Source organism: Pseudomonas sp. URIL14HWK12:I12, assembly GCF_003097135.1.
Classification (GTDB): Bacteria; Pseudomonadota; Gammaproteobacteria; order Pseudomonadales; family Pseudomonadaceae; genus Aquipseudomonas.
The window spans coordinates 341,024-395,919 of the sequence record NZ_QEQL01000004.1; the positions used below are offsets into that span (position 1 = coordinate 341,024).

General features: G+C 61.5%; 61 protein-coding genes, 2 tRNA genes, 2 pseudogenes and 1 riboswitch (2 of these 66 running past the window's edge). Of the genes and pseudogenes, 25 read left to right on the plus strand and 40 right to left on the minus strand.

Annotation, left to right across the window (positions count from 1 at the left end):
• Positions 1-261, plus strand: partial view of a DUF6555 family protein gene (locus F474_RS14265; protein WP_097084958.1) — the 3' portion only. The gene continues 9 nt to the left of window position 1, outside the view; only the last 261 of its 270 coding nucleotides appear in the window; its start codon lies off the left edge, out of view; the stop codon is at positions 259-261.
• A gap of 76 nt (positions 262-337) precedes the next feature.
• Entirely contained in the window at positions 338-1,579 is a 1,242-nt protein-coding gene (gene fabV / locus F474_RS14270) for an enoyl-ACP reductase FabV (RefSeq protein WP_218191655.1), read from the plus strand.
• 51 nt (positions 1,580-1,630) lie between these two features.
• Here fabV and F474_RS14275 read toward each other — a convergent pair whose 3' ends face one another.
• Positions 1,631-2,083 carry a PACE efflux transporter gene (locus tag F474_RS14275; protein ID WP_097084956.1) on the minus strand — a complete coding sequence of 151 codons (453 nt, stop codon included), beginning with the start codon at positions 2,081-2,083 and terminating at the stop codon, positions 1,631-1,633.
• A gap of 93 nt (positions 2,084-2,176) precedes the next feature.
• Here F474_RS14275 and F474_RS14280 point away from each other — a divergent pair, with 93 nt between their 5' ends.
• Positions 2,177-3,085 (plus strand): LysR family transcriptional regulator, encoded by a 909-nt coding sequence (locus tag F474_RS14280; protein ID WP_097084955.1) that lies wholly within the window; start codon positions 2,177-2,179, stop codon positions 3,083-3,085.
• Here the strand turns inward: F474_RS14280 and F474_RS14285 are convergent.
• Entirely contained in the window at positions 3,056-3,781 is a 726-nt protein-coding gene (locus F474_RS14285) for a hypothetical protein (protein WP_097084954.1), read from the minus strand. The two genes, F474_RS14280 and F474_RS14285, sit on opposite strands and share 30 nt — an antisense overlap.
• Before the next feature lie 96 nt (positions 3,782-3,877).
• Complete coding sequence (locus tag F474_RS22955; protein ID WP_256577731.1) at positions 3,878-4,006, minus strand: PA1414 family protein; 129 nt, start codon at positions 4,004-4,006, stop codon at positions 3,878-3,880.
• Between the two features lie 339 nt (positions 4,007-4,345).
• Here F474_RS22955 and hemN point away from each other — a divergent pair, with 339 nt between their 5' ends.
• From hemN to F474_RS14300, 3 genes are all read left to right on the plus strand, one after another.
• Positions 4,346-5,728, plus strand: a complete 1,383-nt coding sequence (gene hemN / locus F474_RS14290) for an oxygen-independent coproporphyrinogen III oxidase (RefSeq protein WP_097084953.1) — start codon at positions 4,346-4,348, stop codon at positions 5,726-5,728.
• An 85-nt stretch (positions 5,729-5,813) separates the two neighbouring features.
• Positions 5,814-6,545 carry a fumarate/nitrate reduction transcriptional regulator Fnr gene (fnr, locus tag F474_RS14295; protein WP_097084952.1) on the plus strand — a complete coding sequence of 244 codons (732 nt, stop codon included), beginning with the start codon at positions 5,814-5,816 and terminating at the stop codon, positions 6,543-6,545.
• A 42-nt stretch (positions 6,546-6,587) separates the two neighbouring features.
• Positions 6,588-7,136: an adenine phosphoribosyltransferase gene (locus F474_RS14300; protein ID WP_097084951.1), complete on the plus strand. Its 549-nt coding sequence runs from the start codon at positions 6,588-6,590 to the stop codon at positions 7,134-7,136.
• On the opposite strand, the gene F474_RS14305 is transcribed toward F474_RS14300, so the two are convergent.
• Positions 7,137-7,490, minus strand: a complete 354-nt coding sequence (locus F474_RS14305) for a hypothetical protein (RefSeq protein ID WP_097084950.1) — start codon at positions 7,488-7,490, stop codon at positions 7,137-7,139.
• Positions 7,487-8,311 carry a tRNA 2-thiocytidine(32) synthetase TtcA gene (gene ttcA, locus F474_RS14310; protein ID WP_097084949.1) on the minus strand — a complete coding sequence of 275 codons (825 nt, stop codon included), beginning with the start codon at positions 8,309-8,311 and terminating at the stop codon, positions 7,487-7,489. Before ttcA ends, F474_RS14305 begins: the two co-directional genes overlap by 4 nt.
• A gap of 148 nt (positions 8,312-8,459) precedes the next feature.
• On the opposite strand from ttcA, the gene F474_RS14315 reads away from it, so the two are divergent.
• Complete coding sequence (locus tag F474_RS14315) at positions 8,460-8,954, plus strand: SprT family zinc-dependent metalloprotease (protein ID WP_097084948.1); 495 nt, start codon at positions 8,460-8,462, stop codon at positions 8,952-8,954.
• Between the two features lie 14 nt (positions 8,955-8,968).
• Here F474_RS14315 and F474_RS14320 read toward each other — a convergent pair whose 3' ends face one another.
• Both F474_RS14320 and F474_RS14325 read right to left on the minus strand, forming a co-directional pair.
• Positions 8,969-9,667, minus strand: coding sequence for an SRPBCC family protein (locus tag F474_RS14320; protein ID WP_097084947.1), 699 nt, complete (start codon positions 9,665-9,667; stop codon positions 8,969-8,971).
• Between the two features lie 80 nt (positions 9,668-9,747).
• Positions 9,748-10,521, minus strand: a complete 774-nt coding sequence (locus tag F474_RS14325) for an ABC transporter ATP-binding protein (RefSeq protein ID WP_097085251.1) — start codon at positions 10,519-10,521, stop codon at positions 9,748-9,750.
• A gap of 117 nt (positions 10,522-10,638) precedes the next feature.
• A riboswitch (cobalamin riboswitch) is annotated at positions 10,639-10,692 on the plus strand.
• A gap of 54 nt (positions 10,693-10,746) precedes the next feature.
• Between F474_RS14325 and F474_RS14330 the strand changes: the two genes are divergently transcribed.
• The 3 genes from F474_RS14330 to F474_RS14340 all read left to right on the plus strand — a co-directional run bounded on the left by F474_RS14330 (position 10,747) and on the right by F474_RS14340 (position 15,174).
• Complete coding sequence (locus F474_RS14330) at positions 10,747-11,325, plus strand: CbtA family protein (protein WP_097084946.1); 579 nt, start codon at positions 10,747-10,749, stop codon at positions 11,323-11,325.
• 64 nt (positions 11,326-11,389) lie between these two features.
• A complete protein-coding gene (locus F474_RS23270) occupies positions 11,390-12,055 on the plus strand; it encodes an RHS repeat-associated core domain-containing protein (RefSeq protein ID WP_371916138.1) in 666 nt (221 codons plus the stop codon).
• Between the two features lie 347 nt (positions 12,056-12,402).
• A complete protein-coding gene (locus F474_RS14340) occupies positions 12,403-15,174 on the plus strand; it encodes a dermonecrotic toxin domain-containing protein (RefSeq protein ID WP_097084945.1) in 2,772 nt (923 codons plus the stop codon).
• 6 nt (positions 15,175-15,180) lie between these two features.
• On the opposite strand, the gene F474_RS14345 is transcribed toward F474_RS14340, so the two are convergent.
• From F474_RS14345 to F474_RS14435, 21 genes and pseudogenes are all read right to left on the minus strand, one after another.
• Positions 15,181-15,573 carry a DUF2802 domain-containing protein gene (locus F474_RS14345; protein WP_097084944.1) on the minus strand — a complete coding sequence of 131 codons (393 nt, stop codon included), beginning with the start codon at positions 15,571-15,573 and terminating at the stop codon, positions 15,181-15,183.
• A gap of 1 nt (position 15,574) precedes the next feature.
• Complete coding sequence (locus tag F474_RS14350; protein WP_097084943.1) at positions 15,575-16,054, minus strand: chemotaxis protein CheW; 480 nt, start codon at positions 16,052-16,054, stop codon at positions 15,575-15,577.
• A 66-nt stretch (positions 16,055-16,120) separates the two neighbouring features.
• A complete protein-coding gene (locus tag F474_RS14355) occupies positions 16,121-17,143 on the minus strand; it encodes a chemotaxis protein CheW (RefSeq protein ID WP_097084942.1) in 1,023 nt (340 codons plus the stop codon).
• A gap of 1 nt (position 17,144) precedes the next feature.
• Positions 17,145-17,933 carry a ParA family protein gene (locus F474_RS14360; protein WP_097084941.1) on the minus strand — a complete coding sequence of 263 codons (789 nt, stop codon included), beginning with the start codon at positions 17,931-17,933 and terminating at the stop codon, positions 17,145-17,147.
• Positions 17,934-17,948: 15 nt separating this feature from the next.
• Entirely contained in the window at positions 17,949-18,836 is an 888-nt protein-coding gene (gene motD / locus F474_RS14365; RefSeq protein ID WP_097084940.1) for a flagellar motor protein MotD, read from the minus strand.
• Position 18,837: 1 nt separating this feature from the next.
• Positions 18,838-19,578, minus strand: a complete 741-nt coding sequence (locus F474_RS14370; RefSeq protein WP_097084939.1) for a flagellar motor protein — start codon at positions 19,576-19,578, stop codon at positions 18,838-18,840.
• Complete coding sequence (locus tag F474_RS14375) at positions 19,578-20,708, minus strand: chemotaxis response regulator protein-glutamate methylesterase (RefSeq protein WP_097084938.1); 1,131 nt, start codon at positions 20,706-20,708, stop codon at positions 19,578-19,580. Before F474_RS14375 ends, F474_RS14370 begins: the two co-directional genes overlap by 1 nt.
• Positions 20,709-20,755: 47 nt before the next feature.
• A complete protein-coding gene (locus tag F474_RS14380) occupies positions 20,756-23,014 on the minus strand; it encodes a chemotaxis protein CheA (RefSeq protein ID WP_097084937.1) in 2,259 nt (752 codons plus the stop codon).
• Between the two features lie 88 nt (positions 23,015-23,102).
• Entirely contained in the window at positions 23,103-23,891 is a 789-nt protein-coding gene (locus tag F474_RS14385) for a protein phosphatase CheZ (RefSeq protein WP_097084936.1), read from the minus strand.
• A gap of 19 nt (positions 23,892-23,910) precedes the next feature.
• A complete protein-coding gene (locus F474_RS14390) occupies positions 23,911-24,285 on the minus strand; it encodes a chemotaxis response regulator CheY (RefSeq protein ID WP_176510723.1) in 375 nt (124 codons plus the stop codon).
• Between the two features lie 167 nt (positions 24,286-24,452).
• A complete protein-coding gene (gene fliA / locus F474_RS14395) occupies positions 24,453-25,196 on the minus strand; it encodes an RNA polymerase sigma factor FliA (RefSeq protein WP_256577745.1) in 744 nt (247 codons plus the stop codon).
• The gene (gene fleN, locus F474_RS14400) at positions 25,190-26,023 is read right to left on the minus strand and encodes a flagellar synthesis regulator FleN (RefSeq protein WP_097084933.1); all 834 of its coding nucleotides are present in this window, start codon (positions 26,021-26,023) and stop codon (positions 25,190-25,192) included. Before fleN ends, fliA begins: the two co-directional genes overlap by 7 nt.
• 92 nt (positions 26,024-26,115) lie before the next feature.
• Positions 26,116-27,456 (minus strand): flagellar biosynthesis protein FlhF, encoded by a 1,341-nt coding sequence (flhF, locus tag F474_RS14405; RefSeq protein WP_097084932.1) that lies wholly within the window; start codon positions 27,454-27,456, stop codon positions 26,116-26,118.
• 11 nt (positions 27,457-27,467) lie between these two features.
• Positions 27,468-29,585 carry a flagellar biosynthesis protein FlhA gene (flhA, locus tag F474_RS14410; RefSeq protein WP_097085249.1) on the minus strand — a complete coding sequence of 706 codons (2,118 nt, stop codon included), beginning with the start codon at positions 29,583-29,585 and terminating at the stop codon, positions 27,468-27,470.
• A 147-nt stretch (positions 29,586-29,732) separates the two neighbouring features.
• Positions 29,733-30,713: an S-type pyocin domain-containing protein gene (locus F474_RS14415; protein WP_256577729.1), complete on the minus strand. Its 981-nt coding sequence runs from the start codon at positions 30,711-30,713 to the stop codon at positions 29,733-29,735.
• Between the two features lie 306 nt (positions 30,714-31,019).
• Positions 31,020-31,217, minus strand: a pseudogene (locus F474_RS23275) (bacteriocin immunity protein); the annotation flags it as partial.
• Positions 31,218-31,377: 160 nt separating this feature from the next.
• Positions 31,378-31,851, minus strand: coding sequence for a DUF6392 family protein (locus tag F474_RS14420; protein WP_097084930.1), 474 nt, complete (start codon positions 31,849-31,851; stop codon positions 31,378-31,380).
• Positions 31,848-32,960 (minus strand): hypothetical protein, encoded by a 1,113-nt coding sequence (locus F474_RS22970; protein ID WP_256582800.1) that lies wholly within the window; start codon positions 32,958-32,960, stop codon positions 31,848-31,850. Before F474_RS22970 ends, F474_RS14420 begins: the two co-directional genes overlap by 4 nt.
• A 3-nt stretch (positions 32,961-32,963) precedes the next feature.
• Positions 32,964-34,535, minus strand: a pseudogene (locus F474_RS23280) (hypothetical protein); the annotation flags it as partial.
• 199 nt (positions 34,536-34,734) lie between these two features.
• Positions 34,735-34,811: transfer RNA gene (locus F474_RS14430), tRNA-Asp, on the minus strand.
• 21 nt (positions 34,812-34,832) lie between these two features.
• A tRNA-Val gene (locus F474_RS14435) sits at positions 34,833-34,908 on the minus strand.
• 162 nt (positions 34,909-35,070) lie between these two features.
• Here F474_RS14435 and rdgC point away from each other — a divergent pair.
• Both rdgC and F474_RS14445 read left to right on the plus strand, forming a co-directional pair.
• Entirely contained in the window at positions 35,071-35,991 is a 921-nt protein-coding gene (gene rdgC, locus F474_RS14440; protein WP_097084928.1) for a recombination-associated protein RdgC, read from the plus strand.
• Between the two features lie 32 nt (positions 35,992-36,023).
• Positions 36,024-36,947, plus strand: a complete 924-nt coding sequence (locus tag F474_RS14445) for a bile acid:sodium symporter family protein (RefSeq protein WP_097084927.1) — start codon at positions 36,024-36,026, stop codon at positions 36,945-36,947.
• Positions 36,948-37,057: 110 nt separating this feature from the next.
• Here the strand turns inward: F474_RS14445 and F474_RS14450 are convergent, their stop codons facing one another.
• On the minus strand, positions 37,058-37,615 hold the full coding sequence (locus F474_RS14450; RefSeq protein WP_097084926.1) for an SPOR domain-containing protein: 558 nt from the start codon (positions 37,613-37,615) through the stop codon (positions 37,058-37,060).
• Positions 37,616-37,721: 106 nt separating this feature from the next.
• Here F474_RS14450 and F474_RS14455 point away from each other — a divergent pair, with 106 nt between their 5' ends.
• The gene (locus tag F474_RS14455; protein WP_097084925.1) at positions 37,722-38,012 is read left to right on the plus strand and encodes a DUF6388 family protein; all 291 of its coding nucleotides are present in this window, start codon (positions 37,722-37,724) and stop codon (positions 38,010-38,012) included.
• A gap of 56 nt (positions 38,013-38,068) precedes the next feature.
• On the opposite strand, the gene F474_RS14460 is transcribed toward F474_RS14455, so the two are convergent.
• Complete coding sequence (locus tag F474_RS14460; RefSeq protein ID WP_097084924.1) at positions 38,069-38,890, minus strand: shikimate 5-dehydrogenase; 822 nt, start codon at positions 38,888-38,890, stop codon at positions 38,069-38,071.
• A 158-nt stretch (positions 38,891-39,048) separates the two neighbouring features.
• Here F474_RS14460 and F474_RS14465 point away from each other — a divergent pair, with 158 nt between their 5' ends.
• Positions 39,049-39,378 carry a hypothetical protein gene (locus F474_RS14465; protein ID WP_097084923.1) on the plus strand — a complete coding sequence of 110 codons (330 nt, stop codon included), beginning with the start codon at positions 39,049-39,051 and terminating at the stop codon, positions 39,376-39,378.
• 197 nt (positions 39,379-39,575) lie between these two features.
• Positions 39,576-40,481, plus strand: a complete 906-nt coding sequence (pbpG, locus tag F474_RS14470) for a D-alanyl-D-alanine endopeptidase (protein WP_165830320.1) — start codon at positions 39,576-39,578, stop codon at positions 40,479-40,481.
• A gap of 7 nt (positions 40,482-40,488) precedes the next feature.
• Here the strand turns inward: pbpG and F474_RS14475 are convergent, their stop codons facing one another.
• Complete coding sequence (locus F474_RS14475) at positions 40,489-41,448, minus strand: sensor domain-containing diguanylate cyclase (RefSeq protein WP_097084921.1); 960 nt, start codon at positions 41,446-41,448, stop codon at positions 40,489-40,491.
• Between the two features lie 98 nt (positions 41,449-41,546).
• A complete protein-coding gene (locus F474_RS14480; protein WP_097084920.1) occupies positions 41,547-41,987 on the minus strand; it encodes a hypothetical protein in 441 nt (146 codons plus the stop codon).
• A 218-nt stretch (positions 41,988-42,205) separates the two neighbouring features.
• On the opposite strand from F474_RS14480, the gene F474_RS14485 reads away from it, so the two are divergent.
• The 5 genes from F474_RS14485 (at position 42,206) to F474_RS14505 (ending at position 46,026) form a co-directional block, all read left to right on the plus strand.
• Complete coding sequence (locus tag F474_RS14485) at positions 42,206-42,889, plus strand: response regulator transcription factor (RefSeq protein WP_097084919.1); 684 nt, start codon at positions 42,206-42,208, stop codon at positions 42,887-42,889.
• Positions 42,867-44,264, plus strand: a complete 1,398-nt coding sequence (locus tag F474_RS14490; RefSeq protein ID WP_097084918.1) for a HAMP domain-containing sensor histidine kinase — start codon at positions 42,867-42,869, stop codon at positions 44,262-44,264. Before F474_RS14485 ends, F474_RS14490 begins: the two co-directional genes overlap by 23 nt.
• A complete protein-coding gene (locus F474_RS14495) occupies positions 44,261-44,920 on the plus strand; it encodes a response regulator transcription factor (protein ID WP_097084917.1) in 660 nt (219 codons plus the stop codon). The genes F474_RS14490 and F474_RS14495 overlap by 4 nt, the downstream gene beginning before the upstream one ends.
• Before the next feature lie 154 nt (positions 44,921-45,074).
• The gene (locus F474_RS14500; RefSeq protein ID WP_097084916.1) at positions 45,075-45,308 is read left to right on the plus strand and encodes a DUF1654 domain-containing protein; all 234 of its coding nucleotides are present in this window, start codon (positions 45,075-45,077) and stop codon (positions 45,306-45,308) included.
• 22 nt (positions 45,309-45,330) lie between these two features.
• A complete protein-coding gene (locus F474_RS14505; RefSeq protein WP_097085248.1) occupies positions 45,331-46,026 on the plus strand; it encodes an endonuclease in 696 nt (231 codons plus the stop codon).
• Positions 46,027-46,048: 22 nt separating this feature from the next.
• Here F474_RS14505 and F474_RS14510 read toward each other — a convergent pair whose 3' ends face one another.
• From F474_RS14510 to F474_RS14520, 3 genes are read right to left on the minus strand one after another with little or no spacing between them, the layout of a single operon-like run.
• Positions 46,049-46,570 (minus strand): DUF2937 family protein, encoded by a 522-nt coding sequence (locus tag F474_RS14510; RefSeq protein ID WP_097084915.1) that lies wholly within the window; start codon positions 46,568-46,570, stop codon positions 46,049-46,051.
• A 9-nt stretch (positions 46,571-46,579) separates the two neighbouring features.
• A complete protein-coding gene (locus tag F474_RS14515; RefSeq protein WP_097084914.1) occupies positions 46,580-47,356 on the minus strand; it encodes a class II glutamine amidotransferase in 777 nt (258 codons plus the stop codon).
• Positions 47,357-47,365: 9 nt separating this feature from the next.
• The gene (locus F474_RS14520; protein WP_097084913.1) at positions 47,366-47,848 is read right to left on the minus strand and encodes an MFS transporter; all 483 of its coding nucleotides are present in this window, start codon (positions 47,846-47,848) and stop codon (positions 47,366-47,368) included.
• A 64-nt stretch (positions 47,849-47,912) separates the two neighbouring features.
• On the opposite strand from F474_RS14520, the gene F474_RS14525 reads away from it, so the two are divergent.
• The 3 genes from F474_RS14525 (at position 47,913) to F474_RS14535 (ending at position 51,012) form a co-directional block, all read left to right on the plus strand.
• The gene (locus F474_RS14525; RefSeq protein WP_165830321.1) at positions 47,913-49,949 is read left to right on the plus strand and encodes a S9 family peptidase; all 2,037 of its coding nucleotides are present in this window, start codon (positions 47,913-47,915) and stop codon (positions 49,947-49,949) included.
• A gap of 172 nt (positions 49,950-50,121) precedes the next feature.
• Positions 50,122-50,586, plus strand: coding sequence for a cyclic nucleotide-binding domain-containing protein (locus tag F474_RS14530; protein ID WP_097084911.1), 465 nt, complete (start codon positions 50,122-50,124; stop codon positions 50,584-50,586).
• Between the two features lie 66 nt (positions 50,587-50,652).
• Positions 50,653-51,012, plus strand: a complete 360-nt coding sequence (locus F474_RS14535; RefSeq protein WP_097084910.1) for a YgaP-like transmembrane domain — start codon at positions 50,653-50,655, stop codon at positions 51,010-51,012.
• Here F474_RS14535 and F474_RS14540 read toward each other — a convergent pair whose 3' ends face one another.
• Positions 51,013-51,462, minus strand: a complete 450-nt coding sequence (locus F474_RS14540) for a YcgN family cysteine cluster protein (protein WP_097084909.1) — start codon at positions 51,460-51,462, stop codon at positions 51,013-51,015.
• A gap of 113 nt (positions 51,463-51,575) precedes the next feature.
• Between F474_RS14540 and F474_RS14545 the strand changes: the two genes are divergently transcribed.
• Positions 51,576-52,169 carry a nitroreductase family protein gene (locus F474_RS14545; RefSeq protein WP_097084908.1) on the plus strand — a complete coding sequence of 198 codons (594 nt, stop codon included), beginning with the start codon at positions 51,576-51,578 and terminating at the stop codon, positions 52,167-52,169.
• Positions 52,170-52,204: 35 nt separating this feature from the next.
• Here F474_RS14545 and F474_RS14550 read toward each other — a convergent pair whose 3' ends face one another.
• Positions 52,205-52,540, minus strand: a complete 336-nt coding sequence (locus F474_RS14550; RefSeq protein ID WP_097084907.1) for an I78 family peptidase inhibitor — start codon at positions 52,538-52,540, stop codon at positions 52,205-52,207.
• 215 nt (positions 52,541-52,755) lie between these two features.
• On the opposite strand from F474_RS14550, the gene F474_RS14555 reads away from it, so the two are divergent.
• A complete protein-coding gene (locus F474_RS14555) occupies positions 52,756-53,007 on the plus strand; it encodes a hypothetical protein (RefSeq protein WP_116562258.1) in 252 nt (83 codons plus the stop codon).
• 126 nt (positions 53,008-53,133) lie between these two features.
• Here the strand turns inward: F474_RS14555 and F474_RS14560 are convergent, their stop codons facing one another.
• The 3 genes in view from F474_RS14560 to cysB are tightly spaced (at most 60 nt apart) and all read right to left on the minus strand, a layout consistent with a single transcriptional unit that may run on beyond the window.
• Positions 53,134-54,300 (minus strand): lactonase family protein, encoded by a 1,167-nt coding sequence (locus F474_RS14560; RefSeq protein WP_305881864.1) that lies wholly within the window; start codon positions 54,298-54,300, stop codon positions 53,134-53,136.
• Between the two features lie 60 nt (positions 54,301-54,360).
• Positions 54,361-54,627 (minus strand): DUF5629 family protein, encoded by a 267-nt coding sequence (locus F474_RS14565; protein ID WP_097084906.1) that lies wholly within the window; start codon positions 54,625-54,627, stop codon positions 54,361-54,363.
• Positions 54,628-54,634: 7 nt separating this feature from the next.
• Positions 54,635-54,896, minus strand: partial view of an HTH-type transcriptional regulator CysB gene (gene cysB, locus F474_RS14570; RefSeq protein WP_097084905.1) — the end only. 713 nt of this gene lie beyond the right edge of the window; only the last 262 of its 975 coding nucleotides appear in the window; its start codon lies beyond the right edge, outside the window — the gene reads right to left on this strand; its stop codon occupies positions 54,635-54,637.

A 54,896-nucleotide genomic window follows, 5' to 3' on the forward strand; every position in this document is an offset into this window, starting at 1 on the left:
CCGACGCTCTACATTATCGACTACTACCTGCATGGGGCTCCGAAGAGCTTCGTGCTGCGCCACGACCGCATGGACAATGCGGAGGCCTGGCACTGGGCGAGCTGTGATGCCGGCATTGGTCACATCGCCCGCAACCGTCACGACAAGATCCGCAAGACCTCCAAGCCCATGGCCGAGAAGTACGGCATCACCCAAGTGACCTGGCGCCAGGCCGGGGCAGCGGGGGCGAATCAGGAAGGGGCGTTGGCCAACGGTACGTGACCGCACCCTCCCGAACGTCATCGAAACACGCACAGCCGGCATCTACGCTTCACCCCTGAGGGGGTTAGCCATTAAGATGCCGGACGCGTTTTCGCTGACGAGGAAATACAAGTTGATCATCCATCCCAAGGTTCGCGGTTTCATCTGCACCACCACCCATCCCACTGGCTGCGAGCGCAACGTGCTCGAGCAGATCGAAGCCACCCGCGCCCAGGGCGTTCGCACTGACGGCCCGAAGAAAGTCCTGGTGATCGGGGCTTCCAGTGGTTATGGCCTGGCAGCGCGCGTGACCGCAGCCTTCGGCTTCAAGGCCGACACCCTGGGTGTATTCTTCGAAAAGCCCGGTACCGCAACCAAGGCGGGCACGGCAGGTTGGTACAACTCCGCTGCATTCGACAAATTCGCCAAGGCTGACGGCCTTTACAGCAAATCGATCAATGGCGATGCCTTCTCTGACGAGGCACGTGCCAAGGTCATCGAACTGATCAAGAGCGAAATGGGTGGCCAGGTCGACCTGGTGATCTACTCCCTCGCCTCTCCGGTGCGCAAGCTGCCGGGCTCCGGCGAAGTCAAACGCTCGGTGCTCAAACCCATCGGCCAGACCTACACTTCCACGGCCATCGATACCAACAAAGACACCATCGTCCAGGCCTCGATCGAGCCGGCCACCGAGCAGGAAATCGAAGACACCGTCACCGTGATGGGCGGGCAAGACTGGCAGCTATGGATCGACGCGCTGAACACTGCTGGGGTTCTCGCTCAAGGCGCGCGCACCGTAGCCTTCAGCTACATCGGCACCGAAATCACCTGGCCGATCTACTGGCATGGTGCATTGGGCAAAGCCAAGGCCGACCTGGACGCCACTGCCCAGCGCTTGAACAGCCAGCTGCAGGCCGTTGGCGGCGGCGCTGCCGTGGCGGTGCTCAAGTCGGTGGTCACCCAGGCAAGCGCCGCCATTCCGGTCATGCCGCTGTACATCTCGATGGTTTACAAGGTCATGAAGGAGCAAAAGCTTCATGAAGGCACCATCGACCAACTCAATCGCCTGTTCCGCGACCGCCTCTACCGCGAAGATGGCGTAGCCGGCGAGCAGGATGGCGAAGGCCGCCTGCGCCTGGACGACTGGGAGCTGCGTGATGACGTTCAGCAAGCCTGCAAGGCGCTGTGGCCCAAAGTGACGTCCGACAACCTGTTCGAGCTCACCGATTACGCCGGTTACAAGCACGAGTTTCTCAAGTTGTTCGGCTTCGAGCGCACCGATGTCGACTACGACGCTGACGTGGCCACCGATGTGACCTTCGACTGCATCGAACTGTGAAGCAATGGGGGCGTTGATCCGCCCCCAACCGCAACCCCATGGACCTTGGGGTCAGCGAGACGCCTCAAATTGCTGGCCTTCGTGCAGCGGCTGTGCAGACAAGGGCAGGCCGAAAACTGCGTCGAAGGCCCAGTTGAACAGGTAGGTATAAGCCAGAAAAAACGCTAGAAGGCCAAGGTCCAGCACAAAGGCCTCCCACCAGCTAATGCCCAGCCAAGCGGCGAACAGCGGCACCAGAATCACCACCAACCCACCTTCGAACCCAACCGCATGCGCAACCCTGCGGCCAACCGTGCGACCCCGCCGGCGCTGGCGCTTCTCCCACGCCTCGAAGGCACCGTTCCACACAAAATTCCATATGATTGCAATCACCGAAGCAGCGACGGCTGCCCCGCCGGCATGCGCGGCATCGTGCCCCAGCTGTGAGATCACCACTGTATTGAAGGCAATTGCAATACCTTCATAGAGGCTGACGTAGACAACCCTGCGTTTCAGGCCTTGCATGGCGCACTCCGGCTGGTGAACGAGCCGGTATGTTGCAAGTGATCTTCTGAATGATACAGTCAGCTTCTTTCAGAAAAATTGATAGGCCAACCCATGGCAATCAATAGCGAAGCGCTACGGCTGTTGCTCGCCGTCATCGATGAAGGTTCATTTTCCGCTGCCGCGCGAACGCTGCATCGTGTTCCATCAGCCGTCAGCATGGCCATCGGCCAGATGGAGGCGGAGCTGGATTTGCAGCTCTTCGAACGCTGTGGCCGCGAAGCCCGGCCCACTGCCGCTGCGCGAGCGCTTGAGGCGCAGGCTCGGCAAATCACCCACCAGATGGCCCAGTTCAACGCCCATGCCCTGCAGTTGCACCAAGGGCTGGAGAGCCGCCTGACCTTGGCGGTGGCCCCTGAACTCCTCTCGGCCACCTGGAGCGCCCCGCTGGCCGAACTGGCCAAGGCTTACCCAACACTGGAAGTGGAAGTACGAAGTGCACCCCAAGCCGATGCGCTGGCGATGCTTCACGCCGGCGAGGCTCAATTGGCAATCGTGTTCGAGCGGCCGACGATGGATGAACGGGAAGACTTCGACGAGCTGGCCAGTGAAACCCTGGTGGCTGTGATTGCACCCACTCACCCCATTCTGGCCCAATGCAATGGCCGGCTCTGCGCCGATGACCTGGCATTGCTGCGGCAAATCGTGGTCGCCAGCCACAGCGCCGAAAGCGCAGCGCCAAGGGTGCTGCTCTCACGCCAGCACTGGTTGACTGACAGCCACTTGGCGACACTGAGCCTGGTGCAAGCAGGCCTGGGTTGGGCCTACCTACCGCAGAATCTAGTACATCCGCTGGTAGCCAGCGGCTCACTGCAGGTGATCGTGTTCGAACACATGAGCAACCAGCTCAGGCTTTGGGTGGACGTGGTCTGGTCCCGCCAACGGCCCCTGGGGCTGGGCGCACAGCGTTACCTCACGCTTCTGCGCGAAGGGTCATTGCACTGGCAGGAAGTTGAGAAATAGCAGGCTCTGCGCGTAATTCAGGCCAATACGCCGGTAGCGCTCGTCGAGCAGCTGCGCGAGCAGGTCGAGCCGTGCAACGACCTTGCCGAACTCGGTGGCGAAGCTCAGGTTGCTACCCTCTTCGGAAATCTCATTGGAAAACAGCAGCGGCTGGCCATTCTTGCCCTGGCGCTGGCTAAGCATCCAAGTAGCCTTCTCGATATTGCGAGCGGCATTATTGACGAACTGGGGGTTGATCACATCGGTCATGTAGAACTGAGTGCGGTGGCCGTGGGCCGTCACGATCATGCTGCCGATGGCATAGATGAACGCTCCTACCCGGTCGCCGAGAAACTCGGGGCTCAGCGCGTAGCTCAACGCCGCAAGGTCACGCCGTTGGCCCAGTTGCGGCATGGGTTGCTGTTGCTCGATCGCGTTGCGAACCTGGCGGGATGCTGTCACCACATCAAGGTAGCCAGACTTCTTCAGCTCGAGGGGGTTGCGCAGGTACAGCTTGCGCATCAGAAGAAACAGGCTATCGAGGTTGTCTCGCATGGCGAGGGTGGCCATACGGTCAACGCTGGTCTGGAAAAACTCCTCCGGCCGGGTCTGGCCAATCTGCCGGGTAATGTCTCGCCCCTGCTGCTGGGTGCAGCCCACCACTGCCAACGGCAAGGAGGCAAGCCCGAACAGCAGGTTTCGGCGGGTTGTCGGCATTGGCGGTCGCTTTAGAGGCCGCCAGCCCAATTGCTGGCAGTTCGCCCTTCATCGACCACAGGCACGATAGAAAGTGCCCGACGAGCGGTACGAAGGCTAGCGTCGTGGCCGGCGGCGCTCACGGTCTTTATCGACCGGGATGGGTACAGGCTGGAGCGGCGGCGGAATCAGGCCCAGTGCACGGGCGAGGTCTTGAAGCCAGTTGAACAAGTTCGTGCTCTTCATATTTACCCCCCTTGGGGTCGACTACGTGGCAGCGAATGCGGCTGCTACACACCGATCATAGCGCCGCTGGTGATGAAACACATCCTTTGAGATGCGGCTGTTCAGCGCACATTCAATCGGGCCGGAACCTTTCGCGACCAGCGGCAGGCCGCGGCTCGCCTGGGCTTGCGACAAATCGCCGCTCACTTCCCCGTAACATTCAGCAATAAGGCTATCGGCCGGCCTGCGCCTGGCTTTACCCCAGCCATGCCCTTGCGAAAATTGACGTGGATCAACAGTGCGCCCGAAGCGCAGCTCTAAACTGCGCCCATTCCCGCACCCGTGCCTTCAGGTACCGCCATGTTCGACACCCCCAGTTGGGCCCCCGAGCTGATCCGCCGCTACGATCAGGCCGGCCCACGCTACACCTCCTACCCCACTGCCCTGCAGTTCACTCCCGAGGTCGGGACCTTCGACCTGCTGCACGCCTTGCGCGAGAGCCGCCGCGCCCAACGCCCGCTGTCGCTCTACGTGCACCTGCCGTTCTGCCCGCACATCTGCTATTACTGCGCGTGCAACAAGGTGATCACCAAGGATCGCAGCCGCTCTGCCCCCTATCTGCAACGCCTGGAGCAAGAGATTCGGCTGATCGCCTGTCACCTTTCCCCAGGCCAACGTGTTGAGCAACTGCACCTGGGCGGCGGTACGCCGACCTTCCTGAATCACAGTGAACTGCGGCAACTGATGGGTACCCTGCGCGAGCATTTCAACCTGCTCGACGACGGCTCGGGCGACTACAGCATTGAGATCGACCCTCGGGAGGCCGACTGGTCGACCATGGGCTTATTGCGCGAGCTGGGCTTCAACCGCATCAGCCTGGGTGTGCAGGACCTAGACCCGGACGTGCAGAGAGCGGTCAACCGCCTGCAGACCCTGGATGAAACCCTCGCCATCATCGAGGCAGCACGCACGTTGCAATACCGCTCCATCAACCTTGACCTTATCTACGGCCTGCCGCGGCAAACGCCCGAAACCTTCGCCCGAACACTGAACGAGGTGCTCGCCCTGCAGCCAGATCGTTTATCGGTGTTCAATTACGCTCATCTTCCCGAGCGCTTTCCACCGCAGCGCCGCATCGATACCGCCGAGCTGCCGAGCCCGGCGCAGAAACTGCAGATGTTGCAAGAAACCGTCGAGCGGCTGACCGATGCAGGCTACCGCTACATCGGCATGGACCATTTCGCCATGCCCGACGACGAGCTGGCGATTGCGCAGGAAGAACACACCCTGCAACGTAATTTTCAAGGCTATACAACTCACGGTCACTGCGACCTGATCGGCTTGGGCGTCTCGGCGATCAGCCAGATAGGCGAGCTGCTGTGCCAGAACGACAGCGACCTGAATGCCTATCAAAACGCCTTGGCAGGCCAGCAGCTCGCCACCCGCCGTGGGTATATTTGCGATCAAGACGATCGGGTGCGCCGCGCGGTCATCCAGCAACTGATCTGCCACTTCGACCTGACGTTCGCCGACATCGAACACCGCTTTGCCATCGACTTTCGCAGCTACTTTGCCAGCGCCTGGCCGCAACTGCAGCGCATGGCCGACGACGGCCTGCTGGCGCTCGATAACCGAGGCATCCGTATCCTGCCGGCCGGCCGCCTGCTGGTGCGCGCAGTGTGCATGGTATTCGATGCCTACCTGGGTCAGCAGGCCATGCCCCGTTACTCGCGCGTGATCTGATAGCTATTCTTAAACCCGATGGGCAGCGGACCGTCCATCGATTACCCTTCCCACCCGTGTGTGTATTGAAAACAAGGAACCTGTCATGTCCGAACCTCTCAAACGCAGCCAGCACCAGGCACACTGCAAGGATTGCAGCCTGGCGCCGCTGTGTTTGCCGCTCTCGCTGAACCTTGAGGACATGGACGCTCTCGATGACATCGTAAAACGCGGCAGGCCACTGAAAAAAGGCGAATTCCTGTTCCGCCAAGGTGATCGTTTCGGCTCAGTCTATGCAGTGCGCTCTGGCGCACTCAAAACCTTCAGCCTGAGCGACGCTGGCCAGGAACAGATCACAGGCTTCCACCTGCCCAGCGAGCTGGTGGGCCTGTCAGGCATGGACACCGAAACCTACCCCGTCTCGGCTCAGGCGCAGGAAACGACCTCGGTATGTGAAATCCCGTTCGACCACCTCGACGAACTCGCTGTGCAACTGCCGCAGTTGCGCCGGCAATTGATGCGCGTGATGAGCCGGGAGATTCGCGATGACCAGCAGATGATGCTGCTGCTTTCGAAAAAGACGGCTGACGAGCGCATTGCAACGTTCCTGGTCAACCTGTCGGCACGCTTTCGTGCCCGTGGTTTTTCAGCCAATCAATTCCGCTTGAGCATGTCCCGCAACGAAATCGGCAATTACCTGGGCCTGGCGGTGGAAACCGTGTCCCGCGTGTTCACGCGCTTCCAGCAGGGTGGGTTGATCGAGGCCGAAGGCAAGGAAGTCCGCATCCTCGACCCGATCGAGCTGTGTGCGTTGGCCGGGGGCGCGATGCAGGGCTGAAGGTTTATACTGGCCGGCCACACGCCAGCCCGAGATGTACCCATGCCTTTTGACGCCGACTCCTGCAAAGCTCTGATCCGCCCGGTGGAGAACTTCCCGAAACCGGGCGTGGTGTTTCGCGACATTACCCCGCTTTTTCAATCGCCCCGGGCCATGCGCAGCGTCATCGACGCCTTTGTCGAACGTTATGTCGAAAGCCCGATCACCCACGTGGGTGTGATGGACGCACGTGGTTTTCTGATCGGCTCGGTGGTTGCCCACGAGCTGAACCTGCCCCTGATTCTGTTTCGCAAGCAAGGCAAGCTGCCCGCCGATGTATTGAGCGAAGGCTACCAGACCGAGTACGGCGAGGCGTTCCTTGAAGTGCACAGCGACAGCCTGTGCGAAGGCGACTCGCTGGTATTGTTCGATGACCTGATCGCGACAGGTGGCACGCTTCTCGCGGCGACCAACCTGGCCCGGCGCATGGGCGCCCACGTTCAGGAAGCCGCGGCGATTATCGACTTGCCGGAGCTGGGGGGCGCAGACCGCCTGCGCCAGGCGGGCGTGCCGGTATTCACACTCACCGCCTTTGGCCTCAACGAGCGTTGATCAGCCGCGGCAGTAGCCTTCGCCTGGCTTGACCACCAGGCAATCGCGCTTGCCGGCGAGCCATTTCATGCCAGTGCCGTCACCATCGGTGGCCCGCAGCACCTGCTCGCCATCCGGCCGGCTGAAGGCGATGCCATCTGCACGGGCTGTTCCATCGAAAGTGCCATGGTCGTCCAGGGTGTACTGCATGCTGAGGCGGTAATGGCCGGGCTCGGCGCCGTCGGGCCGGGCGATGTCGAGCGTTAGGCCCTCTGGGCCCACCCAGCGACCGACCCAGGCGTCGGTGGCTGCAGTGTCCACACTCGGCTTGCAGGCAGCCAGCGCCAGGGCAAACAGGCAGATAAAGCGTTTCACAGGTTCATCAACTCCACGAAGCGCGGGGCCGCACCGGTGTCGATGCGCAAATCGGCGAAATTGAACAAGTCACGGTCAGCCAACTGCGAGGGGACCACGTTCTGCAGGCCCCGGAAGATGTTCTCGGTGCGCCCTGGGTGCTTGCGCTCCCACTCGACGAGCATCTCTTTGACCACCTGGCGCTGCAAGTTTTCCTGCGAGCCACAGAGGTTGCAGGGGATGATCGGGAAGCCTTTGAGGTCGGAGTAGGCCTGGATGTCCTTCTCGGCGCAATAGGCAAGCGGCCTGATCACCACGTTGCGGCCGTCGTCGGCCAGCAGCTTGGGGGGCATGGCCTTGAGCGCGCCGTTGAAGAACATGTTGAGGAAGAAGGTCTCGACGATGTCGTCACGGTGGTGGCCCAGCGCCATTTTGGTCGCGCCGATCTGGTCTGCATAGGTGTAAAGCGTGCCACGGCGCAGGCGCGAGCACAGCGAGCAGGTGGTCTTGCCCTCGGGGATCAGCTCTTTGACCACCGAATAGGTGTCTTTCTCGATCACATGGTATGCCACGCCCAATTGCTCGAGGTACGCGGGCAATACGTGCTCGGGAAAACCAGGTTGCTTCTGGTCCATGTTCACCGCCACGATCTCGAAGCGGATCGGGGCCACCTTTTGCAGATGCAACAGCACATCGAGCATGGTGTAGCTGTCCTTGCCGCCGGAAAGGCACACCATGACCTTGTCGCCGTCTTCGATCATGTTGAAGTCGGCGATGGCTTCGCCAGCCAGGCGGCGCAGGCGTTTCTGAAGTTTGTTCTGGTTGACCGAAAGGGTGCCCATGGCGTGTAAAAGACCCGCAAGCGTGACATGAAGCGGCGCATTCTACCTGCATCGGCCGCCGCTCGCAGCATGCGCTGCGCCGCGAGGACCAGCGGCGCAGCGGCAGGCAGTGTGAACGGGCATAATGGGGGCCTACGGAGTCCGAACCATGTCAGATCCCCTCTTCGAACGGGTCGAGCACTGCTTTACCCAAGCCGAAGCCTTTTTCAAGCGCCCCTTCCGCCGGCCAATGGTCAGCCTGGCGCTGCGGGGGCAAAAAGCCGGCGTTGCCCACCTTCATGAAAACAAGCTGCGTTTCAATGCCCAGCTATATCAGGAAAACCGCGAGGATTTCCTGCGCCAGACCGTGCCGCATGAGGTCGCACACTTGGTCGCCCACCAGCTGTTCGGCGAGCGTATCGCGCCGCACGGAGAGGAATGGCAACTGATCATGCGCGGGGTTTACGAATTGCCGCCGCTGCGCTGCCACAGCTATGAGGTCAAGCGCCGCCAGGTAATGCGCTACATCTACCGCTGCCCGTGCCAAGGCAGTGATTTTGCGTTTACCGCCCAGCGCCATGCCATGGTGCGCCAAGGCCGGCGCTACCTCTGCCGGCAGTGCCGACAGGTGCTGGTATTCAGCGGAGAAACCCGGCGCGAATGACGCACAGCGCCGGCCTACTGGCCAGCGGGGTGCACGAAGAGAAAGTCGTGGGCGTCGGCATCTTCGAGCCGCGCCTCGCCGGTTTCGAGCCGTTGGCGAATATGCTGCAGCAGCTGTAGCAAGGCTTGATCAGCGAAGCGCCCCAACCGCTGGCCGAGGGCTTGGCCGGCTGCCCCGCTCAGCCCCTGGGCGCTGAGCAGCACCTTGATCTGAGTGCCATGGCGCACAGCGGTGAATCGGGCACTGATGTCCATCGGCCAATGGCTGGTGGCGGGTGTGCGCCAATTCAGTACATGGCCCAGCTCGGGCTCGTATTGCTCCACCCGCCAATGCAGGGTGCGCTCACCAGGGCCGCGCACGGCCCAGCGATACGTGGCCGGGCCAATTTCCTCGATCGTATCCACCCACGACAACAGTTCACCTATATTGGCCGGGTTGCGGCAGAAACCGATCACCTCTTCCAAGGGCTTGTTCAAAGTGATGCTGCGCGCCACTACCGGGCTTGCCAATACCTCCCTGACCGGCATGTCGCCGCTGCGATAACCCTGCCAGCCCGCCAGGGCACCGGCAGCCGCCTGCAGCAGGCCACCGCTACCACCCTGGCGCAGGCCGTGGCCCACCAGGGCAGCGCCAGCTGCCAGCCATAACCAGCGCTTGGAGGGCGGCTCAGGGTGCCGGCGTTTGACACGGATCAGGCGGGGCTGGTCGTACATCGGGAAACTCCTCCGGTCTGGGTATCCTTTTGTGAGCCGCGCGGCGGCTGAAAATTTCAACGGCCGGGCAGTTTTTTCCCTCAAGCGTGCCAGCAGCGGTACCAGCCATCCTGTTCGGTGATACGCAACGGCGTATGGTACAGGCGCGACAGGTTCTCGCTGGTGATCACCTCGGCCTTGGGGCCATCGGCAATCAACTTGCCTTGAGCGATCAGCACCACACGGTCGATTTCCGGAATGATCTCGTCGATGTGGTGCGTCGTGATGATCATCCCCCTGCCCCGCCCGCAAAACTTGCGCATCAGCGCCAGCATGCCCAGGCTCGCCCCCATGTCCAGGCCGTTGGCCGGCTCGTCCAGGATCAGCGCCCGCGGTTCGTGCACCAAGGCACGGGCCAGGAGCAAGCGCCGCTTTTGGCCGGTAGACAGGCGCTGGAACATGCGCTCGGCGTACTCGGCCATTTCGACCGTTTCAAGCATTGCGTGGGCCTGGGTAATCTGCTCAGGGGTCGGTTGCAAGTGGCCATGAGCACCGATGGCGCCGAAGAAGCCCGACAGCACTACTTCAAGGCCTGTGGTGTAGGGGGTGTAGTCTTCCTGCAGATCCTGTGACACAAACCCCAGCTTGGCGCGCAGGGCCCACAAGTTCACGGTTTCATCGCCAAACAGCTTCAGGTGGCTGCCCTCACGCACCACCGGGTAGATCTCCCGGGTAACCAGCTTGAGCAAGGTGCTTTTGCCCGCACCGTTAGGCCCCAGGATCGCGACCTTCTCATGCTCGGCAATGTGCAAAGAGAAGCCATCGAATACCTGATGCTGCTGCTGGAAAGCGGTGACGTTCTTGAATTCGATCATAAACAGGCGGCCTGCTGGGTCAAAGTTGGCCAGTGTCGAACAGCGGCAGGCCAGCTGCAACCCTCAGCCCTTGGAGCACGCAGCCCGACGTTGTATCGTGCTGGCGCTGTACAGAAAGCCGGTGCAAACCCGGCGCGGTCACGCTACTGTAATCGCCCTGCGAGAGCCAGACCCTGAGCAGCGTACCCTTTCACTCACGGGACGCGTATTTCCCAGGAGCTCACTATGCTGATCCGCAAGGTTCAGGCCGGGGCCGGGCTGTTTACTGGGGTAATGGTGTATAGCCTTTCGATGGGTGGGCTGGTCGCTCTGATGTTTGCCTACGCCATGGGCCGGCTACGCGTATTCGGGCTGGGGCCGAGAGGGTTGGCCCTGCTGCTGGCGTTCGTGGCGGTTCATCTGGTACCGGGGCTCAAGTACCCGGCGAATCCTCCTGCGGTGGGCGATCCTGAAACGATCGGGGCGCGCACACGGTTGTTCTTTCTGATGATTCTGGTGTCGGTGGCGGCCATGGTGCTGGCGGTGAGCACGGCGCGAGCGCTGTTCGTTCGCTGGGGTGGCTGGAATGCGTCGCTGGCGGCTGTGGCGCTATATGGGGTGACCGCGGCCGTTGTGGTGGCCCTGTTTCCAGCGGTGAGCGAAGTGCCGGAGCGTTTCTCTGCTGCACTGCTGTGGGAGTTTAGAATTGTGGCGCTGGGCATCCACACGTTTTTCTGGATAGGCACTGGATGCGTATTCGGCCTGCTGGCCCGACTACATTTTTTGACCGTGCCTTCTCACAATATTTCGTTACCTACCTCATAAGTTTACCAGTTATGTGGCTGCTACCACCTGTGGATAATTGGCATATAAACAGGAGGCTGACGCCGTGACAGATTTTGACAAAATCCAGGTAGTCGCATGTGATGTATCGAACACGCCTATAATGGATCAACAGCGCAATAAACTACACTTCACGGCATTCGGTTATTCCGCAGAAGCGCGCACGATCCGAATGGGTTATATGTGTATGCTCCCAGAGCGGCGGACGCGCGATTACCTCGCTGGAAGCTACCGGCTTTATATCCCGGCCCTGATGCGCTTCAATAAACCTGACACGCTCTCCCCGTTCTGGGAAGGCTTGATGAATGCCTATACTTATTGTCTCGATGACCCCATCAACAATGAGGACGCGACCGGTCACCTACCCACTTTTATTGGCAAGTTTTTTGGGAAGTCAAAATCCTATAAACCGCTTCAAACCCTTGACGTAACTAAAATTTCTAAAACAGCAAATAAGACATCTCGCACTCTTGAGAGGCTCAAAGCTATCGATCCTAGCGCGGCCGAGGGGAGCCGCACAGTGGCGCACACGGAAGGACTTCTAAAAGAATTCCATGCGCATTTTCCGAAGGCCCCGATAGCTAGACTCACGGCTGATGATCAGTTTCTTATCAGCAGCAGTCCATATAGCGCCACCTCAAAAACGCAAAAAATGCAACTACGCGCACTGAATTCCAAGCTTGATCGCTACTTGAGCAAAATACGCGGCTAATCCGTAATTTCCCCTGTGGAGCTCGTGCGAACTTAACGCTGGATACCGACACAGCCTAAAGTCGATCATCTGCGGTGAACCGGGAGTCCACCATATGTCAATCACACCGACAGGTGGACATAACTTGCGTTCGGCGCACTTTTCATAGGCAATCTGACTCTGAGCCTCCCTGACTGCCTCGCCATTGCACCCTCGCAGCATGTGGAAGTCGGGGACCGTGGCGACCGCGGCCTGCCATGCATCGGCGAGAGCGCCCTGAGCGTCGGGCGCCAAGGGGATATACTTTTACCCCGTCCGCCCCCGTTAACGCACTAGCGTGAGGGCTCCTTATCAATCAGGAGCCCAGCATGCCGTCATCCCCCCTCACCCAGAGCGTTCAGCGCCTCATTGCTGAACTTCCCACGCCTCAAAACGCTGCTGTGGCTGCGTTACAGGAATGGTTCAAGCAACTTGGGCTTGCCGTGGACCCGAGCGAGGTGAACATTGTCACGCTGCACTATCAGCGCTACCACGACCAGCACTATGCAGTCGTCACACAGCTCGCGCCGCTGCCTGACGCTGTGTTGGCCCATTGGAAAGGTGAGAGCGCCAATGACCTGATCGGCACGCTTGTTCGCAGCCCTTGGGCCGGCCAGCCTCCACCGGACGACCTGCTTGTGGTAGCCGAACTACCGGCCACTCATAACCCCTGGGATCTTGAAAACACCAATGCTTGGTCGGTGTACAACGGCCTGTATCGCCAGGCCACGCCGCAGCAGTACAACAGCCGAACCCATATCCCGGTCACCGCAGAAGCCTTCACAGATTTCATCGATACCCTGGACCTGCACACCCACTACACCGAGCAGCTCAACCAGTGGTGGAGCAGCAGGCGCCGGGATTACATCCTCGCCATGCGCATCGCGTTCATCGCTGCGTGCAACAGGCAGGTCGGTAACGGCAGCCTGAGCGCAGCAGGGCAAACGCTGGCCTGGCAGGTTGCAGGCATTGCAGCGATCCCTAGTTGGGCAAGCCTTTGGCTGGAAGATCGCCCATATCCGGTGGTGACCGTACGGCAGCTCAACCTGTATGGCTATGTCGCCACCGACATCCTCTGCCTTGAAAACGCAAGTACCGGTACGACGCTGCTGTACATACCGGGCAACAGTGCTCCCTTTCACGAATTCACCGACGCATCGGCACTGCACCAGTGGGTGGCTGAGCAATGCCGGCAACCTGCAACACGTGCTGCATTGGCGGCGCATTTTCCAATGGATGCCCACCCGGATGGCCTGAGTTTCAGTGGCCTGGGCACTGTAATGAAAGGCCTGGCGGTATGGCCGCAGCCTCATCATTTCGATACCCAGCATTCAGGGTTCGCCACCAGCGGCCTGTGGCCACCCAGCCTCTATGTGAACTACAAGCCTGATACCTACAGCCCCTGGTTCACGGGCGACGTGTTTGAAGCCCTGGCCCAGCGCATCAACAGCCGTAGCTATGCTGACGCCGATTTTGCGATCACCACCGACGCGCAAGCCTCGGTGGCGCGTTGGCAGGGCTACTTGGCTAACACGCTGAACTTGCTTGGCCCTCTCGCATTGCTGATCCCTGAAATCGCACCTTTACTGGTGGCTGGCGGTGTAGCTCAGGCGGGGCTGGGGATCGACCAGCTACTGGCTGCGCGAAACACCGGTCAGCAAGCCAATGCGGTGGAGACTATAAGCTTTGGCCTACTCAATGCCGTGCCCTCCTCCCTTGCAGCGGGGGCCAAAGCCGGCCGATTGTTCACCGGCCGCGCTGGCGGCTTCACACGGCCTGCCCGCATCAACGGCAAGCTGGGCTACCCACTGGGGCCAACTGACCCTCCGCAGCTGCAAGCCCAGGCCCTGGCCGACTACTTCTACCCACCGGACCCTCTGCCGCCACTACCCCAGGGTGATCCGGCCGTGGCGGCCTCGGTGTTCAGGACGCCACGCCCAGGCGCTGCACAAGACAGGCTTCAGGCCATCATCGACGGCCAGCTGACCGAGGTGCTCTATGACCTTGACGAAGATGCGTTCGTTCGCAAGGGCGAGGAAACCTTCGAAACGCCTTGCCTGTATCGACCTGCAAGCAACGACACACTAGTTGCCGTGACTGAGGCCGGGCATTCCGTCAGTGACCGGCAACGCATGGCCACCCTTCGCGCGCTGGGGATCGACCTGGCCCTACCGGTAGAGCTTCACGCCATGGTCGCCGAACCCGGTGAAGAGATCCCCCACTTGTTTTCTTCTTTATGGGTCGGCGACGCCATCTTGCCGGATCACCTGTTGCTGAACCTGGCGCGGAACAGGCGCGTGCTGGCCCAAGCAGACTACCGCTACCAACTGTTTCTTTCCCGCTGGAATACCCAGGCATTCGCACGCAACCGAGACCTGCTGCACAGTTACAGCGCCCAGCTTCAGGTGCATGTATTGGAGGATCAGCCTTGGTACAGGCAGTTCGAACACAGCTCTCTCTACCCTTTCTACACACAAGCATTGACCGCGCCGGGCCGCAGCTACGCCTCGGCCGCCGACATCTTGCGGTATGTGATGTTGTTCGACCAAGGCGGGGTGTACATGGACCTGGACGACCAGCTCATGCAAGCCGGGCAAGCCATGGTTCATAGCCAGGCAGGGGCCGTGGTTGAGCAAGCCGACGCGCTGGCCAGCGTTGCCCTGCGGGCCCCTGCAGACGACCTTCTGCTATTTGCCCCCCTGAACCACGAGGGCCTCGGGATGCACGCCGCTTACAATACCAGCCTGATCGGCAGCCATGCCGGCAACCCGGTGCTGCGCGCAATCAGCGACCGAATTATGCAGCGGCTGCGGCAACGGCCTGATTTCTATCAGAGCCGCCCCGCGCCTACCGAAGGCGCGGCCTTCAATGCCTGGGCGAGGCTGTTGAGCGACACCACCGGCCCACTGGTATTTAACGAAGTGATCAAGGAACGCTGCAGCGGGTTGTATCAACTGCAGCAGGCAATCAATTTGATGGGGTGCCCACACATCATCGGTGACCAGATCGACCAACAACTCTTCGAGCAGGTCGCCTTGAAGAAATGGCCTTTCGTCAGGTTCGCCATGGTCGGGCATGCCAACAGCTGGGCCAGTGCCTGACGCCACTCAGTTGCCGTGCAGTTTCCTCATCAGCTCGGCCTCGGCCTGCGTCAACCCACAGGCCTGGGTCAGCTCGTCCACACTGGCGCCCATGTTCACCAGCTTGGCGGCCTGCGCAAACGAAAGCGTCTCCGGGTCGCGCTGCTCCAGCTGCAGCAGTTTGTCCGGGATCGGCGACACCACCGCGCGCAGTTCATGAATAGCCTCGCCCATGCGAACGGTACCGTTCTGGTAGTCGTCCAGGCGCTTGTGCAGGTCACGAATACGCTGATCACGCAGCGCATCGCCGGCAGCCTGTTCGGCCGCCAGGCGCTGCTGGCCCCGGGTGTATTGCAGGAACAGCGCGATCGTGCCGACCCAAAGTACAGCCAGCACGACCACGGCAGCTTCGAAAACCACGTCAGAGGTTCTCCAGGTCCGACCACTCTTCCTCGCTCATCATCTTGTCGAGCTCGACCAGGATCAACAGCTCGCCGTTCTTGTTGCAAACGCCCTGGATGAATTTGGCGGACTCTTCGTTGCCTACGTTCGGCGCGGTTTCGACCTCCGACTGGCGCAGGTAGACCACCTCAGCCACGCTGTCGACCAGAATACCGACGACCTGCTTGTCGGCCTCGATGATCACGATACGGGTGTTGTCGGTCACGTCCGAGGAGGCCAGGCCGAAGCGCTGGCGGGTGTCGATTACCGTAACCACATTACCGCGCAGGTTGATGATGCCCAGCACATAGGCCGGGGCACCCGGAACCGGTGCGATCTCTGTATAGCGCAGCACTTCCTGCACCTGCATCACATTGATGCCATAGGTCTCGTTATCCAGGCGGAAGGTGACCCATTGCAGGATCGGATCTTCGGAACCCTGAGCGGACGACTTCTTCATAACCCTTAACCCCTCGCTGCCTGTGTGGCGTTTTGTCGTTCAGTGTAAGCCGCGCGGTTGCGCGATCTATCGTTTACTGGTTTTACCCTGCTGTGCCTTGGCTCGGGCCTCGGCGGCGGCCTTGTCCTTGGCTTCCTGCATCTGGCGCTTGATCGCGCCACTGGCGATCAATTCGGCCAGAGCGGCTACATCCAGCAGCGCGCACATATGTTCGACCACGGTACCGGCCAGCCACGGCCGCTGGCCGCGCTGGTCGCGCCATTTGACCTGTCCCGGCTCCAGCCGCACCGAGCGGCTGACCTGATGCACCGCCAGCCCCCACTCGTAACCTTGCACCGAAATCACGTATTGCAGGCCCTGCTGGAAATCGTCGCGGTAGCGGTCAGGCATCACCCAACGCGCCGTGTCGAGCACCTTGAGGTTGCCCGCCTGGCACGTGAGGATGCCCAGGAACCATTCTGGCTGGCCAAACAGCGGCGTAAGCTCCTGCCCTGCCAGCGGGAAGATCGAACCCAGGCATACCAGTGGCACGGCAAGGGTAAGGCCCGCCACATCGAACAACAGGCACTCGAACGGTTCGGCAGCCCAGCCAGGGCGCCCTTCGAAAGTCGGTATCGCCGGCCCACCGTGATCCACCGCGGGCGCTGCGGCCGGTAGTGCCGCCGGCTCGCCCGCCGCAGGTGGCGTGGCTATGGGGGCCGGCGCCGGCATGCTCTGCGGCTCAGGCTCAACCACCGGCAAGGCGGTAGGCAATAGCAGCGCCTGAGCGAGCACCGGCGAGCTCGCCTCAGGCGCGAGGGCCCAAGGCAGAGGCTCATCGGGGCGAATCAATGCAGGCTGCGGCGCTGCGTCAAGGGGCTCACGGCGCGCATCACGCACCTGCTCTTCGAGCACTGCGGCACGGAACTCATCCAGGGTCAGGTCAGTGGCAGGCTCGCTCGCTTTGGCCACAGCCGATGAAACAGGTGCGGCGGTTACCGCAGGTGCGGCAGGCGGCTCGAACGCTTCCGTGGCTTCCTGCAACAGGCCGTCCAGGTAGCTTTGCAATGCCTGTTGGGGGCGCTTGGCGATGTCCACGGTGCGATTCATTTCAGGCCACCTGCGTGGTGAGCTGTTGCCCAAGCAGATGCTTGAGCAAGGCGCGATAAGCGGTAACGCCGCGGCTCTTGGGGTCGAACTGGGACGGCGTGACGCCCGCCCGGCTGGCATCGCGCAGGCGGGTGTCGACCGGGATATAACCTTCCCAGACATTCTGCGGAAAGCTTTCACGCAGCACCTTGAGCGTACTCAACGAGGCTTGGGTACGGCGGTCGAACAACGTCGGCACGATGCTGAAGGGCAGCGGCTGTTTACGGGAGCGGTTGATCATCGCCAAGGTATTGACCATACGCTGCAGGCCGTTCACTGCCAGGTGTTCGGTCTGGCAGGGCACGACCAACTGCTGGCTGGCTGCCAAGGCGTTGACCATCAGCACACCCAGCAAAGGGGGGCTGTCGATCAGCGCATAGTCGAAATCCTGCCACAGTTGCGCCAGTGCCTTGGCGACGACCAGCCCAAGGCCACTCTGGCCGGGCGACTGGCGCTCCAGCGTCGCCAGGGCGGTGCTCGAAGGCATCAGCGAGATCGAGGTGTGAGCAGTGGGCTGCAGCAACTGGCCAGCCAAGCCGTCGGGTACGCCACCTCTGTGCTGAAACAAGTCGAAGTTACTGTGCTCCAGCGCATCCGGATCGAGCCCGAAATAACTGGTCAGCGAGCCATGCGGGTCCAGGTCGACCACCACCACGCGCTTGCCGGCATCAGCCAGCAAGCCCGCCAGGGCGATGGTGGTGGTGGTCTTGCCGACCCCACCTTTCTGATTGGCGATTGCCCACACTCTCATGCACTTGACTCTGAATTACGGGTTGGCCGGGGGCGCCGGGGTTTTGACACTACGCCCGGAGCCCGGCTGGGATGCGGCATCCGGTGCACTTTGTGTGCCAGCTCGGCGCAAGGCGGCATCTGGCTGGGCATTGGCCGTGCCCGTGGCGGTAAGGCTGCGGCGGACCTCAAGGTTGCGTGACACCACCAGCACCACCCGGCGGTTGCGCGCGCGACCGTCTGCGCTGTCGTTGCTGGCGACCGGCTGAAATTCGCCATACCCCACTGCCGCTAGCCGGCGCGGGTCGATACCGTCCATGGCCATCATGCGCACGATGCTGGACGCCCTCGCGGTGGAGAGCTCCCAATTGGTCGGATACTGCGCCGTGCGAATCGGCTGATTGTCGGTGAACCCTTCCACATGGACCGGGTTGGCGAACGGCCCTAGCACCTTGGATACCTTCTCTATGATCTGGAAACCCTGGTCACTGGGAATGGCATCGCCACTGGGAAATACCAGGCCAGACTTGAGCTCGATCTCGATCCACAGCTCATTGCCGCGCACGTTCATCTGGTCGCTGGCGATCAGGTCGCCGAAGGCGGAGCGCACCTGATCGGCGATCATCTTCAAAGGCTCAGCTTGGCCGATGGCGCTATCGGTGTTGTCGCTTTGCGCGTCCAGCGGGTCGGCGACCTGCGTGGACTGAGGCTTCTCCTCGCCGATCGGAATCGGCTTGGTGCTGCGCTGCTGATCGTTGAACACACCTACCAGCGTCTGCGAGAGAACCTTGTACTTGCCTTCGTTGATCGAGGAAATCGAGTACATCACCACGAAAAACGCGAACAGCAAAGTAATGAAGTCGGCGTAGGACACCAACCAGCGCTCGTGATTTTCGTGCTCTTCTGCAGGCCTGCGACGCATCAATTCACCCCATGAAGCCTTGCAGCTTCAGTTCGATCGAACGTGGGTTTTCGCCTTCGGCGATCGACAACAGCCCTTCCAGGAGCATCTCCCGATAGCGAGCCTGGCGGGCAGCGATGGCCTTGAGCTTATTGGCCACCGGCAGAAGGATCAGGTTGGCCGAGGCAACACCGTAGATCGTGGCGACGAAGGCCACAGCGATACCACTGCCCAGCTGCGAAGGATCGGCCAGGTTTCCCATCACGTGGATCAGGCCCATCACCGCCCCGATGATACCGATGGTAGGGGCATAGCCGCCCATGCACTCGTACACCTTGGCTGCCGCCAGGTCACGGGCCTCCTGCGTCAGAAAGTCGACTTCCAGCACGCCACGCAGCAGTTCGGGTTCGGCGCCGTCCACCAGCAGCTGCAGCCCCTTGCGGGCGTAGGGGTCCGGCTCGCTGTCAGCTACGCCTTCCAGGCCCAGCAGGCCTTCTTTGCGGGCCACCAGGCTCCAGCCCACCACCCTGTCGATACCACTGGCGAGGTCGACGCGCGGCGGTACGAACACCCAGGGAAGTATCCCGACAGCGCGCTTGAAAGCGCCCATTGGCGTCTGCAGAAGCGCAGCAGCCAGGGTACCGCCCAGCACAATCAGGGCCGCTGGGCCGTTGGCCAGCGACGGCAAGTGCCCGCCCTCGAGGAAGTTGCCACCGATGATAGCGACGAAGGCAAGAATGACACCGATCAGGCTTAGAACATCCATCAGTGGCACGCCTCCACCAAGTGGCGGCCGATGTCATCGAGGCTGTACACCGCATCAGCCAGGCCGGCTTTGGCAATGGCCATGGGCATGCCGTAGATCACGCAGCTGGCTTCATCCTGTGACCACACCTGGCTGCCACCCTGCTTGAGCAGTCGCGCGCCTTCGCGGCCATCGGCACCCATGCCGGTGAGCACCACAGCCAGTACCTTGTCGCCGAACGACTTGGCAGCCGAGCCAAAGGTGATGTCCACGCAAGGCTTGTAGTTCAGGCGTTCATCGCCCGGCAGGATCTTCACCATGCCGCGGGCATCGACCATCATCTGTTTGCCGCCCGGCGCCAGCAGGGCAAGGCCGGGGCGCAAGTGATCACCATCTTCGGCTTCCTTGACGGTGATTTTGCACAGTTTGTCGAGGCGTTCGGCAAACGCCTTGGTGAACGCTGCCGGCATGTGCTGGATCAGCACCAGCGGCGCGGGAAAATTGGCAGGCAGTTGCGTCAACACCCGTTGCAGTGCCACCGGCCCCCCGGTGGACGTACCGATCGCCACCAGCCTATAGGCCTTGCGCTTGGGCGGAGTGCTGGGTGCCGCAGGTGCTGGCTGCGCCGTGCGGCCGGCTGGCGCGGCCGCTGGCCGAGGAGCCGGGGCGGCGCTTGGGCTGCGCGCCGGCGCCGTCGCAGGGGTGGGTGCAGCCGTAGGCGTTGATGGCGCTGAGAATGCACTGAAGCGACGGTTGCTGCGCGCGATGGTGTGGATCTTCTCGCACAGCAGCTGCTTGACCCGGTCCGGGTTGCGCGAAATGTCTTCGAAATTCTTGGGCAGGTAATCGACCGCGCCGGCATCGAGCGCATCGAGAGTCACCCGCGCGCCCTCGTGGGTAAGCGAGGAGAACATCAACACCGGCGTAGGGCAGCGCTGCATGATATGCCGCACCGCAGTGATCCCGTCCATCATGGGCATTTCATAGTCCATGGTGATCACATCGGGCTTTAGCGCCAGGGCCTGATCGATGGCTTCCCGGCCATTGGTAGCGGTGCCGACGACCTGCAAGGTGCCGTCAGACGCGAGGATCTCCGAGACGCGACGCCGGAAGAAACCCGAATCGTCCACCACCAGGACTTTGACTGCCATTGTTCACTCCATTACCCAGGGCCGGCAGCGGGCCGGCCCCGAGGATTTCAGATGCGCCGAGAGGCGTAGCGCTTGAGCATGCTGGGCACGTCAAGGATCAGCGCGATGCGGCCATCGCCAGTGATGGTGGCGCCGGACATGCCCGGGGTGCCTTGCAGCATCTTGCCCAGAGGCTTGATGACCACTTCTTCCTGGCCCACCAGTTGGTCGACCACAAAGCCAATGCGCTGGGTGCCGACCGAGAGGATTACCACGTGGCCCTCGCGCTGCTCGTCTTCGGCAATGCCGTCGTGTACCAGCCAACGCTTGAGGTAGAACAGCGGGAGCGCCTTGTCACGCACGATGACCACCTCCTGGCCGTCGACCACATTGGTGCGCGACAGGTCCAGGTGGAAGATCTCGTTCACGCTCACCAGCGGGAAGGCGAATGCCTGGTCGCCCAGCATTACCATCAGCGTCGGCATGATCGCCAGGGTCAGCGGCACCTTGATGATGATCTTCGAGCCCTGGCCCTTGGCCGAGTGGATGTTGATCGAACCGTTGAGCTGGGCGATCTTGGTTTTCACCACGTCCATGCCCACACCACGACCGGACACATCGGAGATTTCGGTCTTGGTAGAGAAGCCAGGGGCGAAGATCAGGTTGTAGCAGTCCGATTCGCTCAGGCGGTCGGCCGCGTCCTTGTCCATCAGGCCCTTTTCCACAGCCTTGGCACGCAGCACGTTAGGGTCCATGCCTTTGCCGTCGTCGGAGATCGACAGCAGGATATGGTCGCCCTCCTGCTCGGCCGACAGCACCACCCGGCCACTGCGCACCTTACCGGACGCTTCACGCTCCTCGGGAGTTTCCACGCCGTGGTCACACGCATTGCGCACCAAGTGCACCAAGGGGTCGGCCAGTGCCTCGACCAGGTTTTTGTCCAGGTCGGTTTCTTCGCCCACCAGCTCCAGGTTGATTTCTTTCTTGAGCTGGCGTGCCAGGTCTCGCACCAGGCGCGGGAAGCGGCCGAAGACTTTCTTGATCGGTTGCATCCGGGTTTTCATCACCGCGGTCTGCAGGTCGGCGGTCACCACGTCCAGGTTCGACACCGCCTTGGCCATGGCCTCGTCGCCGCTGTTGGCCCCCAACCGCACGAGGCGGTTACGCACCAACACCAGCTCGCCGACCATGTTCATGATCTCGTCGAGGCGCGCAGTGTCCACACGCACGGTGGTTTCCGCTTCGCTGGCGGCCGGCTTGTCGCCCGCCGGTGCAGCGGCTCGGGCCGCCGGGGCCGGTGTGGGTGCGGCGGCCGCCGGTGCAGGCTTGGCAGCCGGTGCTGGCGTGGGCGCTGGCACGGGCTTGGCTGCAGGCGAAGGGCTGGCCACCGCTTCGGCCGCTGCCGCAGCAGGCGCGACGAACTTGCCCTTGCCATGCAGCTCATCGAGCAGGTTTTCGAATTCGTCGTCGGTGATCAGATCACCACCTTGTGCAGGTGCTGGGCTCGCGGCCGCCGCTGCGGGGGCTGCAGATGAAGCGGGTGCGGCATTCCCGGCAAGCTTGTCGGCGGCGAAGCTGCCTTTGCCATGCAACTGGTCGAGCAGCGCTTCGAACTCAGTGTCGGTGATTTCGTCACTGGAAGGCTCGGCACTGACCATCGGCGATGCGGCATCGGCAGGCAGTTTGTCAGCTGCGAATTGACCTTTGCCATGGAGCTGATCGAGCAGGGCTTCGAATTCGGAATCGGTAATCTCGTCGGCGGGTGTCTCGGCGCCTGAAGCAGCTTTGGGCTCGGCCGCAGCGTGCTCACTGTCGAGCGAGTGCAACAGGGCTTCGAATTCAGCATCGGAGATCTTATCCGAGGCAGCGGCCTGTACAGGCTCAGGCGCAGGCTCTGACGCTTGCGCAGAAGCGGGCTCTGGCTGGGGCGCGGCACCAGCGGGCTCTGCCAGCCGCGACAACGCCTGCAACAATTCCCGGCTGGCCGGGGTGATCTCGGATCGCTCGCGAACTTGGCCGAACATGCTGTTGACGGTATCCAGTGCCTCAAGCACTACGTCCATCAGCTCAGCGTCCACGCGGCGCTCACCCTTACGCAGGATGTCGAACACGTTTTCGGCAATATGGCAGCACTCAACCAACTCGTTGAGCTGCAGGAAGCCCGCGCCCCCCTTGACAGTATGGAAGCCGCGGAAAATAGCGTTCAGCAGGTCCGCATCGTCGGGCCGGCTCTCCAGCTCGACCAACTGCTCGGACAACTGCTCGAGGATCTCGCCGGCCTCTACCAGGAAATCCTGAAGGATTTCTTCATCGGCGCCGAAGCTCATGTGGGTGCTCCCTGGAATTCTTTATGTACGGCCCGGCTGTGGTTTCAGATGAACCCGCCCTGCCCAGAACACCGTCGTTACCCTGGGCTCAGAAGCCCAGGCTCGACAGCAGGTCGTCAACGTCGTCCTGGCCGGATACCACGTCTTCACGCTTATCGGCATGAATCTGCGGACCTTCACCCCTATCGGGATATTTTTCCTTGTTTTTTTCGCGTTCCAGTTCGTCGCGGTCATGGCGAATGCCCGCAAAACGGTCGACCGAGCTGGCCATGAGCACCAGCTTGAGCAGGTTACTTTCAACTTCGGTGACAAGCCCGGTCACCCGTTTGATGACTTGGCCTGTGAGATCCTGGAAATCCTGCGCCAGCAGAATGTCGTTGAGCTTGCTCGACAGTGCCGTGGCTTCGGTCTCGCTGTGCGACAGAAAACCGTCTACGCGCTTGACCAGCTCCCGGAACTCGTCTGCACCCATCTCCTTGTGCATGAAACGCTGCCAATCAGCGCGCAGCGCCTTGGCCGAATCGCCCAACTCGTGAGCAACTGGCAGGCTTTGCTCGACCAGGTCCATGGTACGGTTGGCGGCTTGCTCGGTAAGGCGAACCACGTAGTCAAGGCGCTCAGTGGCGTCGGTGATCTGCGAGGCTTCGCTGGCATCGGAAAGCCGCGGGTCGATCTGAAAGCTGACGATGGCACTGTGCAGCTCCCTCGTCAGCCTGCCAACCTCCTGATACAGACCACGATCGCGGGCCTGGTTCAGTTCATGGATCAGTTCGACGGCATCGGCGAACTTTCCTTGTTCCAACCGTTCGACCAACTCATGGGCGTGTTTTTTCAGGGTGGACTCAAAGTCCCCCATCGATGAATTCTTAGGCTCCATGGTGCCCCCGTGGCGGAGTTCAGCTGTTGACGCGCTCGAAGATCTTTTCGATCTTTTCTTTCAGCACCTGAGCGGTGAAAGGCTTGACCACATAGCCGTTGACGCCGGCCTGGGCCGCTTCGATGATCTGCTCCCGCTTGGCTTCGGCGGTTACCATGAGCACCGGCAACTGCTTGAGGCGGTCGTCGGCACGCACAGCGCGCAGTAGGTCGATACCGGTCATGCCAGGCATGTTCCAGTCGGTCACCAGAAAGTCGAAGCTGCCGCTTTGCAGCATCGGCAATGCAGTAACGCCATCGTCGGCTTCCGAGGTGTTGGTGAACCCCAAGTCGCGCAACAGGTTCTTGATGATCCGCCGCATCGTCGAAAAGTCGTCAACGATGAGGATTTTCATGTTCTTGTCCAAGTAGACCTCCAAGCAGTCCTAAACGCGCCCAACCCCTTGGGGCGCGAGTCAATCGTTCCGGTATTACATACGCGACTGCCTGAGCAGCCAGTGGCGGGCGTGATATCACACAGCCACTGCCTTGATCCAGCAAATCATTTAAAACGTTACTTGCCTCAGCGTGCCCGCCACTCGCCCAGACGGCTGCGCAAACGCGCTGCACACTGGCTATGCAACTGGCTGACACGGGATTCGCTGACCCCCAGCACTTCCCCAATTTCCTTGAGGTTGAGCTCCTCATCGTAATAAAGCGACAACACCAGACGCTCACGCTCAGGTAGGTTCGCGATGGCCTCGGCAAGGGCTTTCTGGAAACGTTCGTCCTCCAGCCCCCGCGACGGCTCGCCGCTGATCGCACTCTCGTCATGAGCCCCTTCGTGTTCGCCTTCCTGCAGCAGGTCGTCGAAGCTGAACAAGCGGCTACCGAGGGTATCGTTGAGAATCCCGTAGTATTCGTCCAGGCTCATCTTGAGTTCGGCAGCAACCTCGTGATCTTTAGCGTCGCGCCCTGTTCTTGCTTCAACGGCGCGTATCGCATCACTGACCATACGGGTATTGCGGTGCACCGAACGCGGCGCCCAGTCACCTTTTCGCACCTCGTCGAGCATGGCGCCGCGAATGCGGATCCCGGCGTAGGTCTCGAAGCTGGCCCCCTTGGTCGAGTCATATTTGGTCGACACCTCCAGCAGGCCAATCATGCCGGCCTGTATCAGGTCTTCCACCTGCACACTGGCGGGCAAGCGCGCCAGCAAGTGGTAGGCGATGCGCTTGACCAAAGGCGCGTAGCGCTCGATCAGCTCATACTGCTGCGACTCACGTGACGCTTTGTTGTACATCCGGTATCCGCTGGCACTCATGATACGGGCCCCGCACTGGTTTGCTGTACCAATCGTTCCACGAAGAACTCCAGATGCCCGCGAGGGTTCGCCGGCAGCGGCCAGCTGTCGACTTTCTGCGCGATAGCCTTGAAGGCCAGCGCGCACTTGGAGCGTGGGAACGCCTCATAGACCGCTCGCTGCTTCTGAACGGCCTTGCGAACCGTTTCGTCGTAGGGCACCGCGCCGACATACTGCAGCGCGACGTCCAGGAAACGGTCTGTGACCTTGGTCAGTTTAGCGAACAGGTTCCGCCCTTCCTGCGGGCTCTGGGCCATGTTGGCCAGCACCCGAAAACGGTTCATGCCGTAGTCGCGATTGAGCAGCTTGATCAGCGCATACGCATCGGTGATGGACGTGGGCTCGTCGCATACCACCAGCAGCACCTCCTGTGCAGCGCGCACGAAGCTGACCACTGAGTCGCCGATCCCGGCGGCGGTGTCGATCATCAGCACGTCGAGGTTGTCGCCGATCTCACTGAACGCCTGAATGAGCCCGGCATGCTGGGCTGGCGTCAGGTGCACCATGCTTTGGGTGCCGGAGGCTGCAGGCACGATACGGATGCCGCCAGGGCCTTGCAGGATCACGTCGCGCAGGTCGCAGCGGCCTTCGATCACGTCGGCCAAGGTGCGTTTGGGGGTCAGCCCGAGCAGCACATCGACGTTGGCCAGGCCCAGGTCGGCGTCCAGCAGCATGACCCTTCGGCCAAGCTCTGCCAGCGCCAGCGAGAGGTTCACTGACACGTTCGTTTTGCCGACGCCACCCTTGCCGCCGGTCACCGCGATCACCTGTACGGGATGCATGCTGCCCATTCGTTCTTTACCTTGTTACTTCAGACCGAGGCCACGCGATGCTGCCTTCAGGCAGCGCGCCGCGCAGGTAGATTGCAAAACGTTCAACACCTTCACCCTGCCCGCTTGCCGGAGCTGTGATACAGGTCTGCGAACATGTCGGCCATGGCCTCTTCGCTGGGTTCGTCCTGGATCTGGGCGCTGACGGCCCGGCTAACCAGCTGATGGCGCCGCGGCAGGTGAAGGTCGTCAGGAATGCGCGGGCCATCGGTCAGGTACGCCACGGGCAATTCTTGACTGATCGCCAGGCTCAGGACTTCGCCGAGGCTGGCGGTTTCATCGAGTTTGGTCAGGATGCAGCCGGCCAGGCCACAGCGCTTGTAGCTGTGGTAAGCGGCCTGCAGCACTTGTTTCTGGCTGGTGGTAGCCAGCACGAGGTAGTTGCGCGAGCGAATACCCCGGCCGGCCAGGCTCTCGAGTTGTAGCTTCAGAGCCGGGTCACTGGCCTGCAGGCCAGCGGTGTCGATCAGCACCACGCGCTTGCGCAGCAGCGGCTCCAGCGCCTGGGCAAGCGACTGCCCAGGGTCGACGTGGGTCACCGGCACATTGAGGATGCGCCCCAGCGTTTTGAGTTGCTCCTGTGCCCCGATGCGAAAACTGTCCATGCTCACCAATGCGATATTTTGCGCGCCGTATTTAAGCACATATCGCGCGGCAAGCTTTGCCAACGTCGTAGTCTTGCCCATGCCAGCCGGGCCGACCATGGCGATCACGCCGCCCTCTTCGAGCGGCTCGGCCTCCGGGGTCTGAATCATGCGTGCCAAGTGCGCCAGCAGCATCCGCCAGGCTTGGCGAGGCTCACTGTAATCGTTCACCTGAGCGAGCAAGTCACGCGCCAGTGGGCCTGACAAGCCAATACGTTGCAGCCGGCGCCAGAGGTTGGCCTGCTCGGGGCGGCTACCTTGCAGCTGGCTCCAGGCGAGCGAACCCAATTGAACCTCGAGCAGTTCGCGCAGCCCGTTGAGCTCCTGGCGCATCGAATCGAACAGCGCTGGGTCGACACTCGGCGCGGCCGGCGCGGCTACGGCAGGCTGCGGCTTGCCGCCGCCGCGCAGTTGGTCTTCAAGGTTGGGCTCGATCAGCGGCTCTACAGCAGTCAAAGGCAGGCCGGCAAACAATTGACGGTTACTGGTGCCGTCACTGTCCTGGCCACGGGTAGTCAGTTCAGCCTGAGCGGAGACGATGCGCGACTGGGTCTTGCGCAGCTCATTCTCCAGTTCCAGGTTGGGCTCGCGCGGCGCCAATGCCGAGAGTTTGTAATCGAGCGCAGCAGTGAGCTCTACGCCGCCGGCAATACGGCGGTTGCCAATGATCGCGGCGTCCGAACCCAGCTCGTCGCGAACCAGCTTCATCGCTTGACGCATGTCGGCGGCAAAAAAGCGCTTCACTTGCATACCCTGCTACCTCAGCCGTTAGGCCCTACTGTCGCCACGATTGTCACTTGTTTGTTGTCAGGGATTTCCTGATACGCCAGCACATGCAAGTTGGGCACTGCCAACCGGCCGAAGCGCGAGAGCATCGCCCGAACCGGGCCTGCAACCAGAAGGATCGCGGGCTGGCCAAGCATTTCCTGACGCTGCGACGCTTCGATCAACGAGCGCTGCAACCGTTCGGCCATACCAGGCTCCAGCAAAACGCCTTCTTCCTGACCCTGACCGGCCTTCTGCAAACTATTGAGCAATATCTGTTCCAACTTTGGTTCAAGTGTGATCACTGGCAGCTCGGACTCAGTACCCACGATACTTTGCACGATTGCGCGCGACAGCGCGGCCCGTACGTGCTGTACCAATGCGGCGGTATCTTGACTCCTGCTGGCGTTGTTCGCGATGGCCTCGGCGATCGTGCGGATGTCGCGCACCGGTACCTGCTCAGCCAACAACGCCTGCAACACCTTCAGCAACGCCGACAGCGAGAGCACGCCTGGCACCAGCTCCTCGGCCAGCTTCGGCGAAGCCTTGGCCAGCACCTGCAGCAGTTGCTGCACCTCTTCGTGCCCCAATAGCTCATGGGAGTGTTTCTGCAGGATCTGGTTCAAGTGCGTTGCCACTACAGTGCTAGCATCCACCACCGTATAGCCCAGCGACTGGGCCTGAGCCCGGTTACTCACCTCGATCCATACCGCTTCCAGGCCGAACGCCGGGTCGCGGGCCTGGATGCCGTTGAGGTTGCCAAACACCTGGCCGGGGTTGATCGCCAGTTCTCGATCCGGGTAGATCTCAGCCTCCGCCAGAATCACCCCCATCAGCGTGAGGCGGTAGGCACTCGGGGCCAGGTCCAGGTTGTCGCGTATGTGAACGGTAGGCATTAGAAAGCCCAGGTCCTGGGACAGCTTCTTGCGCACACCCTTGATCCGCGCCAGTAATTCGCCACCTTGGTTGCGATCCACCAGGGGAATGAGCCGGTAACCCACTTCCAGCCCGATCATGTCGATGGGCGTCACATCGTCCCAACCCAGCTCCTTGGTCTCGGCACTGCGCTGCGGCGAAGGCAGCGCTTCCTGCTGGCGCTGCAACTCGGTAGCGGCGACGACCTTGGCCTGATTCTGTTTTTTCCAGATCAGGTAGGCGCCGCCACCTGCCATCACTGCCAGGCTGAGGAAGGCGATGTGGGGCATGCCGGGCACCACCCCCATCACCAGCATCAGCGCAGCGGACACCGCCAGGGCCTTGGGCGAGTCGAACATCTGCCGGGTGATTTGCTTGCCCATGTCTTCCGACCCGCTTGCCCGGGTCACCATGACGGCAGCCGAGGTCGACAGCAGCAACGACGGCAACTGGGCCACCAAGCCATCACCAATGGTGAGCAATGCGTAGGTCTTGCCTGCATCGGCGAAGCTCAAGCCATGCTGGAGCATACCGATAGCCATGCCGCCGATGAGGTTGATGAACAGGATCAACAAGCCGGCGACAGCGTCCCCCCGCACGAACTTGCTCGCACCGTCCATCGAACCGTAGAACTCGGCCTCCGCGGCCACCTCGGCGCGGCGGTGCTTGGCACCGGCCTGGTCGATCAAGCCGGCATTGAGGTCGGCGTCGATCGCCATTTGCTTACCGGGCATGGCGTCGAGTGTAAAACGCGCACTCACTTCGGAGATCCGCCCCGCACCCTTGGTGACCACCACAAAGTTGATGATCATGAGAATGGCGAACACCACAGCACCGACAACGTAGTTACCGCCGATCACCACTTCGCCGAACGCCTGGATCACCTTGCCGGCCGCTTGGTGCCCCTCATGCCCGTGCAACATTACCACACGGGTAGATGCCACGTTCAGCGCCAGGCGCAACAGGGTCGCCACCAGCAGAATGGTCGGGAAAACCGCAAAATCCAGCGGCCGCAATGCGTACACGCTGACCAGCAGGACGACGATCGACAGTGCGATGTTGAAGGTGAAGAAGACGTCGAGCAGAAACGGGGGCACTGGCAGCGTCATCATGGCCAGCATGATGAGCAGCAGCAGTGGCACCCCCAGGTTGCCCCGGGCAAGGCCCCGTGCATTATTCAGAAGTTGCGTGCGATCCACCGCCATGACGTTCATTCCCCAGCAAACTTTTGACGCGTTCAGCGTACGTGGTGGGTGCTTTGCAAGAAGCTTTCCACTTTCAGACCGACGCTTGATTAAGCGTACGACCGCACAAACGTCATTGAATGCAGGCGGGCCCGACACGCGTCAGGTCGGGGGGTGTGGGCTGGGGTATTCGCGTGCCCCCTTGAACAAGACGTAGAGAGGTTCAATACCGGCCGAGTCGGGAAACACTACGATGTAGTCATCGGAGCGTACAGGCACTCCCGGCGCCAGCGGCTCAATCAGCGGAACGGGCGGAATAATTACATTGCCAGTGTGCAAAGCGCCGCCGACCGAAACGCTTCGCTCTACCCAGTCAATGCGGTGAGCCGGCTCACCAGGGCGGGTGAAGCGATAGCCGCCTTCGGCAGGGCGGGCCGCAACGACAGGTACCGACGCGTCGACCACGGCATTGCTCGTATCGATCAGGCAGATTTGGGCTTGGCGCGAAAACGCGGGGCTCCCCGGCTCTGGATCGATCCAGCCCGAAGCTGCACGGATGGGCAGGTTGATATAACCCGCTGTTTCTGCAAGCCATGGCCAATCATGCCCTTCGACCGGCAAAAACTCTGACAATGGCACACAGAGCGCAAAAGGTTCACCGGGGCCTGGGCGATCGTAATGGAAGGCTATAACGCGGGATTGATTAGCCGCCGGGGCGGCCTGGCCGGCATGCCAGAGCAGCCCGGCTACGGCCGAACGTATCGACCGTCGAAACGCTGGCATTTGGCCTTCTAACAGTCGTGCGAGGCCTATATGAGGCGTAAGAAGCCGGGCAAGGCCATCCATACCGGCCAAGGGTGCTGTGAAATGATGAGAACGTGAGGCAGGCGCGCGCCCTTCTTCGTGCACCTGGGCGATCAAACGCTGCTGCAACGACAGGGCAAGGGCGAACGCTTGTTGAGTCAGCTCCGTGCGACGCCGCAGGATGGCAGGCTGATGCGAAGCGTAGCGCTCGCAAGTTGACTCCGCCATCTGAAGCGCCTCCCGCTTCGCACCAGGGTCACCTTCTGCAGATGGCATCGCATCCCGGACCCACTCATGCGCGAACCGTATCTTCTGCGCCAGTGAGGTGTAACGGTTCAACGGCGCCTGCATACCGTGGCGCGCATCGTCAAAGGCATCAAGCCGGGCGCGCAAGCTGCTTTCATCGCCCGTATCGATGAAAGCCTGCATGCGATCAAGCGCCGTTACCGCCTGTCGCTCCGCCCGATCGAGCTCGGCAGCCAACTGCCGCGCCCTGTCGAGTTCACGCAGCGATGCCTGTTGCAACCGCTGTTGTGGCGTCATTCTAACGGGCAGAGCCGGCGGTGGCGGCAACGTGTCATCACTGAACGCCGGCAGGCCTCGCGAATTGGCGCTTTGCTTGAGTTTGCCAAGTACGGAGTCGACCAGACTGACGCTGGCGCCGCCCCAAACGCGCTTGGGGTAGAACAGCAGATCTGCCCCTTCAGGATGGCCGCACACCTGGTCAAAATGGTCGACCAACGTGTCGTGCTCAGTGGCGAGGGTTTTAAAATCGAGGATTGACTCAATCAGGGTTGAGAATTCGGCGCGAGTGTAGTGCTGCAGGGTGGGTTTGAGTTCCATCTAGAACACGCTCCTTGAAAGTTTCGAAAGACGCAGTGGCAACGCTTTGTACCCGTCAAAAGCCTGGCAATGCATTCCAACAGCCGCTAGCCAGCACGCCATAAAAGTTAATCTGGAGCGTGCGAGCGAACGAGCCAAAACCGCGACTCATTATGTAAAGTCATACGGTCGGCTTATCGAGACAGAAGGTAAGTTTAGAAATAGCCATATCACGACGGTAGCTGACATAAATATAGATGTCGTCGCCGTAGATACCCCTCTCCTGGAACACTTCCGTCCCCCCCGTAGCACCAATGGGTTTGGGGAGCGTAATCGGCCCTGTATAGAGCAATGCATCGCCCAGTAGTACCTGTAATCGTTCCCGGCTCAACGGTGTACCAAATGGCCTTGGCAATTCCCCGGTATAGGCAGCAATGTTTGGCAACACGCTGGACAACACCACATGCAGCTCGACAAACTTTCCCGATTCCGCGCTAAAGGACAATTCCAGACCCAGGTCGGGCTCCAGATAGAAAAAATCATCGTCAGGAGAGTATTTGATTAGATCGTTGGTTCTGACCAAACCCGCAGAGGCAAGCTCAGACTGAGTTTCCCCAAGGCCTTTTATCAGCCGCTCCAGGTCGAAAGCATTCATTCATACCAACCTTTTTCAATATTCAAATTGTGCAATTCAGCTCTCGCTTGCTCCGCCTGAGCTTCAGAAAGCCCATGCTCCAGCAATCCCGGCTTGATCGCATTGAAGTTGCTATCTACTGCCTTTCTCAAATCCAACGAGTCGATATATTTCTGCTTGCGGTTCCTGCCACCGTACGTCTCGCTCAGGCTTTGATGAACGATATCCGGAATCGCAATGCTTGCACCATTGATCACAGCTTTATTTAACTCTTGCCCCGTCAGCCTGAATTGACGAGCTAGCAAATTGAGTCTCAGCGCGGCCTTGGATGGCATATGATCGATTTGCAGGCCATCACCTTTACTCCTCTGCTGCATCGGCACACCGTCGCCCACCTCGCCCAATACAACCGGCGGCCCAGCAAACACCAAGCCTGACTCAGGCAGATCGTCATCTTCTCCAAACCCCGGAATGCTAGCACCGGCCTGTCCGGGCTCCACCGCTGGCAAACTTGTATTAACTGTTTCCCCTGGTTTCACCTCCATGCCCGGATACACCGCCTGCTCACCAGGCTGGGCCGGCAGTTCGCTTGGGCCTAGCAACTCCGACCCAGGTGGCACCAACGGCGTCCAGGTGCGCGAACCGCTGCTGATCGGCCAGGGCAGCAGCATTGGTTGGCGGTGCCGAGCGCCCCACTCACTGCTCGGCGCAGCCATGCGCAGATGGTCCAGATCAAACGAGCCAGCGGTCGAGGGCTGAGCGATGCGCAGCTCGAAGTGATGACGGCCGCCCATCCAGGTTGCTCTGGGCGCGTAGGGTGCAAGGCCTAGCGCCAGGCGGGCGCGATTGGGGGGCTCGAACGCCTGGGCAAGCTCGGGGATGTCACCCAACGTGCGCCAGATTGCACGCTCTACGGCCGCTGGCGTTGCGTAGGCCCGGCCACGCAGCGGATCGGCGATTGCCGAGGGTATGGCAACGCCTTCCGGCTGGCTCGCACGCAACAGGAAGTCAGCCCCAGCTGCCTTGCCCACTCCTTCGATGTGAAGATACCCAGGTACCGGCGGCACGAAACTGAGGTACAACGGCTCAAGCCCGGAAGCTTCGGGAAAGCAAACGATGCAGTCCTGCACGCGAGCGTCAGTACCTTCCGGCAGCTCCGATACTTCTGGCTGCGTCGTCGCCCACCCCTGCGGCAGCAACACTGGCCCAGGGGGCATGGCTGGTTGCGCCGCAAAGGCGATCTCCCGCGCCGGCTGGGAGGGCTGTTTTGCAACGTAAGCGTGCTGGTGTTCATCGAAGCCTGCCTGCACCACTGCAACGGCTGTATCGCTGCCGGCTACGAGGCGTATTTCCAGCCCCTGCTCTACCGGGACTGGCAATACACGGTAAGGCAGGTCAACGTAGCCTGCCCCCTCGGCCAGCTCTCGCAAGCGGTCAGCTGCCAACAAGCCCACTGCAGCAGCAGGCAGGCCAACCCCGCGATAGCGCGCCCGTGCCGACCCCTCACCCAACGCTGGCGAATAGAGCGCAAGAGACACCCCAAGGCCGGCCACTTGGCCGAGGCGTCGGGCGGCGACATGGAGGAGTTCCCTGCCTGCATCGGCTACTGCCTTATGCAGCCGAGCCGTCGCTTCCTGGGCCTCCCACAGCCGAACACGACCCGGCTCGAAGAGCAAAAGCGCGCCAGGTGCTGCCCCGCGCGGAACGACGTAGGTGTTAGCGACGGCCATCAGCTTGCGTCGAGCGGCCTCATCGACCCGGTACTTGTGCCGGATCTGTTCCCGACGCTGGCCTTGCGCCTCCAAGCGCCTGGCCTTCCAGGCTTCCCATTCACGCCAGTACAGCTGCCTCGCGACGTACTGGACGGCAAGCGCATCACTTTTAGCCTGCAGCTGCCGTATCGCCTCATCCAGCAGTCGCGCCTCTTGCGCGGCGATATAGGCTTGCTGCCATCGCCTGTGTAACGCGTGCCCCGCCTCGTCACTACCGGCGCTAAGCTGTGCCAGAACTGACCGGTAGGCGTCGCTGTGCAGCGAGAGCGGATCATGCTGCTCAAACAGAGACACAGCACGCCTGGCATCTCGCTGGGTGATCGTTTCCGCGATCAAGCCGTCGATCTCGGCCTTATCCTTGGAAATCAGATAGAGGTCCCAGCGCTCATCCCTGAGCCGGTTGATGGGCCCCCGCGCAGCCCGTATCCGCGCGGCTACGGCCTCGGGCAAGGCCTCAAGCTGGGCTTGATAAGCGGCTGCCCAGCGTGACATGAGGGTCTGTTGATGCTGGGCCAGGCCACCAAGCAACTGGTCATGGGCGGCTTGGCGCGCGGCCAGCTCAGCGCGGGCGCGAGCCTCAAGGGCGGCACGTATGGCCTTCTTTCGCTTTCTAGCCTTTTTGCGGCTATTACCACCGAACCCGCCGCTTAGGGAAAAGCCGCCCCCAGAGCCGGAGCTGAAATGAAAGCCCGCAGCCCATCCACCGCCCCCCACCCCCTGCCCGGCGCCAGTGCCCCCTGCTTGGCCTGCACCTGAATCAGGAAACGGAACAGGGCCACTGGGTAGCGCCCCAGGCTCGCCGGTACCGGAACCAGAACCGGAACCGGAACCGGAAATCGAGCCCGCGGCCCCGGCCCCGGTACCCGCGCCGGCTTCCCCTGGCCCGCCGGAGGGCACGTTGGACTTCGTTACCCACAGATGTTTTTCAGCCATACGTCACTTCCTTGTGCGTGATGGCACAAGGTGGCGTAGGGACGGTTCGAGCCAGCGGTACATAACGCTGGGCTGCCGCTTCAAGGCTCGCGTTGCGCTAGCCAAGCGGAAAAGAGTGCGGAAACTAAAAAAGGCAGCCAAAATGGCTGCCTTTTCAAGGATGCTCTGGAATGTTCAATGGGTTCCAAAGCTTCTGATATGGCGCAGCGGACGGGACTCGAACCCGCGACCCCCGGCGTGACAGGCCGGTATTCTAACCGACTGAACTACCGCTGCGCGATACACCTCGTGAGCGAGTGGTGGGTGATGACGGGATCGAACCGCCGACCCTCTGCTTGTAAGGCAGATGCTCTCCCGGCTGAGCTAATCACCCTTCGTCTCTCGGTGTGGCGCGCATTCTACGGAGGCGCTTCCACGCTGGCAAGCGTTTTTTCAAAATAATTTTTCAGCGGTTTCAATAACCTAGCCTACGGTTGGCTTACCGCCCCACAGAGAGAATAATGCGCCCCCTATGCCTTAAGGAGACGCACGCCCCATGTGGTTCAAGAACCTGCTTGTCTATCGCCTGACCCAGGACATCCCCTTCGACCCGCAAGCACTGGAAGACGCCCTGGCAAGCAAGCCTGCCCGCCCCTGCGCCAGCCAGGAATTGGCCACCTACGGCTTCGTCGCGCCGTTCGGCAAGGGCCCGGATGCGCCACTGGCACATGTGAGCGGGGACTTTCTCCTGGTAGCGGCACGCAAGGAAGAACGCATCCTGCCGGGCAGCGTGGTGCGCGATGCGGTCAAGGAGAAGGTTGAGGAAATCGAAGCCGAGCAGATGCGCAAGGTCTATAAAAAGGAGCGCGACCAGATCAAGGACGAGATCATCCAGGCTTTCCTGCCGCGCGCCTTCATTCGCCGCTCCAGCACCTTTGCCGCCATCGCCCCCAAGCAAGGGCTGATTCTGGTCAACTCAGCTAGCGCCAAGCGTGCCGAAGACCTGCTTTCCACCCTGCGCGAGGTGCTTGGCACCCTGCCCGTGCGCCCGCTGACCGTAAAAATCGCACCGACCGCCACCCTGACCGACTGGGTCAAAACGCAAAAAACGGCTGCCGACTTCTTCGTGCTCGACGAGTGCGAGCTGCGCGACAGCGGCGAAGACGGCGGCATCGTGCGCTGCAAGCGCCAGGACCTGACCAGCGACGAAATCCAACTGCACCTGAACACTGGCAAGCTGGTTACCCAGCTGTCGCTGGCCTGGCAAGACAAACTCTCTTTCGTGCTCGACGACAAGCTGATCATCAAGCGCCTGCGTTTCGAAGAGCTGCTGCAGGAGCAGGCGGAGCAGGATGGCGGCGATGACGACCTGGGCCAGCAAGATGCAAGCTTCACGCTGATGATGCTGACGTTCGGCGAATTCCTGCCGGCGCTGTTTGAGGCATTGGGTGGCGAAGACACCCCTCAGGGTCTCTGAAGCCCCATACATACTTATAAGAAGGAAACTCCATGCGCGCCCTCGCCGCCCTCAGCCGCTTCGTCGGCAACACCTTCGCCTGGTGGGTATTGCTGTTCGCCATCCTGGCGTTTTTTCAGCCTGGCTGGTTCATCGCGCTGAAAGTGGCCATCGTGCCGCTGCTGGGGCTGGTCATGTTCGGCATGGGGCTGACACTCAAGCTGGACGACTTCGCTGCCGTGTTCCGCCAACCCTGGCGGGTCGGCCTGGGCTGCATCGCACATTTTGTCATCATGCCGGGCGTGGCCTGGCTGTTGTGCCAGGCATTTCACCTTCCGCCGGAGATCGCCGTAGGCGTGATTCTGGTGGGCTGCTGCCCCAGCGGCACCTCGTCCAACGTGATGACTTGGCTTGCCAAAGGCGACCTGGCCTTGTCGGTGGCCATTGCCGCCGTCACCACGTTGATCGCGCCTCTGGCGACTCCCGCGCTGATCTGGCTGCTGGCTTCGGCCTGGATGCCGGTCTCGTTCTGGGACATGTTCATCTCGATCCTTCAGTTCGTGATGCTGCCAATCGTGCTCGGCGTGCTTGCGCAGCGCCTGCTGGGCGAGAAGGTACAGCTTGCGGTGGAGGTCCTGCCGTTGGTGTCGGTGGTGAGCATCGTGATGATCGTCTGCGCCGTGGTTGCTGCCAGCCAGGCGAAAATCGCCGAGTCTGGCTTGCTGATCATGCTGGTGGTGATCTTGCACAACAGCTTCGGCTACGCGCTGGGTTATGGCACCGCGCGGCTGTTCGGCCTGCCGCTGGCGCAGCGCAAGTCGCTGGCGCTTGAAGTGGGCATGCAGAATTCGGGGCTGGGCGCAGCATTGGCCGCGGCGCACATTTCACCGCTGGCCGCCGTGCCGAGCGCATTGTTCAGCGTGTGGCACAACATCAGCGGTGCGCTGCTCTCGACCTTTTTCCGTCGGCTTAAATAGGCGACGGCCGGGTTTGCCTGGTTCAAGGAGCCGGGCCTGCCATCGCTCGATCAGGCGGCAGGCTGAGCACCAAAAACGCGGCTTCGCCCGCACGCATCTTCATGGGAAAGCTACTGCTTGGCATCCGCCGGGTGCGGCACCACGAAGGCTTCGATACCCTGGCTGGCCATCAGCTCGGCCTTCTTGGCCTGTGCCTCGGCTTGGGTGGCGAAGGGGCCAAGGTACACTTCGGTCTTGCCGTTACGGGTGGCGACGTTGGCAACGAAGCCCTTTTCGATCAGCCGCGAGGTCATGTCGCTGAGCGCGCCCATGGCGTTGTCGGCGATGCGCACCTCCCAGCCATTGCCGGCGTCTGCCTCAGCCTGCTCAGGCGCCGGCGAGCCGCAGATGGTGCGCACCGCCTCGTTATCACCTCGAGGGTCGAGAATGGCGTGGTAGCCATCCTCGGCCTTGATGGCGACATAGCTGACATAGGGGGTGTAGTTACCTGCCGCGTCCTTGCCGCGCACCTGCCCACACACATTGCCCTGGGCCAGCGGGCGCACGTTGGCGAACTTGGCCGTGGACGGATTCTCCAGTTGGGCCGCCACCGCCTTATGGGCCTGGGTGACATCGTTATCGCAACCGGCCAGGGCCAGCAGCGCGGCCGCTACCATCAACTTGCGCACGGGAACTCCTCTCTTACATGCAAGGGGGGCGGCGATTCTAGCACCAAGGGCTGGCCCACGATGTGGCATGATGTCGCCCTGCCCTACCGCTTCTGAGAATACGCCCATGATTGCCAAACAAGACCGCCAGCAGGCCGCGCTCGACGCTTATCTGGCCCAGCATCCGCAACTGGCCGAGGAGATCGCCTCGCTGAGCGAAGCCGAACAGCAGCAGCAGGTCCAGTGGGCGTTCGAGGACGCTGCCGACGACCGCGGCCTGCAACCTTGGGAATACGCGCTGGAATTGATCGCCGAAAGCCCCGAGCAACTTCGTGACATGCGCCTGGAAACTCACAGGGAAGTGGCCGAGGCCCTAGGCATGAGTTGGGAGGAGTATTGCCAGTTCAATGAGTTGTAAGGGACTTCCCTTCCCATCAACTCAAAAAGGCCGCCACCTCCCCCCATCGGTCACGGTCAACCTTTTGCGGCGAACGCCACAGCCTCTTCGACCAGCGCAGGCTCTGGGCGAACCCCGGTGTAAAGCACGAACTGCTCCAGCGCCTGCAGCGCCACCACCTCCAGGCCGGTGATCACAGATTTGCCTAGGCTATCGGCCAGCTCGATGAGTGGCGTACGCGGCGGCAGTGCCACCACGTCGAACACAACCTCGGCCGCTGCCACCATGGCGTGCGGGAAGGCCAAGGCCTGTGCCTGCGGCCCACCCGCCATGCCCAGCGGCGTTACATTGACCAGCAACTGCGCCTCCACGCCATCAGGTTCGGCCTGCCAGGCGAAGCCGCAGGCCTTGGCTAGTGCCGGGCCAGCCTCGGTGTTACGGGCAACCAGCGTGACCTGCGTGAAGCCTGCATCTCGAAACGCGCACGCAACTGCCTTACCCATCCCGCCGCTGCCCCGCAAAGCCACCCGTAACCCCGGTTCGAGGCGATGCTGGCGAATCAAATGGCGGATGGCGATGTAGTCGGTGTTGTAGGCGGTGAGCCGGCCGCTATCGTTGACCAGCGTATTGACCGAAGCGATTGCCGCCGCAGAGGGGTCCATGGCATCGACCCATTCGATGCAGGCTTCCTTGAAAGGCATCGACACTGCGCAACCTCGAATACCCAATGCCCTTACACCCCCGATCGCCGCCGGCAGGTCGGTGGTGGTGAATGCCTTGTAAAGGAAGTTAAGCCCCAGCCGATCGTATAGGTAGTTGTGAAATCGCGTGCCAAAGTTGCCCGGGCGCGCGGCGAGCGACATGCACAACAGAGTGTCTTTGTTCGGAACCTTCAGCACTGCGGGCCTCCCCCAAGTGGTTGATTTGTCACTAAGACCTTACACAAAATTTACCGTTCGCCGTTGCAGCTTCTTACAATTTCGCTGTCATAGTGTGTACGGCAGTCCATGATCCCGAGGCGGGGTCATAGCGCCATGTCGTTTACGAGGAAGCATCCATGATTCGTCATATCTCCAAGGTGGCTCTGCTGGCAGGTGCACTGACCGCCGGCATGGCTGGCCAGGCCTCCGCCCACGGCCCGGGCGCCGGCGCTGTGGTCGGTGCGCTGATCGGCGGCACGGTGCTCGGCGCTGCTGTGGCCAGCCGCCCAGCCCCGGTGTATGTGCAGCAACCTGTCTATGTGGCGCCGCCTCCCCCGGTGTATTACGCGCCACCGCCGCCGGTCTATTACCAACCCGCCCCGGTGTACTACGCTGCGCCACCGCCGCCTCCACCTCCGGGTTATTACTATGGCCCGCACTACGGCCCACGCTACGGCCGCTGGTAATACTGGCGTTTTGCCCAGTATTGGTTAGAAGCCCCGCCCCGGCGGGGCTTTCGTTTGCCTGCCAACTCTGCATGAATGAATAAACATTCACCTTCCAAGGCAATCGACAGCCTGCCCCGCCGCCTCCTAGAATGTGTCAGCTTTTTTCATCTTTTCATCTGCGTGCATCTTTCATTCATTGTCGGGTACCCTTTTCCGTGAAAAAAACCCTTTCTCTGCTCAGCCTCCTCATTGCCCTGGCCAGCACCGCACTGCCCCCTGCCGCCACCGCCGCCGAGGCAGCTTTGTCACGTGACCCTTCCCAATTACATCTGGCCTCGGGCAGCGCACTGCTGACCGACCTGCAAACCGGCAAGGTGTTGTACGAAAGCAAGCCTGACAAAGTGGTGCCAATCGCCTCGGTAACCAAATTGATGACCGCCATGGTAGTGCTTGATGCCAAGCAGCCGATGAACGAAGAAATCGATATCGACATCAGCCACACCAAAGAAATGAAAGGCGTGTTCTCACGGGTGAAGCTGGGCAGCACCCTCGACCGGCGCAACATGCTGCTGATCGCACTGATGTCTTCTGAAAACCGCGCCGCTGCGAGCCTGGCCCATCATTACCCCGGTGGTTACAACGCGTTCATCACTGCCATGAACGCCAAGGCCCGTTCGTTGGGCATGAGCCATACCCGCTACGTCGAGCCTACCGGCCTGTCGGAACACAACGTGTCCTCGGCGCGCGACCTGACCAAACTGCTGATGGCGGCGCGCCAATATCCAATGCTGCGCGAGCTCTCCACTACCCGTGAAAAGACCGTAGCGTTCAAGCACCCCAATTACACGCTGGGCTTTCGCAACACTGACCACCTGCTCAACAGCAATTGGGACATCCAGCTCACCAAGACCGGCTTCACCAATCAGGCTGGCCATTGCCTGGTGCTGATCACCCGCATGGCTGACCGCCCGGTCGCCATGGTGGTGCTCGATGCCTATGGCAAATACACCCACTTCGCCGACGCTTCCCGCCTGCGCCAGTGGATGGAAACCGGCCGCAGCGGCAAGCCAGCATCGCTGGCGATGCAGTACCGCGCCGATAAGAACCGCATGGCCGATTAAGCAGCCTTCAGCCCTGGCACTCCTTGCGCCGCTGCATATCGGCAGTGGTCTGGGCCAGCAGCGCAGACAGCGTGGGGTGGCGAGCCATTTCGTATTCGCAAGCTACCACCCTGTAGTGCAGGGCATAAGCCCGAGCCCCAGCTCGATTCGCCGCCTCCAAAGCCTGGTCGATGCGCGCCAGGGGCACGCGGCTTTCCACAAGGCTCGCCCCCATCAGAAGCACCACGAAACGGTCGCCGCCCAACCGGCCTACGGTGTCCATTTCCCTGAGCACCGAGCGCACTAACTGGGCGAACCCCTTCAAGGCTTGGTCACCCTCGATGTAGCCGAAACGTTCGTTGATGCGCTGGAAGTTTTCCAGGTCGAACAGCAGCAAGGTTGCCTGCGTTCCTACGCGTCGGCACAGGCTCAATGCGTAGTTGGCCATGTGCTCGAACCCCTGGAGGTTGGCAACCCGAGTAAGGGGGTCGATAGTCGCGGACTGCAGCGCTTCGATTTCCTGTTCAGCCAAATCCGCCATATCGTTCAGGCGCGCTTGCTGCTCAGGGTTCAGAGACCTGGGGCGGTGATCGATCAGGCACAGCGTACCCATGGCGGTACCATTGCGCGCCTTGAGCGGGCGCCCCGCGTAATAACGAATGTAAGGCTTGCCGGTCACCAGAGGGTTATCACTGAAGCGGGCATCGAGCGTCGCATCGGGGATCTCGAATACGCCGTTCTGCAAAATGGCGTGCCCGCAGAACGACACATCGCGTGACGTTTCGCGCGCCTCAAGGCCATCGCACGATTTGAACCATTGGCGGTTTGTATCGATCAGGCTGATGACCGCGATGGGCATGTCGAACAGCGCCCGGGCCAAGCGTGTGAGCCGATCGAAGCGCTCTTCGGCGGGGGTGTCGAGCAGATTCAAGGAGCGCAACGTATGAAGGCGCAGCGATTCGTCGTGGGCTTTGCCGGGCGCTTGCATCGGAAGGCTCCTTGAGGTGCGTGGCAGGAAGCCACCGCTTAGCCGATCATGCCGCTAAGCGTAGCCGCCCGCCACTACCCGACGATACGCTGCACGATTTACGCGCTGGTGCTGACCATCGAACCGCTGCTGCTGCTACCGCTGTCGCTGAGCGCCTGGGTGAGTTGCGCTGTGAGGGTCTGCAGCTCCCCGGAAAACGACGACACTTGTGTCTGCGCGGCTGCCACCTGGGTCTGCCTGGCCTGCTCGTCTTTGACCTGCTGCGCACGAGCCAGCGCCTGCTCGGCCTGAGCCAGCTGTTTTTGCACCGTGGCAATCTGTTGCTTGATCTGCTTGACCGCGTCTGACTCGGTGGAGCTTGAATCGCTGCCACCGCTGGCAGCCGTGGCAGCACCGGCCGAACCAGCCTTGCTGCTGGCGAGCGTGCTGAGGTCCACGCTTGCAGTACCGTCACCGGCCTGTGCGTCACCGGTTTTAGAGGCTGAGGTGCTGCTGGACAACGTGGCAATGTTGATGCTGGTAACGCCGCTGATGCTCATGGTTGGCTCCTGTGATCGAAACGGATGACTCGCGTACAGGGCATCGACGTCACTTGAGCAACCTTTAGAAACAATTTGGTACCTGAGTGCTTACACTTGGCTACATTTCTGTGCAATCGAGCAGCCTGGGGTGAAGATGAAATAATCTTCAGTCCTTCATTTGCAGAACCTTGGCACAATGCCAACCATCTGAAGCCGACATTCGGGTAATTGATACCATGACTCGCGTATTGACCATCGAAGACGATGCCGTCACCGCCAAGGAAATCGTGGCCGAGCTGACCAACCATGGCCTGGAAGTGGATTGGGTCGACAACGGCCGCGAGGGGCTGGTCAAGGCGGTCAGCGGGGATTACGACGTGATCACCCTTGACCGTATGCTGCCCGAACTCGACGGCCTTGCGATCGTGACGACGTTGCGAACCATCGGTGTCAGCACGCCCGTGCTGATGATCAGTGCGCTTTCGGATGTCGACGAACGCGTCCGCGGGCTGCGCGCTGGCGGTGACGATTATCTGACCAAACCTTTCGCTTCCGACGAGATGGCCGCCCGTGTCGAGGTGCTGCTACGCCGCAAACAGGCCGGCACCACCCAGGACAACGTCTTGCGCGTGGCTGACCTGGAACTTGACCTGATCACCCGCGAAGCGCGGCGTGGCGAACACCAGCTGAGCCTGCTGCCAACCGAATTCAAGCTCCTGGAGTTTCTGATGCGCAACGCCGGGCAGATCCTGACCCGCATGATGATTTTCGAGGAGGTCTGGGGCTATCACTTTGACCCGGGCACCAACCTGATCGACGTACACATCGGGCGCCTGCGCAAGAAGATCGATCCTGCCGGGCAACCACCACTGATCAAGACCGTACGGGGCTCGGGCTATGTCATTGCCGAACCCCTCTAAGGGTTGGCGTTCCTCCAGTAGCCGGCTGCTGGCACTCTACAGTTTCCTCTTCGTGGCATGGAGCAGCATCTTGCTGGGCGTGTTGTATTTCGAGGTGTCCGATTACCTCAACAGCCTTGCCCGGCACTCCCTGATGCAGCGCCAACACCTGTTCTCACGCTTCGTGGGGCAAGACCTCGAAGATGCCCTCGCCGCGAGCGAAGCGTTCGATAACCGAGCCTACGATGCCTGGGGCCTGTTCGACGACGAGCTCGACCCGCTGGCTGGCGAACTCAAGCGCATCCCCCGGGGGCTGGCGCTGGACGGCAGCATCTACGAGCTGGACGATTGCACGCAATCCAACGACCCCAAACTGCCGCAAGACAGCTGCGCCGCAGTGGCGATGCCGACCCGCGACGGCCGCTGGCTGGTACTGGTGCGCGACAACGGCTCGTTGTTCCAGGTGACTCACATCATTCTGCGCGCGTTGTTGTGGGGCATTTCACTGACCATCCTGCCGGGCGCGGCGGGCTGGCACCTGCTGCGTCGCCGCCCGCTGCGGCGCATCCGGCAGATCCAGGCCAGCGCCGAGTCAATCATTGCCGGTGACCTTGCCCAGCGCCTGCCGCTGTCTGACAAGCGCGACGAGCTGGACATGCTGGCAGCGATCGTCAACGCCATGCTCGACCGTATCGAGCGCCTGATGCTGGAGGTCAAGGGGGTGTGCGACAACATCGCCCACGACCTGCGCACTCCACTGACGCGCCTGCGTGCGCAGCTTTACCGGATCAAGCAACAAGCCGACGCCGACTCGGCGCATGCCTTGCAACTGGACCAGGTCATCGGCGAAACCGACACCCTGATGGCGCGCTTTCGCGGCCTGCTGCGCATTTCCGAGCTGGAGGATCATCAGCGCCGCTCGGGCTTCGTGATGCTCGACCTGCTGCCTCTGCTTCATGAGCTCTACGATTTCTATCTGCCGCTGGCCGAGGAAGGCGAACTGGAGCTCGCATTGGACGTGCCAGACAGCCTGCCCAGCGTTCACTGCGACAGGGCCTTGCTGTTCGAAGCCATCGGCAATCTGCTGAGCAACTCGATCAAGTTCACCCCGCCCGGCGGCAAGGTCACCCTGCACGCACGCGTCGAACAAGGGGCACCGTTGATCGAAGTCGAAGACTCCGGCCCCGGCATTCCCGAGAACGAGCGCGAGGCCATCTTCCAGCGTTTCTACCGCCTCGACGAAAGCGGTGGCCAGGGCGGCTTCGGCCTGGGCCTGTCGATCGTCGCGGCTATTGTCAACCTGCACGGTTTCAGCCTGCGCGTGGGTACCGCACGCCTGGGCGGCGCCAGCCTGAGCCTGCACTGCCGCAGCAATACCCCTTTGGTGGCGACATGAACCTACTCTACCTTGCGCAGGAAACCGACCCGGGCCTGATCGACGCACTGCAGCATGCCGGCAATACCCTGCGCTGCGCTGCGACCGAACAGTATGATCACGCCTTACGGGGAGATTACAGCTTCATTCTGCTGGACTTGCCCCGCCCCTCCCCCCGCTTGTTGCAGCGCTGCCTGCAACGCCGCGGCCAGGCGTCGGTGCTGGTGCTGCTGGGCGACAGTGACCGCCAGGCCCGCATCGAGGCACTCAAGGCAGGCGCAGATGTGTGCTTGTCACGGCCGGTAAGCGTCGAGGAACTTCAGGCGCGCATGCAGGCCCTGACGCGCCAGGCGCCACCGCCGGCCGATGATTCGGGCGCAGGGTTATGGCTGTCGAATAACCGTCTGCTGCTGGGTCGTGGCGCACGCCAACAGAGTGTAACGGTTACAGAACAACGCTTGTTGGCGCTACTGGCGATACAAGCAGGCCCCATCAGCCGGCAAGCCATCGAGCAACACCTATGGGGGGATGAGGCGGCCAGCCGGGGGCCGCTGATCGAGCGGCACATCTGCAATCTGCGCCGTAAGCTGGCCGAACTGGGCGCGCCCTACGCATTGCAGACCCTACGTGGGTATGGCTATTGCCTCAATGACGGGCTGCGCGTCAGAACCGATTGAGGCTGTGGTGCCACAGGCCTTAATGGCCTTTTTTCTGGATTACGCAGCAAATCAGTAATTTAGGGGTCTGAGCGAAAGTTTTCTGACAACCCGTTGCGAAAAGGGCTACAACTCAATACTGTACGCCCATACAGCAACATAAGGAAAAACCTTCGTGAACACCTCTGCACTCGGCAGCTACGAGCAATTGGGGCTGCGCATCCAGAAGATCATCAACTCCACGCGCGCACAGAGCAGCCGCAGCGCATTGCTATTTCGCCAGGCTGGGGAAAACCCCGACGACTGGGAGCGAATGCTGCAGGAAATCGCCGAGAACGATAACGTGACCCTCGCCTGGCGCGACGACGGTGGCATTCAGCTGTTCTGGACGGTGCCGGGCAATGATTGAGTTGTTTCGCAAGACGTTGCGCATGCGCCTGCTGACCACCACCGGGCTGCTACTGTTGGCCTGCGCGGCGCATGCCGAGGCCCCGGCTACGTTCAGCCAGGCCAAGAAAGTCGCCTGGCGCCTCTACGCGCCACAGTCCACGGAGTTCTACTGCGGTTGCAAATACACAGGCAACCGTGTCGACCTGGCCAGTTGCGGCTACATTCCTCGCAAGAACGCCACTCGGGCCAAGCGGGTCGAATGGGAGCACATCGTTCCGGCTTGGCAGATCGGCCACCTGCGCCAGTGCTGGCAGAAAGGGGGGCGCAGCAACTGCACACGCCACGACAAGACCTACCAACGCGCCGAAGCCGACCTGTTCAATCTGGTGCCCAGTATCGGAGAGGTCAATGGTGACCGTAACAACTTCAGTTTCGGCTGGCTGCCCGAACAGCGAGGCCAATACGGTGCATGCCTGACCCAGGTGGACTTCAAGGCGAAGAAGGTGATGCCGCGCCCCAGCATCCGCGGCATGATCGCGCGCACCTATTTCTACATGAGCAAGCGCTATGGTTTGCGCCTGTCTAAACAGGATACCCAGCTGTTCCAGGCCTGGAACAAAACCTACCCTGTGCAAGGTTGGGAGCGTGCACGCAATCAGCAGGTAGCGTGCGTGATGGGCCATGGCAACGAATTCGTTGGGCCAGTAGACCTCAAGCGCTGCGCCAAGGGGGCGTGAGGCCCGGGCAGAAAGCGGGCGCCTAGCGCCAGCTTTCCGGGATCGGTTTATGCCTGCGAATGCCGAAGGTGTAGCCGATCCCGATCATCAGCCATTCGAATGCCAGCGCCAGTACCACCGCCAACCCCACGCCCCAGGCGATCGCCTCCGGAGAGAGCGGTACCTGATAGCTGTAGCCTTGCAGGGTTTCATCACGGATCTTCGCATCGGCCTGGCTGAGAACGTGCCAGCTGCGTGCGTACCAGGGCCCCTGCAACGCCGACCATTCCAGGCTGAGCGTTTCTTCCCGGGCGACCAATGCGGCCACGCTCTGGGCATCGTTGCGAAAAACAGGGTCGTCGCTGCTCTGGTAATGCCGCACCAAGGCCTGCAGGTCGCCCCCGAAGAATTTGCCAGCAGTGTCGCTGAACCCCTGCAGGCTGGTGCGGGCTTCGTTCAGGTGCGCCTGAACGCGCGCGGTGTAGTCGTTGAGCAGGCCCGGCCATTGCACGCCCAGCAGCAGGCAAGCAGCGAAAACGATCAAACGCATGTAGCTGCGCAGCATGTGCAGTCCTTATTCGGATGAGCCCTGAGCCACGCACTCGCCTTTGCGCCATAGCGCCCATTGGCCAGGTTGGTAGGCATGCCAGGTTTCGTTGTCGGTCAGGGCCTCGGTAGCGATTACCGTGACCACATCGTTGGGCGTGGTTTCGGCCTGAAAGTCCACGGCCATTTCCAGGTCTTTCAACCGCGCTGGCCCGAACGGCGCCCGGCGGGTGATGTGCACCAGTTTGGTCGAGCAATAGCAGAACAGCCAGTCACCATTAGAGACCAGCATGTTGAACACCCCCAGCGCGCGGTAACCCTGACAGGCCTCCACCAGCACCGGCAGGCACTGCTCGGCTTCTACTGAATCGGGGAACGCCTGGCGCAGGCGATTGAGCAGGTCGCAGAAGGCCGCTTCACTGTCGGTATCGCCAACAGGCCGGTAGAAACCGGCAGATGGCTGGAAGCCCGCCAACTGCCCATTATGGGCGAAGCACCAATTGCGGCCCCACAGTTCGCGCACGAAAGGATGGGTGTTGGCCAGGCATACGCGCCCCACGTTGGCCTGCCGGATATGGCCGATGACCACCTCACTTTTGATCGGGTAACGCTGCACGAGCTGTGCGACCTCTGACTCACAACTGGCGGCCGGGTCCTGAAACAGGCGCAACCCGCGGCCTTCGTAGAAGCCAATGCCCCAACCATCTCGGTGTGGGCCGGTACGCCCGCCGCGCTGCATCAGGCCGCTGAAGCTGAAGACGATGTCGGTCGGCACGTTGGCGCTCATGCCCAGCAGTTCGCACATGGCAAGCTCCTAGAGGCGCGGCTCGATGCGCCCGCGTACCGAGGGCTGGGGCGGCTGGGGCTCCGGTGCCCGGGGGGCCGGTGCCTGGGCCGGGGGTTGGTCTGCCTCCGCCTTGGCAAGCGCTTGCTCGCGGGCCTCACGCTCAGCCCGGCGCGTGCGAGCTGCACGCTCCAGCGGCCAGCGTATCAAGGCGAAGACCAGATACACCGCCATCGCGATGACCGAATACATGGCCAGTTCCGAGGCCGCCTGCCAAATGTGCGAGGTGTCCTTGAACAGGACGTCCAGCGCCACCACCGCCAAGGCCGGAGCAAGCTTGGCCGAGGAGGAGTCGACCGCCGTGGGTGTGCATACCGCCACTGTCGCCAGCAGGCGCAACGGCTCGCGCAGCCAACGCCACAGCCACCCGGTCAAACGGAACCACACCAGCAGGCAGCCCAAGGCCGCGACCGCATAGATACACCAGGCAATGAAGTAATCGTGTTCAGTCATGGAATTCGGGGGACGGCCAACGCAAGGGCAACTATCATAACGGCTTTTGCCGAAGGACGCTGCCATGACGAACACCGCCCCCAAGGCCCGCATGGGCGATGGCGCCGACCCTTACGCCTGGCTGCAGGAGCGCGACACCCCGGAGGTACTCAGCTACCTCGATGCCGAAAACGCCTGGCTGGAGCGGCAGCTGGCCGCCCAGCAACCGCTGCGCGACGCACTGTTCGAGGAGATTCGTGGGCGCATCCAGGAAACCGACCTCACCCTGCCCTCCCCGTGGGGGCCTTGGCTGTATTACACCCGCACCACCGCTGGCGACGAATACCCGCGTCACTACCGTCACCCTCGCCTGGCCAGCGACAGCCTGGCCATAAGCACCGCCACCGAACAACTGCTGCTCGACCCCAATACCCTGGCCGGTGGCGGCTTTCTTGCCATAGGCACCGTGGCCGTCAGCCCGGATCACACGCAACTTGCCTACAGCCTCGACACACAGGGCGATGAAACCTACCGCCTGTTCATCAAGGACCTTGCCACAGGCGCGGTCACCGAGCTGCCCTTCGAGGATTGCGACGGCAGCATGACCTGGGCCAACGACAATCAAACCCTGTTCTTCGCCACCCTTGACGACACCCACCGGCCGTTTCGCCTCTGGCGTCATCGGCGAGGCACCGAAAGCGCCGACTGCGTGTTCGAAGAGCCAGATGGGCGCTTCTTCCTGCACTGCTACCGCACCAGCTCAGAGCGCCACTTGGTGCTGCAACTGGGTAGCAAGACCACCAGCGAGAGCTGGGTGCTGGACGCAAACACTCCCCAACAGCCGTTCAACCGAGTCGCCGCTCGCCTCGAAGGCCACGAGTACGACCTGGACCACGGTTGCCTGCACGGGCAATGGCAATGGTTCGTGCGCACCAACGCCGACGGTATCAACTTCGCCGTTTACCACTGTGAAGGTGAAGTTCCGCTGCGCGAGCGCTGGCAGTGCCTGGTCCCCCACGATCCACAGGTCATGATCGAGGGCGTTGTGCTCAACCGTGGCGCCCATGCCCTGAGCCTGCGGGAAAACGGCCTGCCAGTGATCGAGGTACACCCCGCCGGGGCCAGCGCCTATCGCGTGCAGTTGCCCGATGCAGCCTACAGCCTCTACGTGCAAGACGCCCTCGAATTCGAAGGCCCGCACATCCGCCTGCGTTATGAAGCCCTGAACCGCCCAGCCCAGGTCCGCCAGCTGACGCTCGCCGGGGGCGAACAGCAGGTGCTCAAGCAAACCCCAGTGCTGGGCGACTTTGACGCCGATGCTTACATCAGCCAGCGTTTGTGGGCCACAGCCAGCGATGGTACCCAGGTGCCGATCAGCCTGGTAATGCGCCGCGACCTGCAAGGCCAGGCAGTGCCGCTTTATCTGTATGGCTACGGTGCCTACGGCACGACGCTCGACCCCTGGTTCTCCCATGCGCGGCTAAGCCTGCTCGAGCGCGGTTTCGCCTTCGCCATTGCCCATGTGCGCGGCGGGGGGGAAATGGGTGAAGCCTGGTACCGGGCCGGCAAGCTGGCGCATAAACAGAACACCTTCGGCGACTTCATCGCCTGTGCCGAACACCTGGTCAGCCACGGCCTTACCACACCCACACAGCTGGCGATCAGCGGCGGGAGCGCCGGCGGGCTGTTGATCGGTGCGGTGCTCAATCAGCGCCCAGCTCTCTTTGCGGCAGCGGTGGCCGAGGTGCCTTTTGTAGATACCCTGAACACCATGCTCGATCCGGACCTGCCGCTGACCGTTACCGAATACGATGAATGGGGCAACCCGCAAGAACCCGAAGTGTATGCACGTATCAAGGCTTATGCGCCTTACGAGAACGTGAGTGCCCAACCCTACCCCGCGATGCTCGTGGTCGCAGGGTATAACGACAGCCGGGTGCAATACTGGGAGGCGGCCAAATGGGTGGCGCGCTTGCGCGCAATGAAAACCGACAACAATCTCCTTCTGCTCAAGACCGAGATGGGTGCGGGCCATGGTGGCATGAGCGGCCGCTATCAGGCGCTGCGTGACGTCGCGCTGGAGTATGCATTTCTGATGCGAGTAATGGGCCTGGCAAGCTAATGCCGCCCAATGGGGGGCTGCCACGGGTGCAGCCCACAGGCCAAGCGTTCTGGATCAGCAAGTGCCATACTGGCCACCGGTGAAGTGACTGGCGCGCTTGCATGAGGACGGCGCTAAAACGATAGAGGGCCTAGGGCGGGGCCGGAACAACCTCGGGAGACAGACTGCCACCATGGCCAATAGCAGCGCGCTCAACAATGAAATCCGGATCATCCTGATGGACTGCGGGCTATTCAACCAGCTGCTGCCCGAGGACTGTGCTGCCGCTGCCGGGTTCTTCAGCCTGGTAAAGATGGACCAGGACGAAGTTATCTTCAGGGAAGGCGATGCTGGAAACTTCATGTGCATCATTCAGTACGGCAACGTTTCGGTACGCCGCCTGGACCTGGAAGGCAACGAAGTCGAGGTGGCGCTGCTGCGCAAGGGCCGCTCGTTTGGGGAGATGGCGGTAATCGATGGTGAGCGGCGCTCGGCTACGTGTATCGCTTCGACCGAAGTGCAGCTAGTGAGCCTGGGCAAGGACTCACTCGACAAGATGATGGTCGATGCTCCGCGCATAGCGGCAAAGGTGATTCGCGCACTCGCCGTTGCGTTGTCGCGACGCCTGCGCATGGCGGACGGCCAAAAACTGTCGTGAAATTGCGGGAACGCCCACATTGGGAACGGGTCAGTTAGCTATCAACCCACCGTTCAGGAGCACACCATGGGCCGTAGCCTTCCAGAAATCCTCGACACGCCGAACCAGCCAGATCATAACGTTCGAGGGTGGGAGCGGGCCGGCTCTCTCGCGGCCGGGGTCGTGCTGGTTGGCAAAGGTGTAGCCCGGGGCGGTATCGTGGGCTTGTTGCAAGTCGCCCTCGGCGGCGCTGCGCTCGTACGCGGTTATACCGGCCATAGCAAGGCACGGGAACTGCTCGAGAGAGGCCGCCGGGATGCCGATCAGATTCGCGCGCGCCTGGCTGAGGCCGGTGCCGAGCTCAAGGCCCTCAAGGACAGCGCGGTGGCGGCGACCGAAACCGCGACCGTCACGGGTGAAGACCCCAAGGCCCCGCCATTGGCTTGATCAACCGGCACGGAAGATCAGGTGGTCTTCCCAGTGGTCTTCATCGACCACCGTTTCACTGAACATGCGCCCTGCCTGCGAAATTCTCTGCACATGAACCTGATCGCGATCGCCGCTGACCAGATAGTGCCATTCAGGCAAGTCTTGGCCAGCCGCGACCAGGCGGTAAGCGCAGCTGGGCGGCAGCCAGTGAAACTGGTCAGCCTGCTCGACCGTCAGCTCGATGCAATCGGGCACATGCTGCTTGCGATTGGGGTAGTCGGTGCACCTGCAATTGGCTAGGTCGAGCATCTTGCACGCCACGCGGGTGTAATACACCGCACCATCCTCTTCATCCTCCAGTTTCTGTAGGCAGCAAAGCCCGCAGCCATCACATAGCGATTCCCACTCAGCCGAAGAAAGTTGAGCGAGCGTCTTGCGCTTCCAGAAGGCAGTGGCTTGGGTGCTCATGGCGAGGGCCTGAAGAAATGGGGGCGATAGTCTAAGACGGCCTGCACAGCTTGTCATCGGCCGAGCATCGCAGTAGCGTTGCGCTTCCACGACATCACCTTCAGGACCTTGCCATGAGCGACACGCCACGCATTGCCGACTACGCCATTCACGAGCAATTCATCAATCGCTGGTCGCCCCGTGCGTTCGATGGTTCGCCCATCGAGGAGCAAACACTGCTGAGCTTCTTCGAAGCTGCCCGGTGGGCGCCTTCGGCCTATAACTCTCAACCCTGGCGGTTTCTGTATGCACGTCGCGACACCCCAAACTGGGAACGCTTTCTTGGCTTGCTCAATGAATTCAACCGCAATTGGGCCCAACACGCTTCAGCCCTGGTAATCGTGATCTCCAAGACCACCTTCGTGGCGCCGGGCGCGAGCGAGGAAAGCCCAGCCCTGTGGCACACCTTCGACGCCGGCTCCGCCTGGGGTTACTTCGCCCTGCAAGCCAGCATCGATGGTTGGCATACCCATGGCATGGCTGGCTTCGACCAGGACCTCACGCGTAAGGAGCTGAACATTCCGGAAGGTTATGCCCTGCACGCGGCGGTGGCCGTCGGCAAGCTGGGTAACAAGGCGACCCTGCCTGAGTATCTGCAGGCTCGTGAAGCGCCAAGCCCACGCAAACCCGTATCTCAAATTGCCGCCGAAGGCGGCTTCTCGTTGTGAGTGACCGGGGCAGCTGAGGCTGCCCCACCCTACGCTCACCCGCAGTTAGCGCGTAGCACCTTACCTGCGTCATCGACATACAATGTCAGGCGGTCGGAACGGTAATCCATGGTGATCATGTCACGGGGGCCCAGCACGCGCGCGACTTGCGAGCCGGAGCGTACACGGGCTTGATCCAACAGTGCCTGGCTAGACACCTGGCCCACGGTGTACTGCGCCCCCGGGGCATTGCAACGGCCATCGCCGGCATTGCTGGCCGAAGCTTGAGCCGAGCTGGCAGGCTGGCCTGCCGTATCAGTGCTGCTGCCGGCACAGCCGGAAAGCAACGCAAAGCTGGCCAAGGCCAGCAGAGTAAAACGGGTGCAGGGCATGTCGCCTCCTCTGGAACAGTTTTTTCCTTTTGCATCAACAGCCTTCGGACCGCCAGCGAGCCCAGAGGTTGCAGGGTGCAGCAGTTTGCCAAAGCCCCGAGCACCTGCGCCTGATTAGTTGTGTCGAGATATTACCGTGCGAAGCCGAGTGGGTGCTGCGTGAAATGCCTCGCAGTGCTTTACTGAGTATCACCCCCATACCGAGTGACACCATCATGAGCACTGTGCATCTGGAAGCCGTCATTACGGCCCGCTGGCTCGACGGGCACTGTTCACGAAGCCCCGGCAGCGCCGAGGAGCTTGCAATACTGGCAGTCGACCTATTGGTAAGAGAGCTTGGCCTGGTGGCGGCCAAAGGTTTCATGGAACAGGCACTCGAACACTTCGGCCATCCACATTGGCCATTGCCTGCCGGCCGTGCGACCGAAGTGCAGGCCGAGCCTGGCGGGCCGGCGGCATTGTCCTGACCAAGCGTTACCGGGCGGCCGGCGCTGCTTGAAAACAGCAGCCTCGCCCTGCACCGTCACCTCTGCATGCGCCAGAACAGCGCCGTCTCGCGGCGCTATCGATAGACCTAACCCGCCAGTTGCACATCAACCCTCCGGCCGACGGCTGAGAAACTTCAGGTCCGAAGGCGCATCCTGGCTGAAGGTCTGCACAGTACGGCCAATCAGGCCGGTCTTCGGGTCACGTTGCATCACCACGATCGCATTGCTCTTCTGGTTAGCGACCAACAGATAGCCGCCCGTGGGGTCCAGGGCGAACTCTCGCGGATGGTCGCCATCCACCCCACGGTGTTGGATCGCTTTGAGCGTGCCGTCCTCGGGGTTCACGGCATACACGACAATCTGATTGACCTTGCCGCGGTTGCTGACGTAAAGAAAGCGGCCATCCGGCGAAAGGTGCAGGCCACCACCAGCGCCCTGGGTAGGCCCTGGGTTGTCGGAGAGGTTGAGCAACTGCTTGCGGATCAGGTTGCCGGCTCGGTAGTCGAGCACGGCTACCTGGGCGCTCATTTCCAATACCAGATAAGCCTGTTTGCCACTTTTGTTGAACAGCAAGTGCCGCGGCCCACTGCCAGGCGGCAGAATCACAGAGCTGGGCGCTGCAGGGTTGAGCGGGTAGTGGGCATTGGAGGGGGTGAACTGATAGATGAAGATACGATCAGCACCCAAATCACTGGCGTAGACGTAATGGCTCCTGTTCGGAGAAGACACTACCGAGTGTACATGGCTGCTGACTTGTCGCTCAGGGTCAACGTGGCTGGCGCTGTGCTTGAACTGCTGCTCAACCTCCCCCAACCGCCCACTGTCGTCGACCGCCAATACGGCCAGGCTGGCATTGCCCTGCGGGCTCACCGCGTAGTTTGAAACGAAAATGAAATCGCCATCTGTGCTCAGGCTCACGTGAGTCGGCTCATCGCCTTGGGTGGGCTGCTGATTAATCAGGCTGAGTGTGTTGTCGTCTGCGATGCTGTAGCTGCTGACCTTGCCGACGGTGTCCTTCTGCCCCGGCCCGTTTTCATTCACCGCGAACAGAAGTGTCTGCTTTTTGTTGAGGGCCAGCCAGGAAGGGTTCTGGGCCGCAAGCACCTGAACAGGCTTCGCACTGATCTGGCCGGTCGCGCTGTCGAAACGATAGCGATAAATACCTTCGCTCGAGCCAGAAGTGTAGGTACCTACGAGCAGGTCGTAACGGGGCGCCGCGTGGGCATGGGCCGCAGAGACAGCAAGACCGGCGGCCATTAGTGAGTTAAGCATGACTCTAAACATGACGAACATTCCCCATCCGGAGAGAGTTACGCCACGGCAGAGCCTTGATTAATCTGGTTCTTCGTCCGTGGCAGTGAAAGCATCAAGGCACGTCAGACGATGGACGCCGTCAGGGCCGTCGATCAACCAGTGTCCAGGCTCGGCTTCAAACCGAGCAGCAGCAACCGATTCTGGGACAAAGTGCCACCGCTTGAGTTCACGACCGTCCATGCATTCGATAATCAAACCCAGTTTATCCAGGGTGAATTCGAACGCGTGGAAGTCATCGATCAAGAGCATGTCTGCACTGGAAAGCGCATGTTGCAAGTCAGCCATGTAAACCTCAGTGGAACGGCAGCTCGACGCCCTCGAACAGTTGTTCGAGTTCTTGCTTGTTGTGGCAGGCAATGGCCTTGGCCATGACCTCGCGGGTCAGGTGCGGCGCGAATCGCTCGATGAAGTCGCACATGAAGCCGCGCAGGAAGGTGCCACGGCGGAACGCGATGCGGGTGATGCTGGGTTCGAACAAGTGATCGGCATCCAGCACTACCAGGTCAGGGTCAAGCTTGTCGTCTACCGCCATGCGCGCGACGATACCAACGCCC

Excerpts from the sequence above, each read along its gene's own strand:
- fabV (WP_218191655.1), top strand. The coding sequence starts at position 338 with ATGCCGGACGCGTTTTCGCTGACGAGGAAATACAAGTTGATCATCCAT.
- F474_RS14275 (WP_097084956.1), bottom strand. The coding sequence starts at position 2,083 with ATGCAAGGCCTGAAACGCAGGGTTGTCTACGTCAGCCTCTATGAAGGT.
- F474_RS14280 (WP_097084955.1), top strand. The coding sequence starts at position 2,177 with ATGGCAATCAATAGCGAAGCGCTACGGCTGTTGCTCGCCGTCATCGAT.
- F474_RS14285 (WP_097084954.1), bottom strand. The coding sequence starts at position 3,781 with ATGCCGACAACCCGCCGAAACCTGCTGTTCGGGCTTGCCTCCTTGCCG.
- F474_RS22955 (WP_256577731.1), bottom strand. The coding sequence starts at position 4,006 with ATGAAGAGCACGAACTTGTTCAACTGGCTTCAAGACCTCGCCCGTGCA.
- hemN (WP_097084953.1), top strand. The coding sequence starts at position 4,346 with ATGTTCGACACCCCCAGTTGGGCCCCCGAGCTGATCCGCCGCTACGAT.
- fnr (WP_097084952.1), top strand. The coding sequence starts at position 5,814 with ATGTCCGAACCTCTCAAACGCAGCCAGCACCAGGCACACTGCAAGGAT.
- F474_RS14300 (WP_097084951.1), top strand. The coding sequence starts at position 6,588 with ATGCCTTTTGACGCCGACTCCTGCAAAGCTCTGATCCGCCCGGTGGAG.
- ttcA (WP_097084949.1), bottom strand. The coding sequence starts at position 8,311 with ATGGGCACCCTTTCGGTCAACCAGAACAAACTTCAGAAACGCCTGCGC.
- F474_RS14315 (WP_097084948.1), top strand. The coding sequence starts at position 8,460 with ATGTCAGATCCCCTCTTCGAACGGGTCGAGCACTGCTTTACCCAAGCC.
- F474_RS14320 (WP_097084947.1), bottom strand. The coding sequence starts at position 9,667 with ATGTACGACCAGCCCCGCCTGATCCGTGTCAAACGCCGGCACCCTGAG.
- F474_RS14325 (WP_097085251.1), bottom strand. The coding sequence starts at position 10,521 with ATGATCGAATTCAAGAACGTCACCGCTTTCCAGCAGCAGCATCAGGTA.
- F474_RS14330 (WP_097084946.1), top strand. The coding sequence starts at position 10,747 with ATGCTGATCCGCAAGGTTCAGGCCGGGGCCGGGCTGTTTACTGGGGTA.
- F474_RS14340 (WP_097084945.1), top strand. The coding sequence starts at position 12,403 with ATGCCGTCATCCCCCCTCACCCAGAGCGTTCAGCGCCTCATTGCTGAA.
- F474_RS14350 (WP_097084943.1), bottom strand. The coding sequence starts at position 16,054 with ATGAAGAAGTCGTCCGCTCAGGGTTCCGAAGATCCGATCCTGCAATGG.
- F474_RS14355 (WP_097084942.1), bottom strand. The coding sequence starts at position 17,143 with ATGAATCGCACCGTGGACATCGCCAAGCGCCCCCAACAGGCATTGCAA.
- F474_RS14360 (WP_097084941.1), bottom strand. The coding sequence starts at position 17,933 with ATGAGAGTGTGGGCAATCGCCAATCAGAAAGGTGGGGTCGGCAAGACC.
- F474_RS14370 (WP_097084939.1), bottom strand. The coding sequence starts at position 19,578 with ATGGATGTTCTAAGCCTGATCGGTGTCATTCTTGCCTTCGTCGCTATC.
- F474_RS14375 (WP_097084938.1), bottom strand. The coding sequence starts at position 20,708 with ATGGCAGTCAAAGTCCTGGTGGTGGACGATTCGGGTTTCTTCCGGCGT.
- F474_RS14380 (WP_097084937.1), bottom strand. The coding sequence starts at position 23,014 with ATGAGCTTCGGCGCCGATGAAGAAATCCTTCAGGATTTCCTGGTAGAG.
- F474_RS14385 (WP_097084936.1), bottom strand. The coding sequence starts at position 23,891 with ATGGAGCCTAAGAATTCATCGATGGGGGACTTTGAGTCCACCCTGAAA.
- F474_RS14390 (WP_176510723.1), bottom strand. The coding sequence starts at position 24,285 with ATGAAAATCCTCATCGTTGACGACTTTTCGACGATGCGGCGGATCATC.
- fleN (WP_097084933.1), bottom strand. The coding sequence starts at position 26,023 with ATGGGCAGCATGCATCCCGTACAGGTGATCGCGGTGACCGGCGGCAAG.
- flhF (WP_097084932.1), bottom strand. The coding sequence starts at position 27,456 with ATGCAAGTGAAGCGCTTTTTTGCCGCCGACATGCGTCAAGCGATGAAG.
- F474_RS14420 (WP_097084930.1), bottom strand. The coding sequence starts at position 31,851 with ATGAATGCTTTCGACCTGGAGCGGCTGATAAAAGGCCTTGGGGAAACT.
- rdgC (WP_097084928.1), top strand. The coding sequence starts at position 35,071 with ATGTGGTTCAAGAACCTGCTTGTCTATCGCCTGACCCAGGACATCCCC.
- F474_RS14445 (WP_097084927.1), top strand. The coding sequence starts at position 36,024 with ATGCGCGCCCTCGCCGCCCTCAGCCGCTTCGTCGGCAACACCTTCGCC.
- F474_RS14455 (WP_097084925.1), top strand. The coding sequence starts at position 37,722 with ATGATTGCCAAACAAGACCGCCAGCAGGCCGCGCTCGACGCTTATCTG.
- F474_RS14465 (WP_097084923.1), top strand. The coding sequence starts at position 39,049 with ATGATTCGTCATATCTCCAAGGTGGCTCTGCTGGCAGGTGCACTGACC.
- F474_RS14475 (WP_097084921.1), bottom strand. The coding sequence starts at position 41,448 with ATGCAAGCGCCCGGCAAAGCCCACGACGAATCGCTGCGCCTTCATACG.
- F474_RS14480 (WP_097084920.1), bottom strand. The coding sequence starts at position 41,987 with ATGAGCATCAGCGGCGTTACCAGCATCAACATTGCCACGTTGTCCAGC.
- F474_RS14485 (WP_097084919.1), top strand. The coding sequence starts at position 42,206 with ATGACTCGCGTATTGACCATCGAAGACGATGCCGTCACCGCCAAGGAA.
- F474_RS14490 (WP_097084918.1), top strand. The coding sequence starts at position 42,867 with ATGTCATTGCCGAACCCCTCTAAGGGTTGGCGTTCCTCCAGTAGCCGG.
- F474_RS14495 (WP_097084917.1), top strand. The coding sequence starts at position 44,261 with ATGAACCTACTCTACCTTGCGCAGGAAACCGACCCGGGCCTGATCGAC.
- F474_RS14505 (WP_097085248.1), top strand. The coding sequence starts at position 45,331 with ATGCGCCTGCTGACCACCACCGGGCTGCTACTGTTGGCCTGCGCGGCG.
- F474_RS14510 (WP_097084915.1), bottom strand. The coding sequence starts at position 46,570 with ATGCTGCGCAGCTACATGCGTTTGATCGTTTTCGCTGCTTGCCTGCTG.
- F474_RS14515 (WP_097084914.1), bottom strand. The coding sequence starts at position 47,356 with ATGTGCGAACTGCTGGGCATGAGCGCCAACGTGCCGACCGACATCGTC.
- F474_RS14520 (WP_097084913.1), bottom strand. The coding sequence starts at position 47,848 with ATGACTGAACACGATTACTTCATTGCCTGGTGTATCTATGCGGTCGCG.
- F474_RS14525 (WP_165830321.1), top strand. The coding sequence starts at position 47,913 with ATGACGAACACCGCCCCCAAGGCCCGCATGGGCGATGGCGCCGACCCT.
- F474_RS14530 (WP_097084911.1), top strand. The coding sequence starts at position 50,122 with ATGGCCAATAGCAGCGCGCTCAACAATGAAATCCGGATCATCCTGATG.
- F474_RS14535 (WP_097084910.1), top strand. The coding sequence starts at position 50,653 with ATGGGCCGTAGCCTTCCAGAAATCCTCGACACGCCGAACCAGCCAGAT.
- F474_RS14540 (WP_097084909.1), bottom strand. The coding sequence starts at position 51,462 with ATGAGCACCCAAGCCACTGCCTTCTGGAAGCGCAAGACGCTCGCTCAA.
- F474_RS14545 (WP_097084908.1), top strand. The coding sequence starts at position 51,576 with ATGAGCGACACGCCACGCATTGCCGACTACGCCATTCACGAGCAATTC.
- F474_RS14550 (WP_097084907.1), bottom strand. The coding sequence starts at position 52,540 with ATGCCCTGCACCCGTTTTACTCTGCTGGCCTTGGCCAGCTTTGCGTTG.
- F474_RS14555 (WP_116562258.1), top strand. The coding sequence starts at position 52,756 with ATGAGCACTGTGCATCTGGAAGCCGTCATTACGGCCCGCTGGCTCGAC.
- F474_RS14560 (WP_305881864.1), bottom strand. The coding sequence starts at position 54,300 with ATGCTTAACTCACTAATGGCCGCCGGTCTTGCTGTCTCTGCGGCCCAT.
- F474_RS14565 (WP_097084906.1), bottom strand. The coding sequence starts at position 54,627 with ATGGCTGACTTGCAACATGCGCTTTCCAGTGCAGACATGCTCTTGATC.